Origin of the sequence: Psychrobacter sp. LFX-11D (genome assembly GCF_904846475.1) — a bacterium.
GTDB lineage: Bacteria > Pseudomonadota > Gammaproteobacteria > Pseudomonadales > Moraxellaceae > Psychrobacter > Psychrobacter cryohalolentis.
This window is the reverse complement of the sequence record NZ_CAJHAV010000004.1, coordinates 1-57,671: the sequence shown is the minus strand read 5'-3', so window position 1 is coordinate 57,671 and position 57,671 is coordinate 1. Positions and strand designations below refer to the sequence as shown.

Below are 57,671 nucleotides of genomic sequence, written 5' to 3'. Positions count from 1 at the left end.
GATATGACCAAATAAACGCATCCCTATCGGTTCTAAAGCAAAGAAAAGCGAGGTATTAGCTTTATCACTGCTATCTTTGGTATTAACATCAGTATCAGCGCCATAAAACATTGCCATATGTTGATAAAAATCATCGGTCGTCAGTACTAATTCAGGATAGCGGGCATCTAGCTCAAACTGACCAAACCAACGCGGCGATTGTTGCCATTGCTGTGCTAATACTCGTCCTGCATAAAACGCCAAAAATACCATAAAATTACGATAGCGCGCATCTTTTAATAACGTTGCTTCATCCCAAATGCTTGTTTTGACCATATCGCGGCGTATCTGAGACAGTAACGTATCTATGCGCTGTAAGCTTGCCAGCGATTCATCCAAACCACAGTGATGCAAATCCACTTCGTAAGCGATACCGCCTGCGACAGCACGCCTTACCAAAAAATCTTGCCAATAACCTGTTGCAATATAATCAAGGGGCGTTAAGGGCGATGCAGACATAAGAAACGCGTATCCTTTAAAAAAGTAAATTAATCATAGAGGCAATGAACTACAGGCAGTTATGCAAAATATAGTGCATACCTTAACTTAAAATATGTAGGGCTACAATAATGGACTAAATAAGCGTATCACATTATCAAACAAGCGTTCAGCCTTATGACGCCGTTGCCACTCATCCAAGGTTAAAAAACGACAGCTTTGTAAATACGAATCTTGACAAGCGGCAACTTGCGCGACCATTTCAGGCGTATAAATCGCCAAACTGACTTCCATGTTCAGGTAAAAGCTGCGCATATCGATATTGACGGTACCAAATATACAATAATCGTCATCTATAACTACTGTTTTGGCATGCAGCAGACCACCCTTAAACAGAGCAATGCTAACGCCCGCTTCTAACAACTCTTGGTAATACGCTTGCGAGGCGTGCTGAACTAAGAATGAATCAACCTTTTCAGGGATAATCAGCGTAACTTTGACCCCGCGCTTGGCTGCCGTCACTAGCGCGCCTGACAAAGCTTCATCCGGTACAAAATACGGCGTTGTGATACAAATACAGTGATTAGCACGATGTAAAACGGTTACTAAGGTATTATAAATAACGTGAGCGGTCACTTGTGGCGCTGAAGGAATCAGCTGCGCGACCACGCCTTTTACCACCGGCATCTGCGGAATCACTGTCGACATCGCACCAGTACAGGGGTTTTCTACATTTTCTAGCCCATCATCCAATACTTTGATGCGACTATTGATGTCATTAATCGTCGGATTGCGCACATATAGCTTACGTGTGTAGCTGTTGACTCGTTGATGCAGCGCATCTAGATTGTCACTGTTTTCCGCCCCGATATCGGTCACCACCACTTTTGCCATTGCAGTCGCAATGCTAATGTCATTATCACTGACACTGCGTATCGCTACATCAATCCATTCACCGACGTCTTTATTCTGCTTAAAAAACTTAGGATCAACCAAATTAAAGCTACCGATATAACCGATATAACCGATATAACCGATATAACCATCAATAACCACGATTTTACGATGATTACGCAAATCTGAACGCTTAAATAACGTTTTAAACAACCCTACTGGCAATGACTGATGGACAAAAACGCCTGCTTTTTCTAATTTTCGATGGGCTTTACTGTTAAAAAAACTAAAACTCCCCACACTATCAATCAGAATATGACACTCAACTCCGCGTTGAGCGGCTGCCATTAACGATTCTATAACATCAAGCACCTGCCCCTTAGGATAAATAATATAAAACTCCATCAAGATACTGCGCTGAGCGGCATTGATGTCATCAATCAAACGTTTAAAAATAATATTGGCGTGTGTCAACAGTTGCATATCATGGTTTGAGAATACCCCAAACCCTGTCCAGCGCGTACCGATATGACTGACCCCACGGTAATGAGTCGGCAATACCTCTTGCCCTTCGTCAAACACCAAGCGCTCCCGTTGTGCCATCTCATTCATCAGTAGTCGCGCTTGATCCATTCGCTGGCGATAACGTCGACCTATCATCGGCTCACCCACCAGCACATAGGCAATCAAGCCAAATACGGGCAAAGTAAACAAAACCGCTATCCATGCAATTGCCACCCCAATATTGCGCTGTACCGAGACAATACGCAACGTCATCACAATCATAAGAATAATATGAAATATCAGACCTAGCCCAGCAAAGTCTGTCCAAGACCATGCTGCCACTTGCTGCTCAGTAGTAGATAAAGCTTCTATTGTTTTCGCCTCCAACTGGTAATAGCACAATATAATCAAATACAACCAATCAAGTATAGTAGCTTTTATCCGCCGCGCAATAGGTAACTATTCGTTGACTAGGTAGTTGTCATATGGGCTATCACATCATCTAGCCATACTCTCAAAAGCCTTTTTAATAATCATTTTTTAAAAAATGTAAAATAGTGTTTGACAGCCATGTGTAAATCTATATAATACACACCCACAGCAGCAGAGCTTAGTGACAAACTTAGAGCTCAGTTGATGTTGAATAAATTGCTTAGCAATTGTTCGAAGGGTGATTAGCTCAGTTGGTAGAGCGTCTGCCTTACACGCAGAATGTCGGCGGTTCGAATCCGTCATCACCCACCACTATTTAGTATAGCGTTACTCTTAAGTAGTAGGCTAAGTGGTTAAATAAACTAAGTACGACCTAAGCAGCGGTAGTTCAGTTGGTTAGAATACCGGCCTGTCACGCCGGGGGTCGCGGGTTCGAGTCCCGTCCGCTGCGCCATATTTAAAACTTAGTTTTAATACAAAAGTTTCAACCTCAAGTATTTATATTTGAGGTTTTTTTGTGTTTATTATTTACCTAAACCTCTATTATATGTAATCCCCGCCTTTTAAACCTTCTGTCCTCCCATGGCTCACTGGCTCCTTACTCTCCTCCGTTATCTATCTTCAATAATAAATAATTACTATTATTAAAGTCGCCATTTGAATAGTCGGTGATTAAACGATGACCATCCTTATCCTTTTACATGACATACTCATGATGTGGTCAATTTTCATGGAAGAAAGTCTTATACTAAATGTCGCTAAAAATAATTTTTATACCGGTCAATCGTCGACCCTATTCATGAGGACAGTACTTGGAGTCGGCTAACCAATACTAAGATCATATGCCCACCTGTGCTCATATGGCTGCCTCAGACAAATACAGAATGAGTAGATATTGAGCATACTGTACCGTGACAAATAATGAATAAAGTATAATTTATTGAATCATTACGGGTTTTTATTATGAAACGTGCCAATCAATTACAGCCTTTATCTCGCCAACATCACCTTGGACTTAACCTGTCTCGCCATGCTAAAGAATGTACTGATGAGCCTGCTGAGATTGCCAAGCATTGGCATTATCTCATGGCTTATATTAAAAATATGCAAGCTCACTTTAATATTGAGGATACCTTAATCACTTATGCTTTAGATCCTTACCGTGCCTCTCATACTGAGGTTGCCTCAGTGCTTGATACTTTAGATGTTAAGCATAGACAGCTATATAAACTAATGGATGAAACTGAGCGTTCACATAAATTTATCAATAAAGAGGTAGCCGCTGCGCAAGTTCAAGCATTAGGCACGCTTTTATACGACCTTATTCGTTTTGAAGAGCGTGAATTATATCCAGCTGTTGAAAAACACCTGACGGAAGCAGAGCTCAATGCCATTTATGAAGCGAGCCCTGACAGTATCAAACGTACTGATGAGCTGTGTTAAAAACTAAGACAGCCTTATCAATCATGACTCAAATAACACCTCTAGATTATAATTTGGATTATTTAATACAAAAAAGCCTTCAAACAAATTAGCCCAATCATAGCGCTTGATTCATCTGAAGGCTTTCTTGATATCTTTTTTTCTAAGGTGCCGATTTTAAGGTATCTGCTTTAAGGTATCAGTTTAAAGAAATGCTGACGATAGTGCTTAAGCTCACGAATTGAGTCACGAATATCATCTAACGCTAAATGACTGCCCCCTTTCTCAAAATTCTTGAGGACATCAGGACGCCAGCGGAAGCAAAGCTCTTTAATAGACGACACATCAAGGTTTCGATAATGAAAAAACCGCTCAAGCTCAGGCATTTGACGCGCCATAAAGCGGCGATCTTGGCAAATTGAATTGCCACACATTGGCGACTTACCACTATCGACCCATTTATTCAAAAATTTAATGGTTTCAGCTTCCGCCTCAGCCAATGTCACCGTACTACGGCGTACACGGTCAACCAACCCTGATTGACCATGCTGCTTGGTATTCCAGTCATCCATACCGTTTAACTTTTGATCTGATACTTTAATCGCAAAGACAGGTCCTTCGGCAAGGACATTCAAATCTTCATCGGTGACAACAGTCGCTATCTCGATAATCTCATCATTTAGAGTATCAAGTCCGGTCATTTCTAAATCAATCCATACCAGCCCTTTTTTGCCTTGGTTTCTGATTTTAATTTTATTGGGATGGTCGCCGGTGGTCATAAAATATCCTATGGTCAATAAAGTTTGAGACAACTTACAAGCAATGCTTTAATAGCAAGGTGAATAAAATAATGCGCCTATCTAACTATCTTAGTGCAAAAAATGTTTGTACTTAGGCAGCTGTGAATTTCACTTAGAATTTATGAATACTAAAATATTACAAAATCTCTGCCCAGTGCAGGCGCTTTAGGCTGTATGTTAGCAAATTTTCACGCTACACTGAGCAATATTTTATAATAGGTCACCAACCCATGGCATTAATCCGACAACGCAAACTAACGAAACAACAGATTCGGCGCATCGATAAGCAGCAATTATTAAGTCAAGACAGTATCGATGACAGTTTGATGGATGGTGTGGTCATGGCGCATTATGGCAAGCAGTTGGAAGTGCAAGTGACCAGCTTACCAGCATTCATACCTGTGCAGCCTGAGGTTGCACCTGATGACCCTGAGCCGTTTTGGCAAGAGTTGGCACTCGGTGATATTTGGCGCTGCCACGTACGTACCAATCTACCAATGCTAGCAGCAGGTGATCAAGTGCGCTGGAATGCTGACTCTAATACAGGATTTGGTCGGATAGAATCAGTCAAACCACGTACGTCATTGGTATCCCGACCTGACCGCTATCATAAGCTCAAGCCTGTCGCCGCCAATGTCGATATTTTGGCAATCGTATTTGCGCCCTTACCTGCTGCCGCGCCAACGCTAATTGATCGTTATTTAGTTGTTTGTCATCATGCTGGGGTCAAGCCTTTATTGGTGCTCAATAAAGCCGATTTATTGGCGCAAGAAAAAGGCGTCGATACCAATGAGTTATTGGCGCAATATGCCGCACTTGGTTATGAGAGCGTTTTGACCTCAGTTGACTGTCCTGAAAACGTCGCGGATAGCGATGAGCAGGAAGGACTTGACGAGCTAAAACGCTATATCGATAAAAAGCTGGTTATTTTTGCTGGGCAATCTGGCGTCGGTAAAAGCAGCTTGATCAATGCGCTGCTACCTGAATCAGCACAAAGCGTGAATATCATCTCTGATAATTCAAAACTTGGTCAACATACCACCACCACCAGTCGCTTACTGCCCTTTAATCCAGCCGATTTGACCCAAGGCGGCATCGTCGATACCCCTGGTATTCGCGAGTATGGTATTTGGCACTTGACGCCTGATGACATTATTTCTGGCTTTGTTGAGCTTGCACCATTATCTGGTGATTGTCAGTTCCGCGACTGTCGCCATACTCATAATAGTAAAGGCTGCGCGTTATGGGAAGCAGTTGCTGATGGCAAAGTATTGCAGCGACGCGTTGAAAACCTCGTGACGCTAAGAGAAGAGGCAGATACCAAGCCCTATTGAGCCTTATTAATTCTTATCTACTGTTAATCACGATGATGACCATCACACGTTTACTATGGATAGGCTAATCGGTATAATAGCGCCTTGTTCAATCCATTAGGCTGTCTTCTCAGCGTAATAGAACACTTATTTTTTTGGAGGTATGGTTTGGATCGTGCGCTGGAATTTGTGGGCAACCACCCGTTTTTATTTGGTATATTAGCCGTACTAGCCGTGCTATTTTTTGCTATTGAGAACAAACGTAGCGGTAAAAAGATTTCACCCAATACCCTTGGTATGATGGTGAACTCGCAAAATGCGCAGCTTATCGATATCCGTGCCAAAAAGAAGTTTGTCACCGGTTATATCCAAGGCAGTCGTAATATCCCATTTACTGAGCTAAAAGACCGCATTGAGGAAATTCGTGCGATTGAACAGCCAGTGATTATTATCTGCGATATGGGCGTACAAGCAGGTGCTGCCATTCAGATTATTGGTAAAGAAAACGTCTATCGCTTAGAAGGCGGTGTTGGTGGCTGGCAAGCTGCTGGAATGCCACTTGTTGGCATAAAGGATGCTAAGCCAAAGACTAAAGTCAAAGCAAAACCGAGCTTGCACAAGTAGTTTGATAGCGCACTTTATTAAACTATGACTTACTATCTATCGGTAGTGAATAAAAAAGACACCTCTTTATAGGGTGTTTTTTTATGTGGGATTTGTGATACTGACGACGCTTTTGTATTTATTTGGCTTGAATTTATATTGCCTATCCCCACTTTATAGTGAGCATAATAGAATATAGGCTTGTGATTTACTTGATTGCAGCCTCTATAGGCAAATTTTATAATACTACTTTCCATCCTAGAACCTATCCGATAACAATTGCTCTATACATTTATAAATAAGGATTTATCATGACTGTATCTGTCAAAGTTTATACTACCCCTATCTGCCCATATTGCTCAAACGCTAAGCAACTGCTGAAATCAAAAGGCGTTGATTATGAAGAGATTGGCATGCACGATATGAGCAGCGATGATCGCCGTGCTTTAATGCAAAAGACCAATAACTATCGTACCGTGCCACAAATCTTCGTTGGTGAGACCTTTGTCGGTGGTTTTGATGAGCTGAATCAAATGAACCAACAAGGCAAACTTGACGAGCTATTAGCGGGTTAATTTGCTATCTTGCTATTCTGGCTGTCTTTATTTATTTTACTAGTCTATATGTGAGTCATTTATATAAGTAACGATAGGGACAGCTATAAAGGGCTTTGATAAAAAATATCGAGCTTTTGTCTCGAATTATATTACAATGCTATTTTACTAAAATAACAGTTTGCCCAATCACTTGATTAACTTTTAGAGGAATTATCATGGCTGAAGAACAAGCACAACCGCAATTAGCACTAGAACGTATTTATGTCAAAGACATGTCACTTGAAGTCCCAGGCGCTGGCGTATTCACCAAAGAGTGGAACCCTGAGCTTGATATTAATCTATCTAGCAATGCCGAAAAACTGGATGATGACCATTATCAGGTTGTATTAACCGTTAGTGTCACTGCGAAAAATGCTGAAGAAGCGGCGTTTATCGCGGAAGTTCATCAAGCAGGTATCTTCTTATTAAAAGATATCCCAGAAGATCAAATTGGTCAAATCCTAGGTGCTTATTGCCCGAACGTTTTGTTCCCATATGCTCGTGAAGTCATCAGCGATATCGTAACGCGTGGTAGCTTCCCGCAGTTATTGCTTGCACCAGTTAACTTTGACCAAGCTTTTGCGCAAAGTCAGCAGCAAGCACAAGTTGATGCTGAAGGTAACGCTTAAGTTTTAAATTCAACGCTACTGGCTGTATCAGTAAGACGTTTTAATAAAAAAGCCGTTTACTCATCATGAGTAAGGGGTTTTTTTATGGAAATTTTTAGAGTTTATTTTCAATCATTTAGATTTATGTTGCTATTGGTCATTATTTTTGACCCATTAAAAAACCCTGCTGATTGCTATTACTAGCGGCAGGGTCTTTCATAACACTATTCGATGAATCCGCTATATTCTAGCTTCAGTACAAATATTAGCCTTTTAGGGCAGAAAATATTTGTTGCTTAACGTCATCAATACCTTGGGTACCATCGAACTTGTCATACTTAGGTGCATCGCCGCCTTCTTTAGCTTTGTTCTGATAAAAGCCAACGAGAGCTGATGTTTGCTCATGATACGTAGCTAAGCGGTCGCGAATGGTTGACTCTTTATCGTCTTCACGTTGGATAAGCGCTTCACCGGTGACATCATCAATGCCATCGACCTTTGGTGGATTGTGATCAATATGATATACACGACCCGAGCCAGCATGTTGGCGACGACCTGATAATCGCTTGACGATTTCATCATCAGGTACACTGATTTCAATTACATGATCAATCGTCACGTTGGCATCTGCAAGCGCTTGCGCTTGTGGAATGGTACGCGGGAAACCATCTAAAATACAGCCGTTAACACAATCAGGCTTAGCGATGCGTTCTTGCACGAGGTTAATGATCAGATCATCAGAAACCAAACCACCAGCGTTCATCACGTCTTTGGCTTGTTTGCCAAGCTCAGTGCCTTCTTTGATTGCTGCACGCAGCATATCACCCGTTGAGATCTGCGGAATATCATATTCTTTAGAAATAAACTGAGCTTGGGTACCTTTACCGGCGCCTGGTGGACCTAGCAAAATAATACGCATCATTACACGATTCTCCTTAATAAATAGGATTTTGGGACTAATAAAACTTAGGGATTGGTGGTTTGCAGAGCTTACCTTACCTTGTGGCTTTCAAAACCTCAAGTATTTTTAGTATTGATGCAGCAACATATGATGACTTATCTGTTCATGAGAGAAGGTTGCGCGCCATAGATGAGACAATAGCGCGCACTAAATGTAGGATGATATTCTGGACTCAGCGAGTTAAGGAACTTGCTGATTAATGGCCACATTGACTTGATTCTGCTCGACGCTTATCACCACAGGATTACCTGATAGATCACCTGACTCGGCAATGGCAGTACCACTATGACTGATGCGAGCAATGACAGCGAGTTGAACTTTTTCATCACGCGCAGATTTTAATGTGCGCTCTGGCATCATCGCATCTAAATCACTTAGACTAACAGTTGCTTCGCCTTGTTTAATCACGCTAATCGGTAAACGCTTGGCGGCAAATGGCGGGCCACCTTTCACATCACGTATCGCGACAAACAATACATCTTCAGCTTTCACTAGTGGCAACAATGAACGATCAATAGAGACGGTGACTTCAATCCCTTCAGATGCTTGCTGCTCTTGTGCCGTGACATTGGCACTTAGCTCATCAAGACTGCTCAATGCTTGGGTATGGTCACCTGGTTTGGCAGCAATGCTCTTACGTAACCGCTTAATCCAACCTTGCGCTTGTTCAAAATTATTACCACGCGCCTCGCCCATTGCCATCAGCATTTGCGCACCTTCGTGCTGCGGATTTTTGGCAAGAACATCTTGCAGCACACGGCGGCTATTGGCATCAAGCTGACCTTTATTAGCAAAAAAGCTAATCTGCGCATAAGTGGTGGCGATTTCTTCGTTGTCAGGCGATAGACGATAAGCACGAGACAAAGCTTCAATCGCTGAGTCAGTAGCTTCTAACGACAAAAACAGCTCTGATAAACGCATCCAGCGATCAGGGTCATCGGCATGACGATATACGTTGGTCTGCATGGCACTGATCAACTGAGTACCATCTTCAATCGCCCAAGCGGGTGGCTGGTCAATCTTACCGGTCAATAAGTCATCCGCCACTTGGGCAACTTTGTCTTCTGCTGCCCACAAATCAAAGACTGGTGTACGATCACCGACTAAGAAATAAGCCAATGCTGCCAGCACAGGCACCCATACCATGATAATCAAACGACTCTTAATACCAGGCGCGACCATTGGGGTGACTTCACGCTGTGCATCCAATAGCTGACGCTCAAGCTCGATCTTTTGATTTTGATAATGGGCGTCATCAATCGTGCCGTTGTCTTTGTCTGATTGTAATTCTGTCAAACGCTCACGAAATACACCGATATTGATGTCTAGTAGCTGATTGTCAACAGGATTTTCTCGTAACCTTGAAGCTCGTAGCCAAGGTGTGATAACGATCACTGCCAGTACGAGTGCAATCAGTAAGCTTAGGGCAATAAATAAGCCAAAAGTAGAAAATAGGGTCATTTTTTGTCCTCTATGCTTGTGATGTCATGATCTGTTTTATTGCGATCAGCTCGTGATAACAGACGATCAAGTTCCGCTTCTTCTACTGCTGATAACGCAGCAGCGCTGTCTACCAAGATGCCACTTTGACCACGCGCAATACGCTGACTGCGTTTGCTTTGCCAAAACCAGCCAGCAATTAATACAATTAATAATAATGGCGGGAAGAACCATAATATCCACGTTGAAGGACGTACGGGCGGCTTATAAGTAATAAAATCGCCGTAACGCTCTTGCATATAAGCGCGAATCTCACCATCACTACGACCTTCTTTAATCATGTCATAGGTTTTTTGCTTTAAATCTTGGGCAATTGGCGCATCAGAACCTGCCAAGTTTTGGTTTTGACATTTTGGGCAACGCAGCTCTTCGATAAGACCACGGTACTGGGCTTCTTGCTGCACTGAGTCAAAGTCGTAGACGTCAATGGCGGCATAAACATTGATACTAAGCACGCCAAAAAGACAAGCAATGATCAAACTTGCCAAATTTTTCGTGATAGATTTTAATGGCATCATAATCATTTGCACGCCTCCTTAACTTGGTCAGGATCAGGGCTGACATTATTTTTATCAGCCTCATTGAGCACCATCAGACAAGGCGTGATACGGCTCTGCCAATTACTTTCATTAATCTCACCGACAATGTGCTGACGAATAATACCTTCACCATCGACCACAAAGGTTTCAGGTGCACCGGTCAAACCCAAATCTAAGGCAAATTGACCAGATAAGTCTTGGATAGACATCGAAAAAGGGTCACCGCCACGGTTTAAATAACCGAGGGCGTCGCCAATATCATCTTTATAATTGACGCCCACCAGATTGACGCCACGTTCCTCTAACTGCATTAAAAAAGGATGCTCAATGATACAAGTTGGGCACCAAGAGCCCCAAATATTCATCAAAAACGGCTGATCTGGCAGGTTGTCATTGGTCATGATACGGCTGGTATCGGACAATAACGGCAGCTCAAAAGCGGGCACTGGACGCTCAAGAGCGGTATTGGTTACGATTTCGGTCGGCTGACCTAAACGAAAATACAGCATGACTATAAAAGCGGCAAAGATGATCAGCGGAATCAAAAACCATATTCTGATTTGGCTTTTTTTCATCGTTTGATTGCCTTTTTTATCAGTACCTTTTTGAGGAGACTTCTCTGATTGAGTCATCTTATTTCTCCCCTATTGTTGCCGTGGCATCTGTCACATTGTTGCCATCTAAGTCAGTAACGGTCGCGAAACCTGACTTGCTTGCTGTAATTTGAGCGGGCGTCTTAGTTGTTTTGAGACGATAGCGCCTATCAAGCATACTCAATAGACCACCTAATGCCATAATAATAGCGCCGAGCCATATCCAGCGAATCAATGGCTTCACATAAATACGTACTGCCCATTGATTACTACCCTCAGCGATAGGCTCACCAAGTGCGACATACAAATCACGCATGAGGTTGGCATTAATTGCCGCCTCAGTCGTCGGCATCGTACTGATGATATAAGTCCGTTTTTCAGGATGAAGTATCGTTACTGCCTTGCCCTTCTTAGTGACTGTGACCTCAGCTTGCGTTGCGTCAAAGTTGCTGCCTCTCGTCTCTCTTAAATCGGTTAATGCAAAGTCATAACCTTGGACATTAACCGTTTCACCAATCCTTAGTGCCACATCGCGCTCGATGCTTAAGGTACTGGTAAACGCAACACCGATGACCGCTATAATAACGCCGATATGAGCGGTCTGCTGACCCCAGTAGCTTAAACGGAGCTTAGCTAAGCCCTTGAATAAGCTTGGGGCATTTTTGGTTTTGTCTTTAAAATCGACCACCATCCAGAACAATACCCAAAAGCTCACCGCTAGCGTCACGCCAATATTGAGCATGGCAGAAGGGCTAACAAAATAGGCAATGACTGCAGCTAAAACAAGGCTACTTGCCGCAATGACCATACCAGCGCCTAAGAGCGGGCGACTGTCTTGTTTCCAGCGGATATTGGAGCCCATGCCCATTGCTATCATTAATAGCCAAGTCAATGGCACAAACAGCGCATTAAAATATGGAGGACCTACGGATACCTGACCTAAATTAAAGGCATCAGCAATGATAGGATAGAGCGTACCAAGTAATACGACTAAGGTCGCAATCAATATGATGACGTTGTTAATGACTAAAAACGACTCACGTGAAATCAGCTGATATTGACTTTCAATCGTGAGACGCCAGCCACGTACAGCGAACATCAAGAGACCACCGCCAACAATAATGCCAAGAATTGCTAAAATCACTAAACCACGCGTGGGATCCGCAGCAAATGAATGCACAGAGGTAATCACCCCAGATCGGACTAAGAATGTCCCGAGTAAGCTTAAGGCAAAAGCAAAAATGGCCAGCATAATCGTCCACGCTTTAAAGACACCGCGTTTTTCAGTGACTGCAAGCGAATGTAATAATGCTAAACCTGCCAACCAAGGCAATAGCGAAGCGTTTTCTACTGGATCCCAAAACCACCAGCCACCCCAACCAAGCTCGTAATAAGCCCACCACGAACCCAGTGCAATACCAATGGTTAAGAACCCCCAAGCAGCCAATGCCCATGGACGTGACCAGCGTGTCCACACCGCATCTAAGCGACCTTCCCACAATGCTGCCATACAAAAGGCAAATGGCACGACCATACCCACATAGCCCATATATAGCATCGGTGGATGGATAATCAAACCAAAATCCTGTAAGACAGGGTTTAAATCAGCACCATCCACGGGCAAGTTTGGCAAAGTGCGGTCAAACGGTGACGAGGTAAAGATGAGCATGGCCAGCATCATCATTTGTACGCCAGCCAATATCACCAATACACGCGCCCGCATCGACAATGGCAAACCACGACTAAAGTATGAGACCAAGGCACACCACGTTGCCATGATAGTCATCCATAGTAGCAGCGAGCCTTCATGTCCGCCCCACGTCGCTGATAACTTATAATACCAAGGCAGCAAGGTATTCGAGTGCTGCGACACATAGACAAGGCTAAAGTCATTAAAATAAAAGCCTGCCATCAATGCCCCAAACGAGGTAATCATGGCGGCAAACTGCGCCCATGCCAAACTCGGTGCCAAACGCTGCCAAGCAACATGGTCACGCATAACGCCTATCGTTGGTAATACTACCTGCAAAATCGCCAACATAAAGGCGGCTAGCACGGCAAAATAACCCAATTCTGTGATTAACATACGGTCTAACCTTGTTTACCTTAATACGGTCATTGTTTATTTTAGGGATTGGTATTGCAGGATAATCGAAAGTATCCAATACTTGTTACTGCTTGTAGTTTAAACGATTATTATTATCTAAATAACGCCCTAAGCCATTGCAGCTTAGGGCGCTTACAGCATGGTACATTAGCGTCAACTTGTCACGTTTCTGTATCCACTCTGTATGCGATGTGTATAAAAAGCATAAAACATTGCTTATCACTGCATAGCTGGGAAAAACACCAATACCAGATGTAGCCAACCTGCCAAAAATCCCGTTAAGCCGCCAAGCACAATTAGCGTCATCTCATCTTCACGAAAGGCAGGACGTAATAAGTTTTGGAATTCATCAGGCGTCAGCGCTCGGATGCGATCACGAAACAGTCCAAATATCTTACTGGCACGACTTTCATTGAGCTCAGGGTCCCTTAGTGGCACCATCGTTGCAACGATAGATTTATCAATGATGGTATTTTTTAATTGCCCAAACTCGCGGCGACCCAGTCCTAATCGTAAAGTCGTATTAATCACTGGTGACTCTAAGACTTTATACAGATGCGACTTCATCAATTCACGCGTCTCAATAGCGCGGTCACCATACATCATCTCATTCATGATGTTCTCAAGCGTCACCAAATCTTTGACCACAATCTCAGCAAATACTTCAGATACCTCTTCTTGGCGCTTCATAAAGCCGCCTTGGAGTCGATATCGAGCGATATGCGGTAATTGTGGCTTAATAAAAGGAAAACGGCTCTGTAGCGCAAAAAACTTTATATAACGGATAAAATGCGGCTCTACAGGATTAAATACCATCCAAATCGCAATCCAATTGGTCAAAAATCCCCAAATGGCCGCAAAAAACGGTACTGTCCAATGTTGCGGCACTACCAAGAATATAAACATTTGGATAATGCCAAAAATCAGCCCAATCAAAGCACTAATATGCCAAATAAAATTGATTTCTTTTTGTCCGACTTTTAAGAACATATTGACCATCAAACGACGATCACTCTCCATCTTATTGACAATCATCTTGCGCATATCGACCAAATCTTCGACATGATAGGTCAAGTCAGTCACCAAAGATTGCATAATGCTTGGCAGCTCTTGGTGCGCTTGGGCATAGACACGGCGCTTGAGCGCATAAGGCAGATTGCCCCACAGTGCTGGCGAATGATCAAGCATAATTTCATCAATCAAGTTTTCAAGGTTTTTATCAACCGCCTCAGTGATGAACAGCGCCATCTGATCTGGTTCCATAGCCTGAAAAAACTCATCAAGCGAGCCAAGCTTAGATAGCGTCTGATCAACAATCACGCCAGATATCTTACCCGCTTTTCTTGGCACAATACCTTGCCAGCCAATACCCGGCAGCCCAAAGAATGGGAAATTAGGGATGCGTATACCGCGAAACTTAATCGGATAAAACAACATCTTGAGCGCCATCCAGACATGAATCCATGTCACAAATGCTGTCACCGGCGGAATGGTAAGCATGGCAAAAAACTCAGGGTGCTCAGCGATTGTTTGCCACAATGAAGTTACATCCATGACTTTATGTATCCTTGCCGTGATGATCGATGTTGACCAAATATTCTGAGCACATTAACAATGCTTAGCAATAAGAAGCCCTCTCCCCAATAACTACTACAAAATAAATCGCCTGATTTTAGCATACTTGCCATCCATTAGCACATGTAGACCCTAGGCAAGTTGTGACTAGAGATGACACGTTTTACACTGCTACTGTGGCACAAAAAATCCTTAAAATAATCTACTGGCGTATGACCAGTAACCGATTTAATAACTACTTCTTTCGAATTTACTCGGTGATTAGATCCGTTGTGAAATGAGTCACCAACCACAGTCGTATACATAATGATGCCACCTTTTATAACAGCGATAAAATAAATGACTGTCTACTGCGTCATCGCTTTTGATCTGTTATAATTTGCCGTTGTCGTTTGCGAGATGTTTGTAGATCTATTATGATAATATTTCAGATATTGAATGCTTCTTATATCACGCTATGTTGTTGAAAGTCCTTAGCTTATCCTTTATGCTCACCTCGCTTTGTCTACATGATATTTGACATGGTCGACTGCTACTTCATAAATACCTCCTTTGATAACTTTTTGATTTATTGTCTCACTGACTGTTTGGGTACTGACTTTATATGAACAAACCGCTCACTCCTGATACCGAACAGGTCAATCGCATTTTTACCAGTCGCATTCTTATTCTTGGATTAATCATATTTGTGGGCTTGTTAGGGCTAATAGTACGTTATGGATTTCTGCAAGTTTTTGCTCACGATAAATATACGACCCAAGCAGACAACAATCGCATCAAATTGATTTCTGCCCCACCAAGTCGTGGTTATATTTATGATCGCAATGGCGTTATCCTCGCTGACAATCAGCCGGTTTTCACCGCTATGCTCAGCCCTGATGAAGTCGAAAACCCTGAGCGTACCTTACGATTACTCGCGCCCATCTTTGATTTGACGGATGAAAATATCACCGATATTTTGGCGCGTGTGAGTAAAAGTAAAAATGATCCGGTAACCATCAAGATTGACTTAACCGAGGCGCAGTTGGCGCAGTTTAGTGAACGCAAACCCTTTTTTCGCGGTGTTAGCATCCAAAGTAAGCTCACACGCTCATACCCGTATGACGAACTTTTTGCCCACGTTATTGGCTATGTCGGACGTATTAACGACAAAGAATCGAAGAGAATCAATAAAGATCGCTATGCCGGTACCGACCTTATCGGTAAGATTGGGATCGAAGATTATTACGAAGATATTTTACTTGGGCAACCCGGTTATCAGTCAGTAGAAACCAACGCACACGGCAATGTGCTGCGTCAACTCGATACTAAGCCACCAATCGCCGGTAACGACATCACCTTAAGTTTAGATTATGGGTTGCAGGTTGTGGCGCAGCAGCAGCTTGATGGCAGGCGCGGTGCCATTGTGGCAATAGACCCCAAAACCGGCGATGTACTAGCCTTTGTCAGTAATCCAAGTTATGACCCAAACCCCTTCATCTCCGGCATCTCATTTAAAGACTATGATGATCTGCGTGAAGATTTGGATCAGCCACTTTATAATCGTGCCCTACAAGGTACTTATCCACCGGGTTCAACCATCAAGCCCTTTGAAGCCCTAGGCGGTATTCATTATGGTCTACGTAACTGGGAAACCACTATCTACGACCCAGGTTACTTTAGCTTACCGGGTGACTCACACCGTTTTCGTGATTGGAAAAAAGGTGGTCATGGCACTGTCGATCTCAAAAAATCCATCGTGATGTCAGTCGATACTTATTATTATAAATTGGCGTATGAAATGGGTATTCAGCGCTTACATGACTGGATGGTACGTTTTGGCTTCGGCGAAGAAACTGGCATTGACTTGCCCAATGAAAAATCTGGAATTATGCCTTCACCAAAGTGGAAAAAAGACACGTACGATAAGGGTTGGTTACCGGGTGAGACCATCTCTGTCAGTATTGGTCAAGGCTATTTCCTAGCGACGCCACTACAGATTGCCAATGCAACGGCCATGACAGCGAGTAAAGGTCTTCATATTACTCCGCATCTCTTAAAGAGTAGCGACGGTGCGGCAGCAGTCGATGTCATCACCAAACCGGATGGCAAGATTGATTATAATGGCAAACCCTCTGATTGGCTGCGTATGCATGATGCTATGGAGCAAACGGTCAAGGCCGGTACTGGACGCGGTATATACACACCGCGCTATCGTATCGCCGGTAAAACGGGCACCGCGCAAGTAAAATCCATTGCTCAGGGTAAAAGCTATAACAAATCCGCGCTGGATAAGCGCCACTGGGATCACGCTTGGTTTAATGGCTTTGCGCCAGTAGAGGATCCACAAATCGCCCTAGCGGTATTGGTCGAAAACGGCGGTGGTGGTAGTGTCGTTGCTGCGCCTATTGGGCGAGCCTTGTTTGATTATTGGGTATTACAGCGCGACACCAATCCTATTTTGCCGCCCACTGCTGATCAGCTAAAGGTTATTAAACGGCAAAAAGCATTTGAGAAAGCCATGCGTGATGCGATACGTGAAAAAGAAGACAAAGCACTAGAAGCCGCAAAAGAACAGGCTCAAACCGCTACAACGACAGCGACTTCTGACTAACATATTCAGTATAGAGTAGATAACTAAGCTAATTTTATGAAAAAATCTTCAAGCGCGCGTAAGCCCAATAAAAACCAAAAAACCAAATCTACTGCAGCTGGTGATGTACGTATTATCGGTGGTCAGTTTAAACGCCGTATCGTACGTTTTATTGATGCAGAAGGATTACGTCCGACCCCAGACCGGCTACGTGAGACCTTATTCAATTGGCTGATTTCTGATATTCATGACGCTCAAGTGCTCGATAGCTGCGCCGGTAGCGGCGTCTTAGGTTTTGAAGCCTTATCGCGCGGTGCTGCTCATTGTATTTTTATTGAAATGAATGCCGCCCAAACTCAAATGCTACGCCAAAGTGCCGAGATGTTACGTCTTGATAGTGACAGCCATAAAATCATTCAGGGTACAGCCGAACAAGTTCTACAACAAAAGCAGCTTGTAACGCGTCCCTTTGATATTGTTTTTATAGATCCACCTTATGCTAAGGATTTATGGCAATCTATTTTGACCACTTTGTTTACCCAAGATCTAATCAATACAGACACGCTTATCTACCTAGAAGCGGATAAAGATTTAGATGAGCAATTGAGCCAACTGGCAACGGTTTTTAATACCACGCTAGCGCTGCAAAAAAACGATGAATCACAAACATTGTATTTTGATTGTCTGAAACAGACCAAAGTTGGACAAGTTGTTGCTGGACTTTATCGCCTATTATCGTCATAATTGTCCGGTTAATGAATTCTGTTAATAAAATTTATAAATGTTTAAAACCGCTAAAAAACTGGCCAACGCTGCAGTTTAATGTATATAAGGCGAAAATAAACCCCAATGCAGCTTGCAAGCGTAGGCGCTACTGCTTATAATGTGCAGTCTGTTTTTTGAGAGCCCCGTTCCCAGCTAAACTCTCAACGAATTCTAATTTTAAGGTTTTATCATGAAAACACTTAGTGCAAAACCAGCTGAAGTGACCCATGACTGGTATGTCGTAGATGCTGACGGCAAAACCCTTGGTCGCTTAGCCACTCAAATCGCTACTCGCTTACGTGGCAAGCATAAGCCATCTTTTACGCCGCACGTTGACACTGGTGACTTTATTGTTGTCATCAACGCTGACAAAATCACGGTAACGGGTAAAAAAGCGCAAGATAAAAAGTACTATCGTCACAGTGGCTACCCAGGTGGTATTAAAGAAACCAACTTCAGTAAACTGCTTGCACATAAGCCTGAAGATGTTCTACACAAAGCGGTTAAGGGTATGCTTCCAAAAGGTCCTCTTGGCTATGCGATGATCAAGAAGCTGAAACTATATGCGGGTACTGAACATCCACATGAAGCACAGCAACCTAAAGCACTAGACATCTAAGGATATACTTATGGAACGCAATTACGGAACTGGTCGCCGCAAAACTTCTACCGCTCGTGTCTTTTTAGCGAAAGGTACTGGTAGCATCGTTGTTAACGGCAAACCACTTGATGAGTATTTCAGTCGCGAAACGTCGCGCATGGTTGTTCGTCAGCCTTTAGAATTACTTGACACACCTACTGCTTATGACCTTTACATCACTGTAAAAGGCGGCGGTATTAGTGGTCAAGCTGGCGCAATCCGTCACGGCATCACGCGTGCATTGATTGAGCTTGACGAATCTAACAAACCTGCTCTAAAAGCAGCTGGCTTTGTTACTCGTGATTCACGTCAAGTTGAACGTAAGAAATTGGGTCTACGTAAAGCACGTAAACGTCCACAATTCTCAAAACGTTAATCAAAGCTATCTCTTATATTTCTGCAACTGTTGTCTTTATCTCAGAGCAACAGCTGCAGCATTAAATATAAGAATAGATTTGCAAAACCTTATAAGCTGTCCGCAGCTTATAAGGTTTTTTTATGCTTGATACTTTTATAAAAAACGATTTTCATATATAACTATCTTGCCTATAAATCTGTCTTAACAAAGGATAAATCACCTTGCAAAGTCTCGCTTACTACCCCATCATAATCATAACTTTTCATTACTAGTAACAGTCTTATGAAAGCGCCTGAACAATACGATCCTAGCAAATCTGCCTCAAAGAGCAGCATGCCGCCACCAAGTATACAGCCGCCTGCTAAGTCTCCGGCTCTACCTGTTGGCACACCGACGATTACCCAAACGCATAAGCAGACCGATCAAGCAGAAAAGAAACCTTTTGAATGGCAGTTTTTAATGCCTAAATATTGGGGTATTTGGCTATTATTTGCTATTTTTTTGCCGCTGATTTATCTACCGCTACGGTGGCAATTTTGGCTCGGTCGCAAGCTTGGTATTTTGATCTATAGTGTCGTAGGCTCACGCCGCCGTGATACCTTAATTAACCTCAAACTGGCATTTCCAGAAAAGCCAGAAGTGGAACGTGAGCTCATGGCAAAACAAGTCTTTGTCAATCAAGGCATTGGCGTATTTGAAACCTTATGCGCTTGGTTCCGTCCGAATGTTTTTACCCGTACAGTATCTATCTCAGGGTTACAGCATCTTGTTAATGCACAAAATGAGGGTCGCGCGGTCATCTTATTGGGTGCCCATTATACGATGCTTGATCTAGGCGGTATGCTCTGTACCCAGTTCTTCCCAATGGATGGTATGTATCGTCCGCAAAATAACGCATTGCTTGATTGGTTTATTTATAATGGGCGCACAAGTATTCTGAGTAAACAAATCTCCAACCGTGATATGCGTAGCCTTGTTAGCTCTCTTAAAAAGGGTCGTGTGATTTGGTATTCACCGGATCAAGATTATGGTCTAAAACAAGGGGTCATGGCGCCATTCTTTGGCGTACCAGCAGCAACTCTGACGGCAACGCGGCGATTGGCAACCTTAGGCAATAAAGTGCATCCACCAGCCGTAATGGCGCTGCATACTTATCGACAGACGCCAGATAATTTGCCACGTGGCAAACGCCCCCATTATCATCTAACAATTACGCCAGAGCTAGAGAACTATCCAAGTGATAACGAAGTGGCTGACGCGACTCGCGTTAATGAAGTACTAGAGGGCTTGATTCGTATTGATCCCACTCAGTGGATGTGGTTCCATCGCCGTTTTAAAAATGGTCCCGAAGGTCGTAGAGATATCTATAAGTAAGCTTTTATTCCAACGAAAATCACTGGCAAAATTTGCTATAATTTACAGCTAATATTTTTTGCTATTATCAGCAGATAAATAATCATAAATTTATAATAATTTGATCAATAAATAACGGATTTCCCATGAGTAATAATCAGATTTCTGACGGCCAACCTACTATTAATAGCTCAGCAGCAGCCAAACGTATCCTTACTGGTATCAAACCGACTGGCACCCTACATCTGGGTAATTACGTTGGCGCGATTCGTCCAGCGATTCAGTCTATCCAAAACAGTGATGATGAAGCATTTTTCTTTTTAGCAGATTATCACGGTATTATTGGTTGTTATGACCCTGATATTATCCATGAATCGACCAAAGCCATTGCAGCAACTTGGATTGCCTGCGGTCTTGACCCTGAGCGCGTGACTTTTTATCGTCAATCAGATGTGCCTGAAATCCCAGAACTTGCGTGGATATTGAACTGCTCATGTGCAAAAGGTCTGATGAATCGTGCGCACGCTTATAAAGCGTCAGTCGATATCAATATGGAAAAGGAAGATGTTGATCCCGATCAAGGTGTTAACATGGGGCTGTTCGGCTATCCGGTACTGATGGCAGCCGATATCTTGATGTTCAATGCTACGCATGTGCCTGTTGGTCGTGACCAAATTCAGCATATCGAGATGGCTCGTGATATTGCCGGTACTTTTAATCATCGCTATAAGCCACTGTTTACGCTACCATCTGCTGTTGTAGATGACGATATCCCACTACTCACAGGTCTTGACGGGCGTAAAATGAGTAAGAGCTATAGCAATACCATTCCTCTATTTGGTGATCTAAATCCACAAGTTAGCAGTGAAAAGCAGATGCATAAAGCCATTATGAAGATCGTCACCAACTCGCAGTTGCCTGCTGAGCCAAAAGACCCTGATGACTCTGCTATTTTCGAGATTTATAAAGCCTTTGCAACGCCTACTGAGATTGCCGATATGCGTGCGCAGTTTGCCGCTGGTATTGGCTGGGGCGATGCCAAACAAGCGTTGTTTGATAAAATCAATAATGAAGTTGCCCCATTCCGCGCACGTTATGAGGAACTGATGGCAAATCCAAAAGAGCTAGAAGAAATCCTACAGATGGGTGCAGAAAAAGCCCGCCGTCATAGTCGTAAGCAACTGGATAAGACCCGCCGCGCTATTGGTATCCGCCCACTTGCCAAACTTAAGTAAATTATTATTTACGATGACCATAGATTGCTATCATGCAAAGTAAGCGATTAATTGAGTCTAGCGCAGAGATTCATGATATGTCTCTGCGTATCTATCAGACGCCTGTACAGCATTTGCCAGAAGATCTGTATGTACCGCCACAAGCGTTTGCTATTTGGCTTGAGCAGTTTGCAGGGCCATTAGACTTTTTATTGTATTTGGTTAAGAAAAATAACGTCGATTTGACACGAATGCCGATATTACCGATTACAGAGCAGTATTTGGCTTATATCAGTGAATTGGACACCAATCATTTTGAGTTGGCCGGTGACTATCTACTAATGGCATCAACCTTGATTGCGATCAAGACTGAGTTGTTACTTCCTAAACCAGAAACGCCTACCGATGAGCGTGATCCAAAATCTGAGCTGATTGAGCGTCTTGAAGAATATGCCCAAGTCAAAGCTGCCAGTCAACGTTTAGACAATTTAATTCGACTTGAGCGCGATGTGTTTTTGGCGATGGTTAGTATGCCAAGCCAAGACATTATGAATGCTGAGCTGCCAAGCTATTCACCTACTCTATTGATTGATAGCTTGTTTAAGATGCAGTTGCAACCCGACTATCAGATGCATAGCATCAAGGTCGATGCTGTGCCACTTGCTGATCGTATCGCTAGTATCAGTCGCCAACTGAGTATGGACGGCGCGCACTCTTTTTATGAACTATTAGATAAAGCCCAAGGAAAAATAGGTGTGGTGGTCAGTTTTGTCGCGGTGCTTGAATTAATCAAGCGCCAACTGATTGGTGTGGTTGCTAATAGTACGGACAGTCGTTTTAACACAGCAAATAACGCTGATAGCAGCCTGCCCACTCATAGCGATTTACTCGGAAAATTGACGTTAGAATGGTTAGCGTAATCCTAACTGGCTTTATAGTAAGTCTAAAATCATTCAACTGAAGAAGATTATATTGAAATGGCAGATATAGACGACCCTAAAGACCACCTACTATCTATTGAAGATATAAGTAAACAGATTGAAGTTTTACTTCATGCTTCAGAAGCACCCTTAACTACTAATCACTTAAAAAAACACTTATTCTTAACGACTAATAAGTTAGAGCAGGCACTAGAACTGCTAAAGCAACGCTTAAATCTTGGCGTATTAAGTTTGCATCATACTGCCAGTGGTTATCGTTTGCAAATCGCTGATAGCCATAGCGCCTTAATACAGAGTGTCTTTCCCCAGCGTCAAGAACGTCTCAGCCAAGCCTTGCTAGAAACTTTGAGCGTTATCGCCTACAAGCAACCAGTGACCCGTAGCGATATAGAACATGTGCGCGGCGTGACGCTATCGAGCAACATATTGCGTCAATTGTTTGATAAAGGCTGGATTGAAGAAAATGGTTACAAAGATACTCTAGGGCGTCCAGCATTACTGCATACTACGTCTCAATTCTTAGATGCTTTTGGACTGAGCCATTTAGATGAGCTACCACCCATGCCAGAGATAGACAGTATCAGAGCATCCTCTTAAATAAATCGGATAAAATACTCTTGCTCAATAAAAAAGGACACACCTATTAGTAGGTATGTCCTTTTTATTATTCTAATCAACTAGGGCGTGTCATCAATTAGCACAGTTATTTTAGAATAAGCTATAGTAACTCTATATTTACTCATATGAGCTTAATCATCATGACAAGACGACATGCCCTGCGAGATGACCAATGGGAGAGAATTAAAGACATTCTGCCAGGTCAACCAAGTGACGTTGGTGTTACGGCAAAGGATAACCGCTTATTCGTAGAAGCAGTTATTTACCGCTATAAGACAGGCGTACCTTGGCGTGATCTACCTGAATGTTTTGGCGATTTCAGAGTGATTCATACTCGTTTTAGCCGTTGGTCAAAAAAAGGCGTATGGAAGCAGGTTTTTAATCATCTGTCCGAACAATCAGATGATGAATATGCCATGCTAGATGCCACGATTGTTAAAGCCCATCAGCACAGTGCTGGAAAAAAAGGGATCAAGCCATTGGACGCAGTAAAGGTGGACTGACCACTAAAATACATACTCGTACAGATGCTTTAGGCAATCCTACTGGCTTTTATCTAACAGGTGGCGCAGCTCATGACCTATGTGGCTCAGATGAACTGCTTGATGTCAGTATTAGCCAAACTTGGATTGCCGATAGAGCTTACGATGCTGATGCCCGCGTTATTGAACCGATTAAAGCGGTACAAGGCCATGCAGTCATACCGTCCAAGTGTCATAGGCTACAGCCAAGAGACTTGGATAAAGAACTTTATAAAGCACGGCACTTGATCGAAAACTTCTTTGCCAAGATCAAGCAGTATCGTGCGATTGCTACTCGCTATGATAAGTTAGCCTGTCATTTCCTCAGTGCGATTCATCTGGTTTCTTGCGTGGTCTGGCTTAATTGATGACACGCCCTAGTTTAATAAATAAAATGCTGATCACTTCTACTGATTGATAATATCAACACCTTTTGGCGGCGTAAACTTAAACTGATTGCTACTAATGCTTGGGTTCATTTTGATACCGCTAAACTTAATAGAGGTAGTCTGTCCTAAGCTATCATTTAACACCATCATCACAGGCTTACCACCGCTAAAGCTCATTGATAAGCTCTTAAAGCTAGCACTATCTGACTTTGGATACAGCACATAGTAGTTTTTGTTGGCATACGGCTGGGTGATTTTAAAGTTCTTATCGATTTTACTTGGATCACCTGATAGTAATAGCGCTGGTGTATTACCCACTTGGCTGTCTACGTTTTGTTTAGTGGCTTGCTCCAAGTCCTTATCATAAACCCACATCGAGCTACCATTTGCCACAATCAGCTGCTCTGATGGAGATTTGGTTTCCCAGCGGAAATTATTTGGACGTTGTACGCTCATCGTACCACTGAACGTACCGCTATTAGCGCCCTTAGTCGTCTGGCTAAAGTTGGCCGTCATGCTCTTAGTATTGGTCAAAAGCTTATTTAAGCGCTTAGCTGCCGTTATATTGTCAGCTGGCGCTGCTGTCGCCGATTGCGTTATCGCCATCATAGGCGCTGCGACGCCGAGCGTAGTCATTAAGACGCCTGCTAATGCTCCGCCCATCATTTTTTGTTTTAGCGTTGTTGTCTGTTTAGTCGATTGAATAGTCAGTAAAGTCATTATAAATCCTCTCTAAAAATGCAAAATAGCATAAAAATAAAACGTTTTATCAAATTTTTGTTTTCGGTAAATGTTTATCATACGAGTACAAAACCGGTGTGATAAAACAATGAGGACAGTGTGCCAGTTTTTTTATTACGCGCCTAGTCATGATTTGCAATCATTACTACTGCTGGGATACAGGCTTGTAAATACAACAGTTACAAAGTAATAAATAGCCTTTATCGTAGTTTTAACCGTTTTAATCAGTGGTTAACATAAGCTTATAAGCATAAAAAACCCCTACTACCAAACGGTAATAAGGGCTTTTTTAGTCATCAAATCATTTTATCTAAAAGATAAAACAATCTAGATGGGCAACTAGGCGCTTTCAACCATCACATAACGACGGTTAAATTTACCTTTGGTCGCAAACTTTACCACACCGTCATTTAGTGCAAATAAAGTATGGTCACGACCCATGCCAACACCTTCGCCAGCGTGGAATTCTGTACCACGTTGACGAACGATGATGTTACCAGCGACGATGGCTTGACCACCAAAGATTTTTACGCCTAGCATTTTTGGGTTTGAATCACGACCGTTACGGCTTGAACCGGCAGCTTTTTTATGTGCCATGAGAAAATCTCCTTGTTAATGTGACTTATCGCTAATGCGACAACTCTTAAGCTTTTAGTGCGTTATTAATCATCAATAAACTGACAATCGTTAATTAAGCATTAATCGCTTTGATTTTTAACAAGGTATACCATTGGCGGTGACCTTGCTCTTTGTGATAATGCTTACGACGGTTGTGCTTGACGATACGGATTTTTTCGCCGCGACCATGCTCAACAACTTCAACTTCAACACTAGCGCCTTCAACGATAGGCTGACCGATCTTGACAGTTTCACCATCAACAATCATCAACACATCTTCAAATTTGATTGTTTCGCCTGTTTCTGCTTTAAGTAATTCAACTTTAAGCAATTCATTAACGACTACACGGTGCTGTTTACCACCAGTTTTGATTACTGCGTACATTGTATGACTCCGTTTAACCCGTGTGCCGTGGCTGATATCATACCAACACTTCGACGACGAACACGACAGGGAAAAATTAAAGGCAAGATTTTACGGCTTTTTGCTGATAAAAGCAAGCCGCACCTCTTGTTTTTGTATGGTGGTGATACCAAAAATCTATACTCGTATCAGACACAATGTCATTGATTAATCAGCGCAATGTATATCGCTATTAATATAGACCGCCTAATAACACGCAGAGATAGTGGTTAAAATCCAACAGCGGCTATTATAGCTTATCCAATCAGATACTTACAGTTTTTTGTAAATAGACATGTAATAAGTATCTATTCATTAGTCATCGTTGTTTAGATCACTTAGCTGCTAATAGCTACTTACCAGTGATTTGCTCATTTTTACCATAATAAACGCCGTAATATTCGCCCGAACCTCAAGCGCCGTATCGCATTTTGCTATACTTAAATCAACAATATCACTAGACAGCTATGCTATCATGCATAAAACGCTGGCTTTGCTAAGTATCACTATTAAAAGTATCGCTATTAAAATATTCTTTATTTTTATTGGTATGATTATCTATTATGACTTGTACTCCTTTATCTAAAACCGCTGCGCCATTGACTACCGCGCCATCAGTCAATCTATCGTCTACACCAACCTATGCTGATATCCAGAGCATTGTGGCTGATGATTTCGATATTATGGACAAACAAGTATTTGGCAGCCTTAATTCCAAAGTTAAGCTGGTGATGAATGTCTCACAGCACGTGATTAATGCAGGCGGCAAACGTATGCGCCCATTAATTACCTTGTTATGCGCGCGAATGCTTAATGATGAGCCATCGAAGCAAGCCATGCATTTGGCAGCGATTACTGAGATGCTGCATACCGCGACCTTGGTACATGATGATGTGATAGATGAGTCAGGACAGCGCCGTGGTAAGCCTACTGCCAATGCCACTTGGGATAATGCGACAGCGGTATTAGTCGGTGACTATCTAATTGCTCGTGCTTTTAATTTGTTGGTAGGCTTTCAAAGCTTGCCACTATTGCAAGTGTTTTCAGACGGTACTTGTGATATTGCTGAAGGTGAAGTATTACAACTGCAGCATCAGCATAATCCCGAAGCAACTGAGCAAGATTACCTCAATATCATCGATGGTAAGACTTCACGGTTATTTATGATGGCAACTCAAGGCGCTGCGATTTTGCAAGGTCAAACGCAGCACTTGCAAGCATTGGCTGATTTTGGTCAGCACTTTGGCAATGCTTTTCAAATCGTCGATGACGTGCTTGATTACAGTGGCGATAGTGCGCTGATGGGTAAGAATCTCGGCGATGATCTAGCTGAAGGCAAACCTACCCTACCTACTATTAAAGCACTCGAACTACTCAAAGACAGCAACAAAGAAGGCTATGAGCAGCTGCGTATCGCCGTCCAAACGGGCAAAACACCTAATGCAGAACAGTTAATCGCCTTAGTACGCCATTCAGGCTCACTAGATTACTGTAAACAGCGGGCTTTAGAAGAAACCAAGCTTGCCCAACAAGCACTCAGCAGTTTGCCGGATAATCGCTATCGTCAGGGCCTATACCAGTTAACTGAACTTGCCAGCGGTCGCTTATTATAATTATCAAATAACAACGCTTAGTTATTATTTATATTGCTACTACATTGATAAGACTCAAATCGATACTGCTTATATTGATATAAGCAGTTAAATGTTTTTATTGCTAAATTTTACTTAATTATTGCTATAGCAATGTTTTTCTGAACAGACTAAATATTGCTTCTTATGTGTCTCCCTTTATTAATGATACACTTCTATATTTTTTAAATAAACAAAATTTAACAATGTTATCACTGACTAGCCAATGTAAATTTTGCCCTTCATCTTTAGCGTAATGCTTGTGTTTTCAATAGGTTCTAATCTTTTATTATCATAAACGGCAACTATAGCCGCCAGAAACGGTTTTTTTCGCCTTGACTGTGGGGTATACCCTATAGTTTATAATCTCTTATTAAATTTACTTATCCGGTTATTGAGCATTCGATGTACTGTGATAACGATAAATGCCTAATAGTTTTTTATATTTTCTACGTTAAGATGTATCCATAAACTATTTATACTGTCACTATTTATTATTATATGATATTTATATTGCCGAGGACATTGATGAAGCACTCTTATCTTGCGCTTGTAATAGCAACTGTACTATCTGGAGCTGTACTGGTTGGCTGTGACAAAAAAGAGGATGCCGCTGGCGACGCGGCGGCGGCACAGCAACAAATGCCGCCCTCCGTCGTCAACGTTCAGACTATTACTTTTGATACCGTACCACAAGTACAGACTTTTGCTGGACGTACAGCGGCTTATCAAACCGCTGACGTCCGCCCACAGGTAAACGGCATTATCGACGAAGTGTTGTTCCGTGAGGGCAGCAACGTCAAAAAAGGTCAACCTTTATATCGCATCAATACGGATAACTATGCGACGTCTATTACCAGTGGTCAGGCGGCAATAGCCCAAGCAGAAGCCAACTATCAGACGGCATTGGCTAATAATGCCAATGCAAAAGCGGATTTGGCCAGCCGTCAAGCGTCATTATCACAAGCACAAAATGATTTGCAACGTCTGCAAGGTTTGGTGGCTATTGATGCCATCTCAAAGCAGCAATACGATCAAGCACAAACCGCTGTGCGTACTGCACAAGCAGCTGTCCAAAGCGCCAATGCTGCTATCGGTCAATCCCAAGCCGGTATTGAAAGCGCAAAAGCAGGTATCCAAACGGCGAAGGCTGGCTTGCAAGCGAGCACTTTAGATCTCAATCGTACCATCGTACGTGCGCCTATCTCAGGTCGTACAGATCGCTCTAGCGTCACTGCCGGTACATTGGTTAGCTCAGGTCAACCTACTCCTTTAGTAACTATCTCACGCCTAGATCCTATCTATGTCGATATCAGTCAATCATCTTCTGAACTGCTTAAATTGCGTCAGCAGATCTCTGCAGGCAAAGCAAAAACTGGTATGAACTCAGTTGAATTGGTGTTAGAAGATGGTTCAACCTATCCTGTACGTGGCGAGTTGGCATTGTCAGAAGCGAAAGTCGATGAATCAACAGGGGCTGTGACATTACGTGCAGTCTTCCCAAATAACAGCAATATCCTATTACCCGGTATGTATGTCAGCGCCCGCTTGACTCAAAGCGTGATCACCAATGCAGCACTTGTTCCTCAAAGCGCCGTGATGCGCTCGACCAAAAGCGAGACGCAAGTTTATATCGTTGATGAAAACAACAAGATCCAAGTTCGTCCGGTTACGATTAATGGTACTTATCAAGGACAATGGGTAGTCACTGACGGTCTTCAAGCTGGCGATAAAGTAGTGATTATTGGTGGCGCAAAAGTGAAGCCTGAACAAGAGGTTATTGCGAAGCCATTAGAAAATCCAAACCCTGCGCCTGTTGCAAAAGAGGCTGCTGCCAAAACACCGCAGCAAGCTGCACAATCAGCTGCCAAATAATTCCATTCAAAGCTAGGAAGACTTAGGGATTTACTATGTCACGTTTTTTTATTGATCGCCCTATTTTTGCATGGGTGATGGCTATTTTAGTCATGCTTATCGGGATAATATCGGTTATCAACTTGCCGATTGAGCAGTATCCGGCGATTGCGCCACCAACCGTCACGGTCAGTGCCAGCTACCCTGGTGCGAACGCTGAAACCGTTGAAAACTCCGTCGTACAGATTATTGAGCAGCGCATGAAGGGCCTCGATGGCTTGATGTATATGAAGTCATCAAGTTCATCAAACGGCAGTGCCTCTGTACAGCTGTTCTTTGAGAACGGTACAGATTCTGATACTGCACAGGTTCAGGTACAGAACAAATTACAGGCTGCGATGAGCTCACTGCCTGAGCAAGTACAGCGTCAAGGCGTCAACGTTAATAAAGCCTCTGAAGGGTTCTTAGCCGTGTTTGGCTTTGTCTCTGAAGACGGTAGTATGGATCCTGCTGATATCGGCGATTACATCAACTCTAATGTCGTGGAACAGCTCAGCCGTGTTGAAGGCGTTGGACAAGTTCAAGCGTTTGGTGCCTCTTACGCCATGCGTATCTGGCTAGATCCTGAACGCTTACGTGGCTATAGCTTGGTGCCATCTGATATCGTCAATGCTGTACGAGCGCAAAACGCGCAAGTATCAGCTGGTCAATTAGGTCAAGCGCCTGCTGACGTCGATGAGCAAGTTATTAATGCGACCGTCACTGTACAGAGCTATCTAAAAACACCTGACGAGTTTAAGAATATTCTACTAAAAACCGATACATCAGGGGCTCAAGTACGCTTAGGAGATGTTGCAAAGGTTGAAATTGGTAGTGAAGATTATAGTACTATTGCCTTATTTAATGGCCAACAAGCCGCAGGTCTTGCCGTATCACTCGCAAGTGGTGCAAACGCGCTTGAAACGCGCGAATTGGTCGGTAATCGAGTTGCTGAACTAGAAGCAAATTTCCCTATCGGTCTAAAATCAGTTATTCCTTACGACACGACTCCATTTGTACGTTTGTCTATCGAACAAGTGGTCAAGACCTTAATCGAAGCGATCGTATTAGTATTTATCGTCATGTTCCTTTTCTTACAGAACTGGCGTGCGACTATTATTCCAACTCTTGCCGTACCTGTGGTACTACTAGGTACGTTTGCAGTACTGTATATTGCAGGGTTTAGTATTAACGTCTTAACCATGTTTGCGATGGTACTGTCCATCGGTCTATTGGTCGATGATGCGATTGTCGTGGTAGAAAACGTCGAGCGGTTATTAGAAGAAGACCCCCATATTTCTATTAAAGACGCTACGATACAATCAATGGGTGAGATTAGTAAAATTGTTGTCGGTATCGCGCTTATCTTATCAGCGGTATTCGTTCCGATGGCATTCTTCGGTGGCTCAACGGGTGTCATTTATCGTCAGTTCGCCATTACCTTGATTACCAGTATGGTACTGTCGGCACTGGTTGCACTTATCTTTACCCCTGCCCTTTGTGTGACGTTACTGAAACGTAGTAAAAGTCATGAAAAAGGCAATAGCGAAAATCAAAAAGGCTTCTTTGGTTGGTTTAACCGCTCTTTTACTAAAACAAGTCAATCTTATGAAAAATTTGTCGGTAAAAGTTTCCGTTTTAAATGGTTATATCTGATTGTCTATGCTGCCATTATCGGTATTATGGCAGTGGTGTTCTTGCGTATTCCTGGCTCGTTTTTACCAGAAGAAGATCAGGGCATCATGTTTACCGCCGTACAGCTGCCTGCTGGTTCGACACTGAATGAGACGCAAGCGGTACTCGATAAAGTCAGCGCTTACTATAGTGGTCAAGAGCCAGATAATGTGGCGTCAGCGTTTACTATTGCAGGCTTTAGTTTTGTTGGACAAGGACAAAACGTTGGTATTGCCTTCGTTAAATTGAATGACTGGGCAGATCGTAAGGGCGAAGAAAATACCGCGCGAGCAGTTTCTGATCGTGCACAAGGTTATTTCTTTACTCAAATTAACGAAGCAACTGTTTTTAATATCATCCCCCCAGCGATTAGTGGGCTTGGTAATTCTAGTGGCTTTGACTTGATGCTCCAAGATTCAGGTAGTGTCGGGCACGAAGGTTTGTTAGAGGCGCGCAATATGCTCCTTGGCATGGCCGCGCAAAACGATAAGGTAGCTGGCGTACGTCCAAACGGACAAGAAGATGCGCCACAGCTTAAAATTGATATCAACCAAGAACAAGCCGCCGCTTATGGTTTGTCCATGGCAAATATCAATAGTGTAATTTCAACCGCATGGGGTTCGAGTTATATCAACGACTTCGTTGACCGTGGTCGTGTTAAGCGCGTGTTTGTGCAAGGTGAGCCTAGTAGCCGTACCAATCCTGATGATATCGGTAAATGGTATGTCCGTAATGACAGCAACGAGATGATCTCATTTGATGCTTTCTCTAGTAGTAAATGGGAAACTGGTTCACCGGGTCTCACGCGCTATAACAGTTTGGCGTCAATGAATATCCAAGGTAGCGCAGCCCCTGGTCTCAGTACTGGCGAAGCAATGGAGGCCATGGAAGCTATGGTTGCACAGCTACCAGACGGCATCAGTTATGAATGGACAGGTCTATCATTAGAGGAGAAAAAATCAGGTGCCCAAGCGCCGATGTTGTATGCTATCTCAATCTTAGTGGTATTCTTATGTCTTGCTGCCTTGTATGAAAGCTGGTCAATTCCATTCTCAGTATTGTTAGTCATTCCGCTTGGGGTATTGGGGGCGGTTCTATTTACTTGGATCCGTGGTTTATCCAATGATGTTTACTTACAAGTCGGTCTACTCACGGTGGTTGGGCTTTCAGCCAAGAATGCCATCTTGATTATCGAGTTTGCAAGGGACCATCAAGCGGAAGGTTATACCCTAAAAGAGGCCGTCATGACCGCTGCACGTCAGCGTCTGCGTCCTATTATTATGACCTCGCTTGCCTTTGGTCTCGGTGTTGTGCCATTATTCATCGCCACAGGTGCTGGTTCTGGTAGTCAAAACGCCATTGGCACCAGTGTGGTCGGTGGTGTTGTCACTGCAACATTACTAGGTATCTTCTTTATTCCGATGTTCTATATCTGGGTACGTAGTATGTTCCCGCACAAGTATGAGAACAACAAGCCAAATAATGGTGGGAGTACGCCTGGCGGCTCTAATCCGAATAATCCAGACAGTCCAGTTGGACCAACAGAGTATAATGAGCCACCGATCATACACGTTGACGACGATATGCAAAACATGACGCTCTCTAAGAGCGCTCAGCCTGCAAGCTTTGGAGATAATACACAATGAGTTTACGTTATTTTGTTACCCCCAACTCAGTAACTAAGGCAGTCTCTTTGACTGCCCGCGTTCGCCAAAATAGCGGTCGTTTGCTTGGCTTAACGGCTTTGGCATTCAGCATGGCGGCTTGTAATACCATTCCAAAGGCCGATACGCGTCCTGTGCTTGCGGTGCCAAACATTCCTATCGAACAGACCTATGGTGCGTTTGATAAAGAGACTATTAGTAACGCTGAGCAAGCCAGTCTTGCTAGTCAACGCTGGCAGAATTTTTACAGCGACGAGCGTTTAAAGGGTCTGATTGCTTTAGGTCTTCAAAACAATAAAGACTTTGAAAGTGCTCGTTTAGCAATTGAAAAAGCCCGTGCACAATATCAAATTACTGATATCAATGACCTACCTCGCATTGATGGTAATGCTGGCTATTCACGCGCGCGTCAACGCGGACAAACAGGCGATAACTATAATGTTAACCTTGGTCTTGCCAATTATGAGCTCGACTTTTGGGGTAAAATTGCCAGCTTAAAAGATCAAGCTTTGCAGAACTTTTTATCAACGACAGCGGCAAAAGATGCCACTCAAATCAGTCTGATTAGTAACATTGCTCAAAGCTATGCCAATTTGAGCTATAGCTTGGCGCAGCTACAACTGGCAGAGGCGACGGTAGAGAGCCGTGAGAAATCGCTATTTATTGCTAGCAAACGCTTTGAAGCTGGTATTGATCCTAAGCTGCCCTCTTTGCAATCTAGCGCCTCACTTGAAAATGCCCGACTTGCCGTTTTACGTGCCCAAAGCAGTATTTTAAAATCACGTAATGCATTGCAGTTTTTAGTTGGTGGACCAATTCCAACCAATCTGATTCCAACGCCTGCGGTCAGTAACATCACAAGCCAGCAAGTATTTAGTGCTGGCTTGCCAAGTGAGCTGCTACGCTATCGTCCTGATGTGTTGCAAGCAGAGTATAATCTAAAAGCAGCTGGTGCGAATATCGAAGTGGCGCGTGCGTCTTACTACCCTTCTATCAGCTTAGCCAGTAATGTTGGCTTGAGCAGCGGCAGCTTAAATGACCTATTCAAAAGTGGTTCTGTCGGCTGGTCATTCGGTCCAAGCGTTAGTGTGCCTATCTTTGATGCTGGTCGTTTAGATGCCAACTATGATGTGGCACAAATCGAGCGTAAGCAGACGCTTGCAGGCTATGAGCGCTCAATTCAAACCGCTTTCCGTGAAGTGTCGGATGTCTTAGCCACCCGTGCAACTTTGGGCGAGCAGTTAGAGGCGCAGTATCGTTTGCAAGACAACTTTGAGCAAACGTATCAGATTGCTGATGCGCGCTTTAAAGCAGGTATCTCAAACTATTTAGACGTTCTTGATGCTCAGCGTTCGTTATTTTCAACTCAACAAGGCATTTTGGATTTAGAGCTGCAGAAAATCATCAGCCAAATCGAGCTTTATCAAGTGTTGGGTGGTGGTGCCAATCTAGATGTACCTACCGTGATTCCTGTGCCGCAACATAGAAATCTGGTACAAGTAGTCAATGCAGCTGCCAATAGTAACAAGGCAAAAGCTACTGATGCTATCGATGCGGCAAGTTCTGCGCGTGTGGTTTCTGCTCAAGAAGCCCTCGCCATTAAACAGGCACAGCCAGTAGAAAAATCTACCTTTAAGCCAACGGCTGTGGTCGATATCAATAATGATGGCAAGACTGATGCTGCTCTCGGGGTGATTACTGAAGAAACCACCTCAAAAGAGACTCGCATCAAAGAAGTCAATGTCGAGCAAGTACCAGTCACGCAGATTATTGAGCCATAAATCTTTATAAAGCCCTAAGCGCGTGACGTACTTTTATCGCGTTGATAGTCGATAACTACAATCAGCCCTACCGACTCATTATAGTAAGTCGGTAGGGCTTTTTGCTTTTGATAGTGCTTTTGCTTTTCATAGCTGGTATTGGGTATAGTATCGACATTGTGTGACGTACCTTTTTAAAAACCTTAGTAGTGACCTCATTAAAAATCTCAGTAATTAAAAAAATAACCGTGATTGCCATTCAGATAAGGAAACAATATGACTTATACTTTTAACCGCCAATTCCCTGAAACTCGCCTACGTCGTTTGCGTTATAACGACAATATACGGGCGATGATTCGTGAAGTTGAGCTGCATCCCAAGCACTTTATCGCGCCCGTTTTTGTATTGGAAGGTACTAACGAGCGTCAAAAAATCGCTAGTATGCCGGGGGTTGAGCGCTTGTCGATAGACCTGCTCATTAAGCACGCCAAAGACTTGTTAAGTGAAGGCGTCACGACCATCGATATCTTCCCAGTAATTGATAACTCACTAAAAACCCCTGATGGTAGGTCTGCTTATGATGAAAACGCTCTCACTGCGCGTGCGGTAAAAGCGGTCAAAGATGCTGTGCCAGAGATGGTCGTCATGACCGATGTGGCATTGGACCCTTATACTTCACACGGTCAAGATGGCTTGCTGGATGACTCAGGTTATGTCGTAAACGATGCAACGGTTGAGGTGTTGGTCAAGCAGGCATTGGTTCACGCCCGCGCCGGTGCCGACATCATCTCTCCTAGCGATATGATGGATGGTCGTATCAAAGCCATGCGTGATGCTTTTGAAGCTGAAGGTTTTGTGAATACCGCTATCATGGCGTATTCAGCAAAATACGCTTCTGCTTATTACGGTCCGTTTCGTGATGCGGTCGGTAGTGCGGGCAATTTAAAAGGTGGGCATAAGAAGCAGTATCAGATGGACTTTGGTAATCGTGCTGAAGCGCTACACGAAGTTGCCATGGACATCAATGAAGGCGCGGATATGGTGATGATTAAACCGGGTCAGCCATACTTGGATTTAATCCGTGAAGTCAAAAACACCTTTGGTGTACCAACGTTTGCATACCAAGTCTCTGGTGAATATGCCATGCATATGGCAGCGATTCAAAACGGTTGGCTTACTGATGCCGTCATTTTAGAGTCATTAATTGGCTTCCGCCGTGCTGGCGCTGATGGTATCTTGACCTATTTTGCATTAGAAGCGGCAAGACAGCTGAATAACGCTTAATTTCAGCATATTTATATATAGTTAATCCACTTTTAAAAGGGTACAGAACTACTAGGGCTAATTATTCGCAGCCTCTGTCTGCGTAGGCACAACAAGCAAGAAAAATTAACCCCAGTAGTACCTTATTATATTTGTATTTCTTTTATTTAGGACCGACTATACTAAAAAAACCGTACCCGCGACTTTATAGCAGCGGGTACGGTTTTTTATTTCTTTATCCTAAAAATTCAAACAGCATTTTATAAAATAGCACTCTATAAATGTGCTCGCCCATGCGGCTTATCAAAGTCAATAATAGGACCAACCGGTATCACTCCAGTTGGATTAATCGTTGCATGACTGGTGTAATAATGTGCTTTGATATGTTCCATATTCACGGTGTCTTTAATACCCGATACTTGATACAAATCACGCAGATAGCCCCAAAGATTGGGATAATCAACGATGCGGCGAATATTACATTTAAAATGTCCAACATAAACGGCATCAAAACGCACCAAGGTCGTGAATAAGCGCCAATCCGCCTCAGTTATTGTGTTACCTATTAAGTAACGTTGGTCTGCCAAGCGCGCCTCTAACGTATCTAGCGCAGCGAATAGCGCAACGACCGCTTCTGTATAAGCAGCTTGCGTGCTCGCAAAACCAGCTTTATAGACGCCATTATTGATAGCATCATAAACAAACGTATTTATCTCATCAATTTCTACTATCGCATCGGATGGTAAAAAATCGCCAGCTACTGCCCCAACGTCATCAAAAGCTGAGTTAAACATACGAATAATCTCAGCGGATTCATTGCTGACAATGGTATTGGTCTTTTTATCCCATAATACCGGTACTGTCACCCGTCCCGTATAATTTGGCTTTGCCGCGAGATAAACTTCATATAGATAACTTGCATTGATAATAGGGTCAGCGACAACACCTACATCCTCTGCAAACGTCCAACCTTTATCGCCCATAAAAGGATGAACCACAGACATCGAAATAATATCTTCTAGACCTTTGAGTCTGCGGTAAAGCGTGGTGCGATTTGCCCATGGACATGCCAAAGAGACATATAAATGATAACGGTTGGCTTCGGCTTGAAAGCCACCTTGACCCGATGGACCAACACTACCATCTAACGTTACCCAATTTCTAAAGCCTGCATCTTCTCGCTCAAAGCGTCCACCGCTAGATGCTGTATCATACCATTTATCCTGCCAGTGCCCATCGACCAATAAGCCCATACGGTGCTCCTAACCCTTTCACTGTTAACTTAACTTTATTAGATACTATTCGATTATCATCAGAGTTGTTTTTCTATTATCTGCAATAGTATTACTAGACTGCCCAGTACCAAGCGACTTATCGCTATTGACAATAAAAACTAAATGATAATTCTATTATAGCAATTAAAACTACATAAAAATCCTTATTTGACTGTCGATACAAAGCTAAATCGCAAGATCACAATAATAAGGCAGTTTTATTAGAAAAAAGGCTTGCAAAATAGTGGGAACTTGATAGAATACTCAACCTAAATAGGCGTATAGCTCAGTTGGTTAGAGCGCTACCTTGACATGGTAGAGGTCAGCAGTTCGAGTCTGCTTATGCCTACCAAATTTAGAAAGCCCCAGTTTAACGACTGGGGCTTTTTTTTGCCTGTAAAATATGGGCTGTAGGGGAAAATCCTTATTGGTATCGCTCTATAATCACAAGTATTTAAGCTCTATAAAACTGCTCAAAAAAGCGACGGTGACCAAATGGTGACCAAAACGTGACCAGCCTTCAAAAATATCTAAACCAAAAACCCTCTTTTTGACCTCTACTCTGAATTTTAGATTAACGTCTATTTTTTTATATCCTCTGGCTCAACCTCTGTTACATATTCAAAAAGATCTCCTACTCCTACTTCTAAATACTCGCAAAGCTTGTCTATAGTATCGAAATCAATTCTTGACGATTGGTCATTATAAATCTTATGTAATGTCGTTTTACTCACTCCTGTCGCTCGTACGGCATCCGCTACTTTTAGCCTTCTTTCAGCTAACAAAGTAGGAAGGTGATTAACTATCATCTTGCAAACTCCAATTATAGTTATAAAAAGTACTTGTATAGTTATAAATACATGGTAAATTACAACTATGGTATCTAAAAGTACCATTATGATTAAACTTTATATAAGGAACATATTATGTCACATACCTACCTGACTACCCAAGAGCTTTCTGAGCTTATCAAATACAATCCTCGTACTATCCGTAACGAGCTTAAGGATAGCGTCCTGATTGAAGGGATTCATTATATACGTCCTTTTGGAGGGCGTAAGATTTTATACATCTGGGAAGAAATTGAAAAAGATATGCGCACTGGCATTGCCGGTAGCATCAACGCCATGGCACTACAATAAGGAGAAGTATGATGGCTAGCATTAGAACTAGATATGGCAGACTTGTAGTCGATTTTTACTACATGGGAAAACGCTGTCGGGAGACGACAAACCTGATAGATACCCCAGCAAATCGTAAGAAGCTCGAAGATATTATTTTGAATATGGAAGCAAAAATCAGATTGGGTATTTTTAATTATGCTGAGTACTTTCCTAAAAGTGATAAAGCAGCAGAGATGGTTGCATTAAACGATCGTAAGGAATGTATTAATACTAACGTTCCTTCTTTTGAGCAGTTTGCCACACTCTGGTTTTCTGAAAAAGAAATTGAGTGGCGCGATACCTACAAACGTAAAATACAGGAGATCATTGATATGTATTTATTGCCTGAGTTTGGGACTAGACCCATTCATCTAATAAAAAAGACAGATGTATTAGCCTTCCGTTCATCGCTCGCCAAAGTAACGTACGGAAAAGCTAACAAACATCTGTCAGCAGCACGCATCAATTCGATAATGGTACCTTTAGGTATGATACTAAAAGAAGACGCTAAACGCTACAAGTTTGATAACCCTTATGATGACATTAAGTCGCTCAAAGAGCCTAAAACTGATATTCAGCCATTTACACTGGAGGAAGTCTGGAAATTCATCAATGGCGTTAGGGAAGACTATCGTAATTATTACTTGGTGCGCTTTTTTACTGGTATGCGTACGAGTGAGATTGATGGATTAACATGGGAGAATATTGACTTTAATCGTCGCGAAATAGTGATCAAGCAGGCGCTGGTTAAAGGCAAAATGGTTCCCCCTAAGACGCAAGAGTCTTATCGAGCGATTCAAATGTCACCTTGGGTTTTTGATGCTTTAAAAGATCAGCAAGCCATCACTTATAAGCGCTCAGAGTATGTGTTTTGTGCCCATACTGGTTCGCCGCTTCATTATAACAATATCAATAAACAAGTATGGCATCCCACGCTTAGGCTTTTAGGACTCAAGACACGCAACGCTTATCAGACAAGGCATACGGCAGCGACGCTATGGTTAGCAGCAGGTGAGAGTCCTGAATGGATAGCCAGTCAAATGGGACACTCTACCACTAAGATGCTGTTTAATACCTACAGTCGCTATGTGCCGAATATGACCCGTCAAGATGGCAGCGCTTTTGAGGCTTTGGTTATTCGCAGTCAGACTGCACCAGTCTCTACTAGCAAGGAGACGTCACAGTGAAAATCATTGATTACGATAAACTGCATGCGCGGTCAATTAAGCCAAGATGCCAATGTTATCGCTAATCGATTGATTCGTGACATGCATATCCTAAGTGGATCAGGATTGGCGCGTTTTTTGGAAGTGGATGTCTGCTTTGATAAGCATCGCGCTTTGAGGGTCTAAGTACAGCGGCAGCTGGATAAAACACCTGACTATTTGATAGATGATATGCGTAATGAGCTTAAGAGTAGACTATCAGGATTATTAATGAACTGATACTCGTCACCTATTAACTGGCTGTGTATTTTTACATCAAATGGCAAGGAGCTGTTTGGGGTTTTCTTATGCGTCATTAGTTGTCGTCTTTGTAAAAATCCTTATTGCGAGAAAGGATAAACTCAGGTAGAGTCTAAAAGACATTTGTTTGGATTAATAATTGAATATGAATAATGATAATGAGCAGAATTGTTCGATAGTTGCTGGTAATACTTTTATCGCGCATGTTCGTGCCAGCGACGGTTGCGAGCAGCCACTTTATGACCATTTAACCGGCACAGCACAGATAGCCAAAAACTTGGCAACTAAGATTGGTTTGCCATTAGCGGGTGAGTTGATTGGACTGGTACATGATTTGGGCAAATACAGTCAAGAATTTCAGGAATATATTAAGCTGTGTGCTGCGCATGACAGATTAAAAACTGGTTGTAAAACAGTAGACGATGATTTTGACGCTTTAGAACTACAAAATAAACCTACAAAAGGTTCGGTAGACCATTCTACCGCTGGCGCAATTTATTTATATAAACAACTCAAAGGCTTATCAACCAGCCGAATCGATAATACTACTCAAGAAAAAATAACCATCGGTCAAGGGCAACTGCTTGCCGATATTTTATTCATTTGTGTCGCCTCCCATCATAGCGGCATGGTCAATGTCATTGATAAAGAAGGCAATGAATACCTTAAAAACCGTAAGGAAAAAAACGAGGGCAAATCTCATTATCAAGAGTCTCTCACCAATGCCCGCTATAATCAGTTATTTGCTCACCTAAATGCCAAAGTTAATAATCAAGCGCTTGGTGAATTTAGCAAGGCGATTGCTAATGTATTAAACGATAAATCCTCGAAAGACAAACAAAAAGACTTTTACATTGGCTTTTATGCGCGTCTGCTGTTTAGCTGTCTGATTGATGCCGATCGTAGTAATAGCATCGCTTTTGAGCATCCAGACCAAGCGCATCTATTAGATTATCAGCGCCCAAATTGGCAGACTGCGATAGATAAAGTGGAAGCGCTGTATGAGGATTTTGCCAATCAAGCAAAAAACAATCCCCATAACCCTATTAACGAGCAGCGCACTCATATTGCGGATACTTGTTATGCTAGCGGTCAACAAGCACAAGGTATCTATACTTTAACCGTGCCAACGGGCGGCGGCAAAACACTTGCCAGCCTACGCTTTGCGCTCCAAAATGCCAAAAAACACAACCTTGAACGTATCATCTATATTATCCCCTTTACCAGCATTATTGAGCAAAACGCCGCTGAAGTTCGCAAAGTTTTAGAGGAAAAGCAAGCTGATGGCAGCTATGTGGGTGACTGGGTATTAGAGCAACACTCAAACCTAGAGCCTGATGTACAGACATGGCAAAGTAAGCTAATTATGGACAATTGGAATGCGCCGATTGTATTTACCACGATGGTGCAGTTTTTAGAAAGCTGTTTTGGTGGCGGCACCAAAGGCGTTCGGCGCTTACATCAGTTAAGCCGCGCGGTACTTATCTTTGATGAAATTCAAACCTTGCCCATCAGTTGCTATTATCTATTTTGTAATGCCATTAACTTTTTAACCCGTCATGCTAGCTCTACAGCGGTGCTATGTACGGCGACGCAACCAGTGCTAGACAATCTTCCCATCGCGCATAATGGCAGTCTCAACCCCTCAACAGAAATTATTGGCGATCGCGAGCAGTTAGCCACATTATTTGACACCCTAAAACGCGTGGACATCCACGACCACACTCAAACACTTAGAGATTTAGACAACTTAACAGCTTATATTGAAGACAACTTTCAGGAGTATGCCAGCACCTTAGTGATTGTAAATACCAAAGCGTGGGCAACGCAGCTGTATCAGTCGCTATCGACCTCTATAGCTGAAGATGAGCTATTTCATTTGAGTACGGGACAATGCGCGCGCCACCGTAAAGACCTATTGGCTAAGATTAGAAGTCGGCTAGACCAAGGTCTGCCGACCTTGGTCATCTCAACGCAATTGATAGAAGCAGGTGTGGACGTTTCATTTAAGTCTGTGATTCGGTTTTTGGCAGGACTCGACAGTATCGCGCAAGCCGCTGGACGTTGTAACCGTCATGGCGAGATGGGTAATGGGACAGGAGCTTCTTTAAGGGGACAAGTATTCATCGTCAGCCCTGATAAAGAAAATCTGAGCAAATTGCCAACTATCGAGCTGGGTAGAAATAAAACGTCTGATATTCTTCACAGTTTAAGACTGCCTGAAAATGAGGGCAAGCACCTACTCGACCCCGACATCATGACTGAGTTTTTTAATGTATTTTATACCACAGAACATGCGACAAAAGAGATGGCTTATCCGATTAAAAATCAAAGTGGCAAGTCCTCTGGTGCTGAGACCGTATATGGTTGGTTAAGTAACAACACTACGAACCCTGTCGTCAATAATGAAAATCCAAATAGGCTCAAAAACGGTCAATATCCAAAACTTTGGCAGTCTTTTATGGATGCAGGACGCGCATTTAAGGCGATTGATGCGCCAACGCAAGCGATCATCGTTCCTTATCATAAAGCAGGTGTTGAGCTGATTAATGACTTGCACGGTACACTCGTCAGCGATGGTGAATTTTATAAACTAGTCCATAAAGCTCAGCAATATAGTGTCAATGTGTTCCCTTGGATGCTGCAAAAACTACAAGATGATAAGGCCATTGCTATGGTCAGAGACACCGGTATTTTGACGTTAAATGAGCAGTTTTATGATGAGCATATGGGGATAGATATCGCAGGAACAGGCAAGCTTAATTTTGTGGATTTTGGGATGTAGCAGTTGATATGAAAATGGCAATGACCGTGGTAAGACAGTCATTGCCGAGCAAATATACTCATATTTTCCTTTACGTTTCAATCCACATCAAGATTTTAAATAAAAATAGCTTGATGAAGTGATCCATTATACGCTATTATCGTTTTGAAGGTAATTTTCTATATATACATATTTTCTTTTACGAAGTTTTTTATTCTCTAAGATTCTGTTAGCTTACTATCAAAAGGAAAACGATTATGGCAGCCCTACTGATCACTTACGACTTAAATGCACCTGGTCAAGAGCATGATAAGATTCTTGACAAAATAAAGACTTTTAATGGATGGGCTAGGCTTTCAGAGTCAAGTTACGCAGTCTCAACTTCCTTAGCACCAAATCAAGTGTACTCACAATTTGAAAGTTTATTAGATTCTAATGACCACATTTGGATAATTTCATTGAAAAAACCTTATTCTGGTTTTGGCTCAAAAAAGGTAATCGACTGGTTAGATGCTAATCTAACATATTAGAAATACTAGTAATGCAAGCTTCGTTTTGGAGGCTTGCATTATTCATTAAAAGGAACTGACATGATATGAAAGAAAATAAAATCGAATTTCTACTCACCGGACGACATGCTCTATTTACCGATCCCATCACTCGTATTGGCGGTGAAAAAACCAGCTATCATCTGCCAACGTATGAAGCGCTAAAAGGGGTCTGCAAAAGCATTTATTGGAAACCCTCCATCATCTGGTATGTCGATAAAGTACGGGTGATAAATCCCATTCGCACCCAAACCAAAGGCATGAAGCCCATCAAGTTTCACAAAGATGAAAATGATTTGGCTTATTACACTTACTTGCATGATGTCGCTTATCAAGTGCAAGCACATTTTGAATGGAATATGCACCGCCCAGAACTTGCCGCTGATCGTATTGATGGCAAGCACTATAGCATCGCTCAGCGTATGGTGGATAAAGGCGGTCGCCAAGATATATTTTTAGGTGCTAGAGAGTGCCAAGGCTATATTGAACCTTGCGAATTTGGTAATGGTAAAGGTGCTTATGATGATACGCCGGAGCTAAGTTATGGGCTGATGTTTCATAGCTTTGCCTATCCTGATGAAACTGGCGTAGACGAGCTACACAGTCGATTTTTTCGGGCAGTGATGGAGCATGGCGTTGTGGAGTTTCCCAAGCCGACGGACGATTTAGCTGCCGATAGCAATAATGGTATGCCCAATCGCTTTGTGCGCGCAATGACAGCCAAAAGTTTTACGCTTGATGACAATATTGAGTCAGTCAGCCAAACGGAGGCGACGCTATGAGTTGGTTACAGCGGTTATATCAAACGTATGAGCTGGCTAGCCAAAATGAAGAGATTCAAGCGCAAGATCATGCTTTGATGCCTTATTACCACGTCAATCAAAACATACAAATCATCGCCACCATCAATAATAAAGGCGACTTTGTTAGAGCAGAAATCTGCCGAGAGGATAGCGGCAAAGTCAAATCCAAATACCTTGCCATTCCTGCGACTAACGATTCTGCTAACCGCACTTCGGGCGCAGTCGCCCATCCGTTATCAGACAAATTGCAATATGTGGCTAAAGATTTCCATAATTATAGTGATGGTAGTAAAGTTGATTTGTATCCTCTATACGAAGAAGTGCTTTCTACTTGGTGTGAGTCAAACTATACCCATCCAAAGGCACAAGCGGTGCTAAATTATGTCCAAAAAGGTACGCTGGTCAAAGATTTACTTAACGCTAAAGTGTTGATTGCAGATCCAGATGACAATGAAAAGCTGGCGTATCCTGCGCAAGCTGGCGACTATCCAGACAGTATTTTATCCTCATTGAATAAGAATAAGGGCGTATTTGACCAAGGCGCGGCGTTTGTTGCGTGGCAAGTCATCAATAGCGAATTGGGCAGTCAAGCCAAATCAAGCCAAGCTGAAACGTGGAAAGATGACAGCTTATTTGAGTCATGGCAGCAGTTTTATGCCACCCTTGATAGCACAGATGGCTTTTGTTATATCACCGGTCAAAACCGACCGCTTGCCAGCAAACATCCCAATCGTATTTTGCGAAGTGCGACCAATGCCAAGCTCATCTCCGCCAATGATATGGACAGCTTTACCTTTTTAGGACGCTTTACGGACAATAAAGCTTCTATCAAAGCGCAAGGCTTACAAGGCGCGAATATCAGTGCCGTGGTCACCGAAAAAGCCCATGCCGCGCTCTCTTGGTTACTGACACGTCAAGGGCGCGAGGAGGCAGGACAAGCGGTCGTCGCTTGGGCAATCTCTGGCACAAACACGCTACAGCCAACAGAACCCTTGGATAAGAGCACGGTTTTTGATGTGGTCGAAAACGCTGAACAAAGTGAGCAGATACATTTTGAAGCGCCCGATGCTGACGAATTTGAAAATATGGACAGTGAAGATGATGAAGACAGCGAGCAAGAGAGCGCTGTCACAGATGAAAAAGCGCCTTTACCCTTTAAGCACAGTAACAATCTAGGTCATTTATTTGCTACCCATTTAAACAACACCATGCAAGGTTACCGGCAAAAGCTTGCCGCGCATGACCAGATTTCTATCATAACTTTGGAGGCGGCGACCCCTGGACGCATGGCGGTCACTTATTATCACGAGAGTATGCCAAACGATTATATTGACGCGCTAGAATCTTGGCATCAGCAATTTGCGTGGTATTTCACTTATGCCGATCCTGACAGTGGTGAGCGTAAATTAACGCTCAAAGCACCAACGCCCAAGCAAATTGCCCAAGTGGCTTATGGCGCGCGTCTGTCTGATGCGCTAAAAAAACAGGTCGTCTCGCAAGTACTGCCTTGTATCGTTGAGGGAGCGGCAAGGCAGTTTCCTTGGCAATTGGTCGATTTGTCCATCAAACGCGCTTGCAATCCGCTGGCATTAGAGAAATGGGAATGGGAGCAAGCTATTGGCGTCGCCTGTGCCTTATACCGTGGCTATTATTTGCGTCAATCAGAATCTAAAAAAAGGAGCTATACCGTGGCATTACAAACCGATTATACCAGCCGTGATTATTTATATGGTCGCCTATTGGCCGTTGCTGAAGATATCGAGAGCCTAGCGTTATTTATAGCAGGCGAAAAACGCAATACCACCGCGCAGCGTTACATGCAGCAATTTGCCAATCGCCCCTTTACCACATGGCGCAATATCGAGCTGGCACTCAAGCCTTATGAGAACCGCTTAAAGTCCAATCGTGGCGGTTATCTGGCTAATAAACAAGACTTGATTGACCAAATCATGAGCTTATTTAATGTTGAAGACTTTACCAATGATGCCGCCTTGTCAGGTGAGTTTTTACTGGGTTATCACAGCCAAAAAATGCAAATAAAACTGGATAAGCAGCAAGCAAAAAAGAATCGTCAAGACGAAAAATATTTAGAAAACACTGATGCAACGGCTTAATCTAAACTTTTAAATATCTGTATTTAAAACCTAATAAAAGGAAACCGTATGACCGCCTCTACTCAAAACCCTATCAATAATAAAATCGACTTTGCCATCATCATGGGCGTAACCAACGCCAACCCCAATGGCGACCCTTTAAACGGCAACCGTCCCCGCACGGACTTTGAAGGCAATGGTGAAATCACTGACGTTTGCCTAAAACGTAAAATTCGTGACCGTTTGCAAGAGTCTGGCGAGGCGATATTTATCCAATCTGATGAGAAAAAAACCGACGGCATGACCAGCCTAAAAAACCGTGCTTATGATGAAATAGTTGGCTTAGGTAAAGGCGCGTTTGAAGCCGATAAAAAAGAAAATATCGAAGCCAAACGTGATGAAACCGCAAAAAAAGCCTGTGATAAATGGTTTGATGTGCGCGCTTTTGGTCAAGTATTTGCCTTTAAAGCCGATGCTAAAAATGCCGATGGCGTATCTATTCCTATTCGCGGTCCTGTCACCATTCAATCTGCGTTTAGCTTACAGCCTGTCGATATTACCAGTACCCAAATTACCAAGAGCGTCAGCGGTGAAGGCGATGGCACCAAAAAAGGTAGCGACACTATGGGCATGAAGCACCGCGTTGACGAAGGTATCTATGTGACTTATGGTGCTATCACCCCACAATTGGCAGAGCGTACCGGATTCAGTGATGCCGATGCTGAAAAGCTAAAAGAGATTTTACCAAAGCTGTTTGAAGGCGATGCGTCATCAGCGCGTCCTGAAGGTAGCATGCAAGTTAAAAAGGTCGTTTGGTGGGAGCATAGTAGCAAATCCGGTCAATACTCCTCTGCAAAAGTACATCGTAGTTTAAAAGAACTGCTTGATGATAAAGGCGCGTTTGATGAGGCAGCGTTAACATCGGTGCTTGCAGGATTAACGCCTGAGATTATTGAAGGGTTTTAAGCTGTCATTAATTTTTAGATATTTGAGCAAGCTTTACATAGTGAAGTTTGCTTAAAACCTATTACTTAATAGAGAGTAAAATCATTATGCAAACCCTCTACCTATCTCGCCTACAACACTATCTCTTTTGCCCGCGTCAGTTTGCCCTAATTGAGCTGGAATGCGCGTGGGAGGAGAACTTGTTTACCGCTGAAGGGCAAGTCATGCACGAAAAGGTCAACTCTGGCGGGCATGATACGCGCGGTAATATTAAAACCGTGCGTACCTTGCGGTTAGGTCATGACGCACTGGGATTAGAGGGCGTGGCGGATGTGGTTGAATATCATACTGATGACGACGGCATCCAAGTGCCCTTCCCTATTGAGTATAAACGCGGTAAGCCCAAATCACACCGCGCCGATGAAGTGCAACTGTGCGCGCAAGCATTGTGCTTGGAGGACATGCACGACTGTATTGTTTCCAAAGGCGCACTTTTTTATGGCAAAACGCGCCGCCGTCACGCGGTAGATTTTGATGATGAGCTGCGGCAAATTACCTTAAATGCGATTAACGAGTGCCGTCATATTATAGAGAGCGGACAGACGCCAAAGCCCACTTATAGCACCAATAAATGCCGAAATTGCTCGCTTAAAGATATCTGTCACCCAAAGATTTTTAATAAAAATGCTCAAGCTTGGTTGAACAAAAAAATCAATCTGAGCTTAGAGGATTAGCATTGCTTCACTATTTAATTTACTGCTAATTTAACTACTTTTTTAGCCTAGATAAGGATACTCATGCGCCCACTAAAAAACACACTATTTGTGCAAACCCAAGGCGCATGGCTGAATAAGCAAGGCGAAAACGTCGTTATGAATATTGATCATGAAGTCAAAGGTCGTGTACCTATTCATAAGCTGGAGGCTATTGTTTGTTTCGGGCAAGTCTCAATTTCACCAGCACTTATGGCACATTGTACCGACAACGCGATGACCATTACGCATCTCAATCGCTATGGCAAGTTTCAAGCGCGTATTGAGGGCGCGGTCAGTGGTAATGTGCTGCTGCGCCGTGAGCAGTATCGCATTAGTGATGATGCGGCGCGGGTGCAGCCGATTTGTCATAGTATTATTTTGGGTAAAGTACACAATCAGCGTCAAGTGGTGCGCCGCTATCTGCGGGATTATAAATCTGGGTTAGATGAAAATATAGTTGATCGTTTAGAGTCGGTACAAGTACGACTTGAACGCGGACTGCATAAAATTCTAGCGGCCGAAAACTTACCTGATTTACTAGGTCGCGAAGGGGAAATGGCAAGCCTTTACTTCAGTGTGTTTCCTCATTTTATTCGTAATCCTGATTTTCATTTTGCCAAACGGACGCGTAATCCGCCGACTGATGCGATGAACGCGCTGCTGTCTTTTACTTATACACTGATGACCCATGAGTGTCGCAGTGCGCTGGAAACGGTCGGACTTGATCCTGCTTGCGGTGTGTTTCACCAGCTGCGCCCTGGTCGTCCTTCACTAGCGTTAGATCTAGTCGAAGAGTTCCGCCCTATTGTTGATCGGTTTGTATTATCGCTGGTCAATAAAAAGCAGCTGAGCAAGTCAGATTTTAAAACAGAGGCAAGCGGCGCGGTCTGGCTTAAAGATGAGGCACGGCAAACCTTTTTTAAGGCATGGCATGACCGTAAGCAGCAGACCATTTATCATGATTGGTTTGAGGAAACCGTACCGTTTGGATTGCTACCGCATTTGCAGGCCACGATTATGGCGCGGCATATCAGGGGCGATATTGATGCTTATATTCCGTTTTTGTGGAAGTAACGATAATTATAAAAACAGTAAGTATAAACGTAATAAAAAGGATTCATATTATGATGGTATTGGTGACTTATGACATCTGCTCAGAAGATGCAAACTTTGCAAAACGGTTACGTCACGTAGCCAAGCACTGTCTAAACTTTGGGCAGCGGGTGCAATATTCGGTATTTGAAATCGAGGTCAATCCTGCGGAGTGGGCTACTCTTAAAGCTAAGCTTGAGGACATTATTAATCATGATGTAGATAGTTTACGTTATTATTATCTTGGTAAAAACTGGCGGAATAAAGTGGAACACATTGGAGCAAAACCTGTGCTAGACTTAAACGATGTACTGCTATTTTAGCGGTTGTTATCATAAAATCTATTATTTGACCGTAATAAGGTCAATGCGAACCTATAGCGTACATAAAATCTCTAAGAGACTCGCAAAAGAGGCGTAATGCTATTTAACAACCTGATTTTATTACCTTTATTTTTTTATAATAAAAATTTAGTGAGTGTACTACTTGCCAAATTCGCTTGTGGTTTAGACGTTCGCAAATTCCAAGGTTTTTTCTTAACCTTATTAGTGACTTAGACCATAGGCAGTTCGCACCTTCACGGGTGCGTGGATTGAAACTAAAATTGGCTTGGTCGATATAGGCTTGCTTTAGTTCGCACCTTCACGGGTGCGTGGATTGAAACTAGTATCTTATTGGCTGTCTGCATTCGCTTACGTTCGCACCTTCACGGGTGCGTGGATTGAAACTATTTGTGGCTGAATCTTGCGAGTAGGTATTACGTTCGCACCTTCACGGGTGCGTGGATTGAAACGTTGGGACTATGCGGGTAACTCGCTAGGCGCAAAGTTCGCACCTTCACGGGTGCGTGGATTGAAACTGCATAACGTGCGCCGCCAATGACAGCGCCAACCGTTCGCACCTTCACGGGTGCGTGGATTGAAACTGCACCGCTGCTTTAGATACGGCTGCCATAATTACCGTTCGCACCTTCACGGGTGCGTGGATTGAAACATCAGTATGTTATCAAGGGCTGCTTGCTGCGTTTGTTCGCACCTTCACGGGTGCGTGGATTGAAACAACTCATGCCAATTTAGGTGATATATGAAACTCGTTCGCACCTTCACGGGTGCGTGGATTGAAACAAGGCATACAGCAGAACGACAATACGCTTAGACAGGTTCGCACCTTCACGGGTGCGTGGATTGAAACAGCACAAAGTGTTTGACGGTATCGACCAAACAGGCGTTCGCACCTTCACGGGTGCGTGGATTGAAACTTAGCCAACCAAATACCACACTACCTGATGTAATGTTCGCACCTTCACGGGTGCGTGGATTGAAACACGCCAAGATGATAAACAAAGGCTTGATGTTAGTTCGCACCTTCACGGGTGCGTGGATTGAAACACTAATAGCAGATAGTGCAGCAAAAAGCATAACGTTCGCACCTTCACGGGTGCGTGGATTGAAACCGCAGAGCACTAATGGAAACGCTATTGAGATACGGTTCGCACCTTCACGGGTGCGTGGATTGAAACCTAAATGAAGCTAAGAAGCATTTAAGCGTTCAGGTTCGCACCTTCACGGGTGCGTGGATTGAAACTCGCTTTTCGCCTGATTGTTTATCTGTCCATTGGTTCGCACCTTCACGGGTGCGTGGATTGAAACGCGCTGCTGCAAACCCTTGTTACTTACGATTGCGTTCGCACCTTCACGGGTGCGTGGATTGAAACTCATCTAGCCCATCAAACACGCTTTGGTCTAGCTGGTTCGCACCTTCACGGGTGCGTGGATTGAAACTAGCTTAGAGAGCGAATACGAATACCAAAACAGCGGTTCGCACCTTCACGGGTGCGTGGATTGAAACCAGTCTCACCAACGGCAATATTGATACGCCCAGCCGTTCGCACCTTCACGGGTGCGTGGATTGAAACGGTGGCGACCCAATGTCGTTCGAATTGTATCGTTACGTTCGCACCTTCACGGGTGCGTGGATTGAAACCGATTGATGCACTAACAGACACCAATAAAACAGTTCGCACCTTCACGGGTGCGTGGATTGAAACCAGCGCACAGTTAGCGAAACAGTAACGCGCATGTTCGCACCTTCACGGGTGCGTGGATTGAAACATCTACAACGGTATTAGTGCCCTTAGTAATTAGTTCGCACCTTCACGGGTGCGTGGATTGAAACACCAGTAGTACGGCTAACAATGTGCCATGCCAGCGTTCGCACCTTCACGGGTGCGTGGATTGAAACTATATCACTAATATCACTTGCTAGGTATTCATTAGTTCGCACCTTCACGGGTGCGTGGATTGAAACAGATTCCTAATCCGGGAACGGGGAACGGCGCAACGTTCGCACCTTCACGGGTGCGTGGATTGAAACATATAACCTGTAAAGTTCATGGCGTTACCCTAGTTCGCACCTTCACGGGTGCGTGGATTGAAACAGTCACACCTAGATGGTTTTAATGCAAGCGAGAGTTCGCACCTTCACGGGTGCGTGGATTGAAACTTCGCAGTTCTTGTAAGGCGCATCACCCGTTTCGGTTCGCACCTTCACGGGTGCGTGGATTGAAACTATTGATGAGCCGTGGTATTCGTTAAGGCTGTCAGTTCGCACCTTCACGGGTGCGTGGATTGAAACATGCCTTACCCCTTGCTTGTTATATAGTCTAAGAGTTCGCACCTTCACGGGTGCGTGGATTGAAACGGCAGTCGCTGGCGTGATAGGAGATGCTTTTGACCGTTCGCACCTTCACGGGTGCGTGGATTGAAACCTGCTAAATACACCAGGGTTGTACCGCTAAAAGCGTTCGCACCTTCACGGGTGCGTGGATTGAAACAACAAATGGTAGCTGTTTGATGCGAATATCCACAGTTCGCACCTTCACGGGTGCGTGGATTGAAACAGATTAAAGGTTGTGAACTCCACACCAGTATCGGTTCGCACCTTCACGGGTGCGTGGATTGAAACTTGATTACAGGATACCATTGCTTATAGGTCTTGGTTCGCACCTTCACGGGTGCGTGGATTGAAACCTGTTATCTCTGTGCGACTATAACCATGATTTGCGTTCGCACCTTCACGGGTGCGTGGATTGAAACCTGCTCATCACGCCAGCTCCAAAATAGCTTCGGTTCGCACCTTCACGGGTGCGTGGATTGAAACATCAACCGTGAATTGATTGGTGTCGTATCGCTCGTTCGCACCTTCACGGGTGCGTGGATTGAAACAAGCTTAACGCGCTTAATCGACGCATTTACACGCCAGTTCGCACCTTCACGGGTGCGTGGATTGAAACACTCATGAGCCTACGGGCTTAGAGGTGACGTTTAAAGTTCGCACCTTCACGGGTGCGTGGATTGAAACTTGCATACGCACCTCACAATTTAGGCTGTTTAATGTTCGCACCTTCACGGGTGCGTGGATTGAAACTGGTCTACACACGGAAGGCGACGACGCTTTTTTGTTCGCACCTTCACGGGTGCGTGGATTGAAACGATCACATATTCAACAGATACGCCGATGACATCGCGTTCGCACCTTCACGGGTGCGTGGATTGAAACGATATAAGGCACTAGGTAACAGCATGGCGGTAAAGTTCGCACCTTCACGGGTGCGTGGATTGAAACATCAAGCCAAAACCTGCAATCTTACCGCCTGAATGTTCGCACCTTCACGGGTGCGTGGATTGAAACACCTTCGGATAAACCAATAATCATTTTTAGGCGTTCGCACCTTCACGGGTGCGTGGATTGAAACCAAGATGGGCTACCACCTAGACAAGGATTTGATGTTCGCACCTTCACGGGTGCGTGGATTGAAACTTGGTACGCTTGGCAAATTCATCTTACTCATAGTTCGCACCTTCACGGGTGCGTGGATTGAAACCATGTTGCGAAAAATACTATCGCGCTCGTCGCGGTTCGCACCTTCACGGGTGCGTGGATTGAAACTTGTCTCAGTACGTGCAAAAACTAAAGCTATGCAGTTCGCACCTTCACGGGTGCGTGGATTGAAACGTCTTGTAGCGACACAGTTTGTTTTTCTAGCTGGTTCGCACCTTCACGGGTGCGTGGATTGAAACTAATAATATCTGCATAGTAGGGCTTATCGGTACGTTCGCACCTTCACGGGTGCGTGGATTGAAACACGCAGACAACGGTATATCACGCAGGACGTTTTGTTCGCACCTTCACGGGTGCGTGGATTGAAACAAACATGAATGGGAAGTAAGCAAAGCCGCTATCGCGTTCGCACCTTCACGGGTGCGTGGATTGAAACAATTTGGTCAGGACGGCAAGCTATCGACCTACCGTTCGCACCTTCACGGGTGCGTGGATTGAAACTATTCGAGATCATAAATGAGATAGACGGTGATGGTTCGCACCTTCACGGGTGCGTGGATTGAAACGCAAATGGCGCTTTGGTGATTGATAAGGCTGCAAGTTCGCACCTTCACGGGTGCGTGGATTGAAACCCACACGCTATCTCGATAAGTCTTGCTGTTAGCGTTCGCACCTTCACGGGTGCGTGGATTGAAACATCTATAGCGTATGTGATGCTGAAGGTAATTTGGTTCGCACCTTCACGGGTGCGTGGATTGAAACTGTAGAATACATTGCCTGAATGGTCTACTAATACGTTCGCACCTTCACGGGTGCGTGGATTGAAACAACTGCTGCTCAATCTTGTGTTCTGTATGTCGGTTCGCACCTTCACGGGTGCGTGGATTGAAACGGGTATGGTTACGGTTTTTGTTGGTTTGATGGTGGTTCGCACCTTCACGGGTGCGTGGATTGAAACATCAGGCTCAACACAACGAGAAGCCATATCAAGTTCGCACCTTCACGGGTGCGTGGATTGAAACATCAAGACCAACGTCACCAGTAGTGGCAAAAGGAACGTTCGCACCTTCACGGGTGCGTGGATTGAAACATGTTGACCACTACCAATTGACATGCTCACCTAGTTCGCACCTTCACGGGTGCGTGGATTGAAACACCTAAGCTTGCGCCTGTTACTTTTCCAGCATGGTTCGCACCTTCACGGGTGCGTGGATTGAAACTAACGGTTTTGCTTTAATAGCGGGTAGTTTCAAGTTCGCACCTTCACGGGTGCATGGATTGAAACTATACTCATATTTATTATTCTTATTAATTATAGTTCGCACCTTCACGGGTGCGTGGATTGAAACATAATTTTTCCATAATCTAAGAACCGAATCTTCGTTCGCACCTTCACGGGTGCGTGGATTGAAACTGTTGCATCTGCGACATTAATGACTTGACGCTTAAGTTCGCACCTTCACGGGTGCGTGGATTGAAACTAGAATATTTTTATTCAGGCTTGCGGGGCATTTGTTCGCACCTTCACGGGTGCGTGGATTGAAACGCGTGTGATACGCCGCAAGTCTGAATCAGGACGGTTCGCACCTTCACGGGTGCGTGGATTGAAACTAGGTCTGTATTAAAAGTACCTAGCCCTGAAGGGTCTACGGTTCGCACCTTCACGGGTGCGTGGATTGAAACATCTATAGCGTATGTGATGCTGAAGGTAATTTGGTTCGCACCTTCACGGGTGCGTGGATTGAAACCTGATCCAAAGTCTCAAAGATATAATCTATCTGCGTTCGCACCTTCACGGGTGCGTGGATTGAAACTCATAACCTATGATTGCTCTAAGCGCTGGACCAAGTTCGCACCTTCACGGGTGCGTGGATTGAAACTTGCAGCACATGAATGGTCAAGACCGCTGGATGTTCGCACCTTCACGGGTGCGTGGATTGAAACACCTCATCAATCAACTGCTGCAACGCCTCACCAAGTTCGCACCTTCACGGGTGCGTGGATTGAAACATTACGTGATTTAGCAATATCTAAAGCTGATAGTTCGCACCTTCACGGGTGCGTGGATTGAAACAATATCAATCTGAATCAAAACTAAACTGATTCAGGTTCGCACCTTCACGGGTGCGTGGATTGAAACTTTAATAGCTGCTGTAGGGCTTGTAATAGCGTTGTTCGCACCTTCACGGGTGCGTGGATTGAAACTTGTCCTGCGCGATAATACCGCAGCGCTGGTCAGTTCGCACCTTCACGGGTGCGTGGATTGAAACCGTTTCTTGAATGGCAGTCACAACACCCACCATCGTTCGCACCTTCACGGGTGCGTGGATTGAAACTTTAATTAGTAAAGACGTAGGTAAACTACCTTTAGTTCGCACCTTCACGGGTGCGTGGATTGAAACTAAATCATGTTTAGAATAGTTTAAAGAGGTGGTGTTCGCACCTTCACGGGTGCGTGGATTGAAACTTATTGGTCAAAGCGAACTTTGCGTCAGTGTCGGCGTTCGCACCTTCACGGGTGCGTGGATTGAAACCTGCATATTTACTGTTATGTTCTGTACAAATTTGTTCGCACCTTCACGGGTGCGTGGATTGAAACAATAATGGCTAGTAATGGGCGTTGTATGGCTTATGTTCGCACCTTCACGGGTGCGTGGATTGAAACGTGGTACAAGTGAATACACCCAGTACGATGCAGGTTCGCACCTTCACGGGTGCGTGGATTGAAACGCTACCTGATGCTTGCCAAGCCCTTCTTGGGATTGTTCGCACCTTCACGGGTGCGTGGATTGAAACTTGCCATAGATTGACAGTAGCAGCACCATTTTTGTTCGCACCTTCACGGGTGCGTGGATTGAAACGATACGTGGGGCGCGACGTGCCAGCGAGGTACGAGTTCGCACCTTCACGGGTGCGTGGATTGAAACCTTGCCGTCCGCTCTCTCGGTGGTTGAGATCGTGGTTCGCACCTTCACGGGTGCGTGGATTGAAACTAGCTACCTTTGCATAGGAAGGACATTAGAAGCGTTCGCACCTTCACGGGTGCGTGGATTGAAACTGATATAGTCGCTTAACTTGCGTGTAGTGAATAGTTCGCACCTTCACGGGTGCGTGGATTGAAACGTTAAACTCTCGCTGCATCCGCTGTTTGTACTCGGTTCGCACCTTCACGGGTGCGTGGATTGAAACTTACTTAATCAGTATGAACAGATTAAGGATACTAGGTTCGCACCTTCACGGGTGCGTGGATTGAAACTTCTAACTCTTATCTGCCACCCTGTAGAAGCTGTTCGCACCTTCACGGGTGCGTGGATTGAAACCGCTTGAGAAGCCATGCTGGTATAGTAACTATCGTTCGCACCTTCACGGGTGCGTGGATTGAAACACCATAGGTCTCACCGCCACGGTAACTACGGATAGTTCGCACCTTCACGGGTGCGTGGATTGAAACCTAGTGATTCTAAGTAATGATTATTCAGAATCAGTTCGCACCTTCACGGGTGCGTGGATTGAAACCCCATGCTTCACCATAAATATCTCTTACAGATGTTCGCACCTTCACGGGTGCGTGGATTGAAACTAATAGCCCCTTTACTTTCAAAGTAACTTACTAGTTCGCACCTTCACGGGTGCGTGGATTGAAACGATACTCGTTTTTACTTGCGTCACTTGCGCCATTGTTCGCACCTTCACGGGTGCGTGGATTGAAACCGCCTAGGTGGATTAGAAGTCCGTACTAAGGGTGGTTCGCACCTTCACGGGTGCGTGGATTGAAACTTACAGCTTTAGAACGTACAGCAGAAGTACAGGTTCGCACCTTCACGGGTGCGTGGATTGAAACTTTAAGTAGCATTTGCTCATCTGCTGCTAGGCTTGTTCGCACCTTCACGGGTGCGTGGATTGAAACTTTAAGTAGCATTTGCTCATCTGCTGCTAGGCTTGTTCGCACCTTCACGGGTGCGTGGATTGAAACGTGACATAGATATAGGATGCGCGTAAACAACGTCGTTCGCACCTTCACGGGTGCGTGGATTGAAACATTGTTCGCGTGCCAGCCTTATGCTTCTCAAATGTTCGCACCTTCACGGGTGCGTGGATTGAAACTGCTATGTTTGATAAAAACGATAATCCCACTACGTTCGCACCTTCACGGGTGCGTGGATTGAAACGTAAAGTTACCGTATAAGGATTATAAAGATGGCGTTCGCACCTTCACGGGTGCGTGGATTGAAACATCGCGCCACCGCTAAACAGCAGATTAACCACTGGTTCGCACCTTCACGGGTGCGTGGATTGAAACTTCACACTCTTTTGTGGCTAGCATAAGCCAATGAGTTCGCACCTTCACGGGTGCGTGGATTGAAACCTCATCGCTTATATGCTCAAATGCCTCATATCTAGCGTTCGCACCTTCACGGGTGCGTGGATTGAAACTCACCCATTAACACTATTTGATTATTATCAAGCGTTCGCACCTTCACGGGTGCGTGGATTGAAACACCAACGACCACTCAATGATGCACGCAATGGCGTTCGCACCTTCACGGGTGCGTGGATTGAAACAGCAGAACGGGCAGCCATCGAACAGTCCTACATGGTTCGCACCTTCACGGGTGCGTGGATTGAAACCGCTTGAGATTGACCGCATAAGAGCAAGCGAGCTTGTTCGCACCTTCACGGGTGCGTGGATTGAAACACCAGATTAGCAACAGTAGGGGAGTATACGTATGTTCGCACCTTCACGGGTGCGTGGATTGAAACTTCATAGAGCATAATAGGTTAACCGAGGCTTTAGGTTCGCACCTTCACGGGTGCGTGGATTGAAACTCCCAACACTGTTCATTCTCTCCCCAATCAAGGTTCGCACCTTCACGGGTGCGTGGATTGAAACTTCATAGAGCATAATAGGTTAACCGAGGCTTTAGGTTCGCACCTTCACGGGTGCGTGGATTGAAACTCCCAACACTGTTCATTCTCTCCCCAATC

43 protein-coding genes, 3 tRNA genes, 1 pseudogene and 1 CRISPR repeat array (1 of these 48 running past the window's edge) are annotated in these 57,671 nt (G+C 43.9%); of the genes and pseudogenes, 33 read left to right on the top strand and 14 right to left on the bottom strand.

Annotated elements, in window-relative coordinates; genetic code table 11:
• Both JMX75_RS04405 and JMX75_RS04400 read right to left on the bottom strand, forming a co-directional pair.
• Window positions 1–498: the start of a tetratricopeptide repeat protein gene (locus JMX75_RS04405; RefSeq protein WP_201531206.1), read on the bottom strand. It extends 1,002 nt beyond the left edge of the window; only the first 498 of its 1,500 coding nucleotides appear in the window; the start codon lies at window positions 496–498; its stop codon lies off the left edge, out of view.
• A gap of 102 nt (window positions 499–600) precedes the next feature.
• On the bottom strand, window positions 601–2,262 hold the full coding sequence (locus JMX75_RS04400) for a cardiolipin synthase (protein WP_201531204.1): 1,662 nt from the start codon (window positions 2,260–2,262) through the stop codon (window positions 601–603).
• A 281-nt stretch (window positions 2,263–2,543) separates the two neighbouring features.
• Here JMX75_RS04400 and JMX75_RS04395 point away from each other — a divergent pair.
• The 3 genes from JMX75_RS04395 to JMX75_RS04385 all read left to right on the top strand — a co-directional run bounded on the left by JMX75_RS04395 (window position 2,544) and on the right by JMX75_RS04385 (window position 3,750).
• A tRNA-Val gene (locus JMX75_RS04395) sits at window positions 2,544–2,619 on the top strand.
• 65 nt (window positions 2,620–2,684) lie between these two features.
• Window positions 2,685–2,761 (top strand) — tRNA-Asp (locus tag JMX75_RS04390).
• Between the two features lie 509 nt (window positions 2,762–3,270).
• Window positions 3,271–3,750, top strand: a complete 480-nt coding sequence (locus JMX75_RS04385; protein ID WP_201531203.1) for a hemerythrin domain-containing protein — start codon at window positions 3,271–3,273, stop codon at window positions 3,748–3,750.
• 170 nt (window positions 3,751–3,920) lie between these two features.
• Here the strand turns inward: JMX75_RS04385 and orn are convergent, their stop codons facing one another.
• Window positions 3,921–4,508: an oligoribonuclease gene (gene orn / locus JMX75_RS04380; RefSeq protein ID WP_011514059.1), complete on the bottom strand. Its 588-nt coding sequence runs from the start codon at window positions 4,506–4,508 to the stop codon at window positions 3,921–3,923.
• 251 nt (window positions 4,509–4,759) lie between these two features.
• Between orn and rsgA the strand changes: the two genes are divergently transcribed.
• From rsgA to secB, 4 genes are all read left to right on the top strand, one after another.
• Window positions 4,760–5,863 (top strand): ribosome small subunit-dependent GTPase A, encoded by a 1,104-nt coding sequence (rsgA, locus tag JMX75_RS04375; protein WP_201531202.1) that lies wholly within the window; start codon window positions 4,760–4,762, stop codon window positions 5,861–5,863.
• 147 nt (window positions 5,864–6,010) lie between these two features.
• Window positions 6,011–6,466: a rhodanese-like domain-containing protein gene (locus JMX75_RS04370; RefSeq protein ID WP_201531201.1), complete on the top strand. Its 456-nt coding sequence runs from the start codon at window positions 6,011–6,013 to the stop codon at window positions 6,464–6,466.
• Between the two features lie 290 nt (window positions 6,467–6,756).
• Window positions 6,757–7,020: a glutaredoxin 3 gene (gene grxC, locus JMX75_RS04365; protein ID WP_011280820.1), complete on the top strand. Its 264-nt coding sequence runs from the start codon at window positions 6,757–6,759 to the stop codon at window positions 7,018–7,020.
• A gap of 197 nt (window positions 7,021–7,217) precedes the next feature.
• Window positions 7,218–7,670, top strand: coding sequence for a protein-export chaperone SecB (secB, locus tag JMX75_RS04360; protein WP_011514062.1), 453 nt, complete (start codon window positions 7,218–7,220; stop codon window positions 7,668–7,670).
• A 244-nt stretch (window positions 7,671–7,914) separates the two neighbouring features.
• On the opposite strand, the gene adk is transcribed toward secB, so the two are convergent.
• The 6 genes from adk to JMX75_RS04330 all read right to left on the bottom strand — a co-directional run bounded on the left by adk (window position 7,915) and on the right by JMX75_RS04330 (window position 14,903).
• Window positions 7,915–8,571 carry an adenylate kinase gene (adk, locus tag JMX75_RS04355; protein ID WP_149409626.1) on the bottom strand — a complete coding sequence of 219 codons (657 nt, stop codon included), beginning with the start codon at window positions 8,569–8,571 and terminating at the stop codon, window positions 7,915–7,917.
• Between the two features lie 219 nt (window positions 8,572–8,790).
• Entirely contained in the window at window positions 8,791–10,071 is a 1,281-nt protein-coding gene (gene ccmI, locus JMX75_RS04350; RefSeq protein ID WP_181210913.1) for a c-type cytochrome biogenesis protein CcmI, read from the bottom strand.
• The gene (locus JMX75_RS04345; protein WP_181210914.1) at window positions 10,068–10,634 is read right to left on the bottom strand and encodes a cytochrome c-type biogenesis protein; all 567 of its coding nucleotides are present in this window, start codon (window positions 10,632–10,634) and stop codon (window positions 10,068–10,070) included. The genes ccmI and JMX75_RS04345 overlap by 4 nt, the downstream gene beginning before the upstream one ends.
• Window positions 10,631–11,281, bottom strand: a complete 651-nt coding sequence (locus tag JMX75_RS04340) for a DsbE family thiol:disulfide interchange protein (protein ID WP_201531200.1) — start codon at window positions 11,279–11,281, stop codon at window positions 10,631–10,633. The genes JMX75_RS04345 and JMX75_RS04340 overlap by 4 nt, the downstream gene beginning before the upstream one ends.
• A 1-nt stretch (window position 11,282) precedes the next feature.
• Window positions 11,283–13,328 (bottom strand): heme lyase CcmF/NrfE family subunit, encoded by a 2,046-nt coding sequence (locus tag JMX75_RS04335; RefSeq protein ID WP_181210916.1) that lies wholly within the window; start codon window positions 13,326–13,328, stop codon window positions 11,283–11,285.
• Window positions 13,329–13,568: 240 nt separating this feature from the next.
• Window positions 13,569–14,903, bottom strand: coding sequence for a hypothetical protein (locus JMX75_RS04330; RefSeq protein WP_181210917.1), 1,335 nt, complete (start codon window positions 14,901–14,903; stop codon window positions 13,569–13,571).
• Between the two features lie 625 nt (window positions 14,904–15,528).
• On the opposite strand from JMX75_RS04330, the gene mrdA reads away from it, so the two are divergent.
• The 9 genes and pseudogenes from mrdA to JMX75_RS04285 all read left to right on the top strand — a co-directional run bounded on the left by mrdA (window position 15,529) and on the right by JMX75_RS04285 (window position 24,274).
• Window positions 15,529–17,517, top strand: coding sequence for a penicillin-binding protein 2 (gene mrdA / locus JMX75_RS04325; protein ID WP_201531199.1), 1,989 nt, complete (start codon window positions 15,529–15,531; stop codon window positions 17,515–17,517).
• 36 nt (window positions 17,518–17,553) lie between these two features.
• Window positions 17,554–18,240: a 16S rRNA (guanine(966)-N(2))-methyltransferase RsmD gene (gene rsmD / locus JMX75_RS04320; protein WP_133104408.1), complete on the top strand. Its 687-nt coding sequence runs from the start codon at window positions 17,554–17,556 to the stop codon at window positions 18,238–18,240.
• Window positions 18,241–18,451: 211 nt separating this feature from the next.
• Window positions 18,452–18,880, top strand: a complete 429-nt coding sequence (gene rplM / locus JMX75_RS04315) for a 50S ribosomal protein L13 (RefSeq protein WP_010199223.1) — start codon at window positions 18,452–18,454, stop codon at window positions 18,878–18,880.
• Between the two features lie 10 nt (window positions 18,881–18,890).
• Complete coding sequence (gene rpsI / locus JMX75_RS04310) at window positions 18,891–19,277, top strand: 30S ribosomal protein S9 (protein ID WP_011514071.1); 387 nt, start codon at window positions 18,891–18,893, stop codon at window positions 19,275–19,277.
• A 264-nt stretch (window positions 19,278–19,541) separates the two neighbouring features.
• Window positions 19,542–20,633, top strand: a complete 1,092-nt coding sequence (locus tag JMX75_RS04305; RefSeq protein ID WP_133104407.1) for a lipid A biosynthesis acyltransferase — start codon at window positions 19,542–19,544, stop codon at window positions 20,631–20,633.
• A 125-nt stretch (window positions 20,634–20,758) separates the two neighbouring features.
• Window positions 20,759–21,847 carry a tryptophan--tRNA ligase gene (gene trpS, locus JMX75_RS04300; RefSeq protein ID WP_201531198.1) on the top strand — a complete coding sequence of 363 codons (1,089 nt, stop codon included), beginning with the start codon at window positions 20,759–20,761 and terminating at the stop codon, window positions 21,845–21,847.
• 32 nt (window positions 21,848–21,879) lie between these two features.
• Window positions 21,880–22,746 (top strand): segregation and condensation protein A, encoded by an 867-nt coding sequence (locus JMX75_RS04295; RefSeq protein ID WP_201531197.1) that lies wholly within the window; start codon window positions 21,880–21,882, stop codon window positions 22,744–22,746.
• 57 nt (window positions 22,747–22,803) lie between these two features.
• Window positions 22,804–23,364, top strand: a complete 561-nt coding sequence (gene scpB, locus JMX75_RS04290; RefSeq protein ID WP_133104404.1) for an SMC-Scp complex subunit ScpB — start codon at window positions 22,804–22,806, stop codon at window positions 23,362–23,364.
• A gap of 161 nt (window positions 23,365–23,525) precedes the next feature.
• A pseudogene (locus JMX75_RS04285) lies at window positions 23,526–24,274 on the top strand (IS5 family transposase).
• A gap of 39 nt (window positions 24,275–24,313) precedes the next feature.
• Here JMX75_RS04285 and lolA read toward each other — a convergent pair.
• The 3 genes from lolA to rplU form a co-directional block, all read right to left on the bottom strand.
• A complete protein-coding gene (gene lolA, locus JMX75_RS04280) occupies window positions 24,314–25,015 on the bottom strand; it encodes an outer membrane lipoprotein chaperone LolA (protein ID WP_201531196.1) in 702 nt (233 codons plus the stop codon).
• A 360-nt stretch (window positions 25,016–25,375) separates the two neighbouring features.
• Window positions 25,376–25,633 carry a 50S ribosomal protein L27 gene (gene rpmA / locus JMX75_RS04275; RefSeq protein WP_010199200.1) on the bottom strand — a complete coding sequence of 86 codons (258 nt, stop codon included), beginning with the start codon at window positions 25,631–25,633 and terminating at the stop codon, window positions 25,376–25,378.
• Between the two features lie 94 nt (window positions 25,634–25,727).
• On the bottom strand, window positions 25,728–26,039 hold the full coding sequence (gene rplU / locus JMX75_RS04270; protein ID WP_011280837.1) for a 50S ribosomal protein L21: 312 nt from the start codon (window positions 26,037–26,039) through the stop codon (window positions 25,728–25,730).
• Between the two features lie 701 nt (window positions 26,040–26,740).
• On the opposite strand from rplU, the gene JMX75_RS04265 reads away from it, so the two are divergent.
• The 5 genes from JMX75_RS04265 (at window position 26,741) to hemB (ending at window position 35,963) form a co-directional block, all read left to right on the top strand.
• A complete protein-coding gene (locus JMX75_RS04265; protein WP_201531286.1) occupies window positions 26,741–27,670 on the top strand; it encodes a polyprenyl synthetase family protein in 930 nt (309 codons plus the stop codon).
• Between the two features lie 546 nt (window positions 27,671–28,216).
• Window positions 28,217–29,563: an efflux RND transporter periplasmic adaptor subunit gene (locus tag JMX75_RS04260; RefSeq protein WP_201531195.1), complete on the top strand. Its 1,347-nt coding sequence runs from the start codon at window positions 28,217–28,219 to the stop codon at window positions 29,561–29,563.
• Between the two features lie 35 nt (window positions 29,564–29,598).
• A complete protein-coding gene (locus tag JMX75_RS04255; RefSeq protein ID WP_201531194.1) occupies window positions 29,599–32,901 on the top strand; it encodes an efflux RND transporter permease subunit in 3,303 nt (1,100 codons plus the stop codon).
• Window positions 32,898–34,700, top strand: coding sequence for an efflux transporter outer membrane subunit (locus JMX75_RS04250; RefSeq protein WP_201531193.1), 1,803 nt, complete (start codon window positions 32,898–32,900; stop codon window positions 34,698–34,700). Before JMX75_RS04255 ends, JMX75_RS04250 begins: the two co-directional genes overlap by 4 nt.
• A 255-nt stretch (window positions 34,701–34,955) precedes the next feature.
• A complete protein-coding gene (gene hemB, locus JMX75_RS04245) occupies window positions 34,956–35,963 on the top strand; it encodes a porphobilinogen synthase (protein WP_201531192.1) in 1,008 nt (335 codons plus the stop codon).
• Between the two features lie 254 nt (window positions 35,964–36,217).
• On the opposite strand, the gene JMX75_RS04240 is transcribed toward hemB, so the two are convergent.
• A complete protein-coding gene (locus JMX75_RS04240; protein WP_201531191.1) occupies window positions 36,218–37,195 on the bottom strand; it encodes a glutathione S-transferase family protein in 978 nt (325 codons plus the stop codon).
• Between the two features lie 296 nt (window positions 37,196–37,491).
• Between JMX75_RS04240 and JMX75_RS04235 the strand changes: the two genes are divergently transcribed.
• Window positions 37,492–37,568: transfer RNA gene (locus JMX75_RS04235), tRNA-Val, on the top strand.
• A gap of 229 nt (window positions 37,569–37,797) precedes the next feature.
• Here JMX75_RS04235 and JMX75_RS04230 read toward each other — a convergent pair.
• Entirely contained in the window at window positions 37,798–38,025 is a 228-nt protein-coding gene (locus JMX75_RS04230) for a helix-turn-helix domain-containing protein (protein WP_181210928.1), read from the bottom strand.
• A gap of 117 nt (window positions 38,026–38,142) precedes the next feature.
• Here JMX75_RS04230 and JMX75_RS04225 point away from each other — a divergent pair, with 117 nt between their 5' ends.
• From JMX75_RS04225 to cas2, 11 genes are all read left to right on the top strand, one after another.
• Complete coding sequence (locus JMX75_RS04225) at window positions 38,143–38,358, top strand: hypothetical protein (protein ID WP_045447035.1); 216 nt, start codon at window positions 38,143–38,145, stop codon at window positions 38,356–38,358.
• Window positions 38,359–38,369: 11 nt separating this feature from the next.
• The gene (locus JMX75_RS04220) at window positions 38,370–39,566 is read left to right on the top strand and encodes an Arm DNA-binding domain-containing protein (RefSeq protein WP_201531189.1); all 1,197 of its coding nucleotides are present in this window, start codon (window positions 38,370–38,372) and stop codon (window positions 39,564–39,566) included.
• A gap of 24 nt (window positions 39,567–39,590) precedes the next feature.
• On the top strand, window positions 39,591–39,731 hold the full coding sequence (locus JMX75_RS12910) for a hypothetical protein (protein ID WP_227673070.1): 141 nt from the start codon (window positions 39,591–39,593) through the stop codon (window positions 39,729–39,731).
• Between the two features lie 259 nt (window positions 39,732–39,990).
• Entirely contained in the window at window positions 39,991–42,630 is a 2,640-nt protein-coding gene (gene cas3, locus JMX75_RS04210) for a CRISPR-associated helicase Cas3' (protein ID WP_201531187.1), read from the top strand.
• A 236-nt stretch (window positions 42,631–42,866) separates the two neighbouring features.
• Window positions 42,867–43,139 carry a hypothetical protein gene (locus JMX75_RS04205; RefSeq protein ID WP_181210930.1) on the top strand — a complete coding sequence of 91 codons (273 nt, stop codon included), beginning with the start codon at window positions 42,867–42,869 and terminating at the stop codon, window positions 43,137–43,139.
• A gap of 65 nt (window positions 43,140–43,204) precedes the next feature.
• Window positions 43,205–43,939, top strand: coding sequence for a type I-C CRISPR-associated protein Cas5c (gene cas5c, locus JMX75_RS04200; protein ID WP_181210931.1), 735 nt, complete (start codon window positions 43,205–43,207; stop codon window positions 43,937–43,939).
• On the top strand, window positions 43,936–46,074 hold the full coding sequence (gene cas8c / locus JMX75_RS04195) for a type I-C CRISPR-associated protein Cas8c/Csd1 (protein ID WP_181210932.1): 2,139 nt from the start codon (window positions 43,936–43,938) through the stop codon (window positions 46,072–46,074). Before cas5c ends, cas8c begins: the two co-directional genes overlap by 4 nt.
• Window positions 46,075–46,122: 48 nt before the next feature.
• Window positions 46,123–47,019, top strand: a complete 897-nt coding sequence (gene cas7c, locus JMX75_RS04190; RefSeq protein WP_181210933.1) for a type I-C CRISPR-associated protein Cas7/Csd2 — start codon at window positions 46,123–46,125, stop codon at window positions 47,017–47,019.
• Between the two features lie 86 nt (window positions 47,020–47,105).
• The gene (cas4, locus tag JMX75_RS04185; RefSeq protein ID WP_181210934.1) at window positions 47,106–47,732 is read left to right on the top strand and encodes a CRISPR-associated protein Cas4; all 627 of its coding nucleotides are present in this window, start codon (window positions 47,106–47,108) and stop codon (window positions 47,730–47,732) included.
• A 63-nt stretch (window positions 47,733–47,795) separates the two neighbouring features.
• Entirely contained in the window at window positions 47,796–48,827 is a 1,032-nt protein-coding gene (cas1c, locus tag JMX75_RS04180; protein ID WP_181210935.1) for a type I-C CRISPR-associated endonuclease Cas1c, read from the top strand.
• 50 nt (window positions 48,828–48,877) lie between these two features.
• Window positions 48,878–49,168, top strand: coding sequence for a CRISPR-associated endonuclease Cas2 (gene cas2 / locus JMX75_RS04175; RefSeq protein ID WP_181210936.1), 291 nt, complete (start codon window positions 48,878–48,880; stop codon window positions 49,166–49,168).
• 244 nt (window positions 49,169–49,412) lie between these two features.
• Window positions 49,413–57,642: a CRISPR direct-repeat array (repeat unit 32 nt; unit sequence GTTCGCACCTTCACGGGTGCGTGGATTGAAAC).
• Window positions 57,643–57,671 lie beyond the last annotated feature (29 nt).

Excerpts from the sequence above, each read along its gene's own strand:
- JMX75_RS04385 (WP_201531203.1), top strand. The coding sequence starts at position 3,271 with ATGAAACGTGCCAATCAATTACAGCCTTTATCTCGCCAACATCACCTT.
- orn (WP_011514059.1), bottom strand. The coding sequence starts at position 4,508 with ATGACCACCGGCGACCATCCCAATAAAATTAAAATCAGAAACCAAGGC.
- rsgA (WP_201531202.1), top strand. The coding sequence starts at position 4,760 with ATGGCATTAATCCGACAACGCAAACTAACGAAACAACAGATTCGGCGC.
- grxC (WP_011280820.1), top strand. The coding sequence starts at position 6,757 with ATGACTGTATCTGTCAAAGTTTATACTACCCCTATCTGCCCATATTGC.
- secB (WP_011514062.1), top strand. The coding sequence starts at position 7,218 with ATGGCTGAAGAACAAGCACAACCGCAATTAGCACTAGAACGTATTTAT.
- adk (WP_149409626.1), bottom strand. The coding sequence starts at position 8,571 with ATGATGCGTATTATTTTGCTAGGTCCACCAGGCGCCGGTAAAGGTACC.
- ccmI (WP_181210913.1), bottom strand. The coding sequence starts at position 10,071 with ATGACCCTATTTTCTACTTTTGGCTTATTTATTGCCCTAAGCTTACTG.
- JMX75_RS04345 (WP_181210914.1), bottom strand. The coding sequence starts at position 10,634 with ATGATTATGATGCCATTAAAATCTATCACGAAAAATTTGGCAAGTTTG.
- JMX75_RS04340 (WP_201531200.1), bottom strand. The coding sequence starts at position 11,281 with ATGACTCAATCAGAGAAGTCTCCTCAAAAAGGTACTGATAAAAAAGGC.
- JMX75_RS04335 (WP_181210916.1), bottom strand. The coding sequence starts at position 13,328 with ATGTTAATCACAGAATTGGGTTATTTTGCCGTGCTAGCCGCCTTTATG.
- JMX75_RS04330 (WP_181210917.1), bottom strand. The coding sequence starts at position 14,903 with ATGGATGTAACTTCATTGTGGCAAACAATCGCTGAGCACCCTGAGTTT.
- mrdA (WP_201531199.1), top strand. The coding sequence starts at position 15,529 with ATGAACAAACCGCTCACTCCTGATACCGAACAGGTCAATCGCATTTTT.
- rsmD (WP_133104408.1), top strand. The coding sequence starts at position 17,554 with ATGAAAAAATCTTCAAGCGCGCGTAAGCCCAATAAAAACCAAAAAACC.
- rplM (WP_010199223.1), top strand. The coding sequence starts at position 18,452 with ATGAAAACACTTAGTGCAAAACCAGCTGAAGTGACCCATGACTGGTAT.
- rpsI (WP_011514071.1), top strand. The coding sequence starts at position 18,891 with ATGGAACGCAATTACGGAACTGGTCGCCGCAAAACTTCTACCGCTCGT.
- JMX75_RS04305 (WP_133104407.1), top strand. The coding sequence starts at position 19,542 with ATGAAAGCGCCTGAACAATACGATCCTAGCAAATCTGCCTCAAAGAGC.
- trpS (WP_201531198.1), top strand. The coding sequence starts at position 20,759 with ATGAGTAATAATCAGATTTCTGACGGCCAACCTACTATTAATAGCTCA.
- JMX75_RS04295 (WP_201531197.1), top strand. The coding sequence starts at position 21,880 with ATGCAAAGTAAGCGATTAATTGAGTCTAGCGCAGAGATTCATGATATG.
- scpB (WP_133104404.1), top strand. The coding sequence starts at position 22,804 with ATGGCAGATATAGACGACCCTAAAGACCACCTACTATCTATTGAAGAT.
- lolA (WP_201531196.1), bottom strand. The coding sequence starts at position 25,015 with ATGACTTTACTGACTATTCAATCGACTAAACAGACAACAACGCTAAAA.
- rpmA (WP_010199200.1), bottom strand. The coding sequence starts at position 25,633 with ATGGCACATAAAAAAGCTGCCGGTTCAAGCCGTAACGGTCGTGATTCA.
- rplU (WP_011280837.1), bottom strand. The coding sequence starts at position 26,039 with ATGTACGCAGTAATCAAAACTGGTGGTAAACAGCACCGTGTAGTCGTT.
- JMX75_RS04265 (WP_201531286.1), top strand. The coding sequence starts at position 26,741 with ATGGACAAACAAGTATTTGGCAGCCTTAATTCCAAAGTTAAGCTGGTG.
- JMX75_RS04260 (WP_201531195.1), top strand. The coding sequence starts at position 28,217 with ATGAAGCACTCTTATCTTGCGCTTGTAATAGCAACTGTACTATCTGGA.
- JMX75_RS04255 (WP_201531194.1), top strand. The coding sequence starts at position 29,599 with ATGTCACGTTTTTTTATTGATCGCCCTATTTTTGCATGGGTGATGGCT.
- JMX75_RS04250 (WP_201531193.1), top strand. The coding sequence starts at position 32,898 with ATGAGTTTACGTTATTTTGTTACCCCCAACTCAGTAACTAAGGCAGTC.
- hemB (WP_201531192.1), top strand. The coding sequence starts at position 34,956 with ATGACTTATACTTTTAACCGCCAATTCCCTGAAACTCGCCTACGTCGT.
- JMX75_RS04240 (WP_201531191.1), bottom strand. The coding sequence starts at position 37,195 with ATGGGCTTATTGGTCGATGGGCACTGGCAGGATAAATGGTATGATACA.
- JMX75_RS04230 (WP_181210928.1), bottom strand. The coding sequence starts at position 38,025 with ATGATAGTTAATCACCTTCCTACTTTGTTAGCTGAAAGAAGGCTAAAA.
- JMX75_RS04225 (WP_045447035.1), top strand. The coding sequence starts at position 38,143 with ATGTCACATACCTACCTGACTACCCAAGAGCTTTCTGAGCTTATCAAA.
- JMX75_RS04220 (WP_201531189.1), top strand. The coding sequence starts at position 38,370 with ATGGCTAGCATTAGAACTAGATATGGCAGACTTGTAGTCGATTTTTAC.
- JMX75_RS12910 (WP_227673070.1), top strand. The coding sequence starts at position 39,591 with ATGCGCGGTCAATTAAGCCAAGATGCCAATGTTATCGCTAATCGATTG.
- cas3 (WP_201531187.1), top strand. The coding sequence starts at position 39,991 with ATGAATAATGATAATGAGCAGAATTGTTCGATAGTTGCTGGTAATACT.
- JMX75_RS04205 (WP_181210930.1), top strand. The coding sequence starts at position 42,867 with ATGGCAGCCCTACTGATCACTTACGACTTAAATGCACCTGGTCAAGAG.
- cas5c (WP_181210931.1), top strand. The coding sequence starts at position 43,205 with ATGAAAGAAAATAAAATCGAATTTCTACTCACCGGACGACATGCTCTA.
- cas8c (WP_181210932.1), top strand. The coding sequence starts at position 43,936 with ATGAGTTGGTTACAGCGGTTATATCAAACGTATGAGCTGGCTAGCCAA.
- cas7c (WP_181210933.1), top strand. The coding sequence starts at position 46,123 with ATGACCGCCTCTACTCAAAACCCTATCAATAATAAAATCGACTTTGCC.
- cas4 (WP_181210934.1), top strand. The coding sequence starts at position 47,106 with ATGCAAACCCTCTACCTATCTCGCCTACAACACTATCTCTTTTGCCCG.
- cas1c (WP_181210935.1), top strand. The coding sequence starts at position 47,796 with ATGCGCCCACTAAAAAACACACTATTTGTGCAAACCCAAGGCGCATGG.
- cas2 (WP_181210936.1), top strand. The coding sequence starts at position 48,878 with ATGATGGTATTGGTGACTTATGACATCTGCTCAGAAGATGCAAACTTT.